The organism is Bifidobacterium cuniculi, assembly GCF_000741575.1.
Taxonomy (GTDB): domain Bacteria; phylum Actinomycetota; class Actinomycetes; order Actinomycetales; family Bifidobacteriaceae; genus Bifidobacterium; species Bifidobacterium cuniculi.
The window spans coordinates 1-56,792 of sequence record NZ_JGYV01000002.1 but is presented as its reverse complement, the minus strand read 5'-3'; the positions used below and the strand labels follow the sequence as shown (position 1 = coordinate 56,792).

Genomic DNA, 56,792 nt, shown 5'->3' with positions numbered 1-56,792 from the left:
AGCATGTCGTTGCGCGTCGGCGTCTCCTCCTCCCAGAGCGCCTCGTAGGCGTCGAGCAGCATGCGCTGGTCATAGAGGAAACGCGTGTCGAGCGCGCGTTCGGTGGTGGTGCGAGGCAGGTCGCCGAGTTCGGCGGTCACTTCGCCGCGCGCCTCCGCCTGCACGTATTCGGCGTCGGCCTGCAGCCGCAGCCCCTCCAGCGTGGTGACCAGCTGCGCGAAGACCGGCTGTCGGCTGCGGCAGTGCGCACAGCGTTCCTCGAAGGAGCAGTCCGCGCAGGTGCGGGCCGCGCATTCGAGCAGGTCGCGGCCCAGGAAGGGCATGGTCAGCAGGCGGTAGGCGGTGCGTGTCGCCGCGCGTGCCGGCGACCCCCAGTTCGCGACGGCGACGGCGGCCACCCGGTAGCACTCCATGGAGTGCTCCACGAGGATGACGTCGCGTTCGCGCCGGCCACCGAAGCGGTGCCGGGGATCCTTGCGCAGCCGCTGTTCGGCGCGGGAGGCGCGCGTCGTGCAGATGGCCGACGGCACCCACTCCACATTGCGCTGGCCGTTGAGCACGGCGTCGGCGTCGTTGACCAGGAAGAGCAGCCACGCGGCCAGTCCGCGCTCGGTGACGGTGCGCCGGCAGCGGTGCAGGAAGCGCAGGCCGTGTTCGCGCAGCAGGCGGTCGCCGCGTTCCTGGGCCATGGCCAGGACGCGGCACCAGCTGCTGGGCCCGAAGAGCCGGTGCGCTGCCGCGGCGGTGGCGCGGTCGTGCTCGAAGGCGTCGATGAGTCCGTCGAGCGCCTCCAGGTAGTCGGCAGTGTCCAGGGTGAGCTGGTCGAGGGGAAGGTCGGTCATGGTGCTCCTTTCGTGACGGCGATACGCTCCCAGCCAAGCAGCATCGCGGCGTCTGCGCCAATGGACAGGCCGGAAAATGTGGATATGTGGATGACACACCGGCTATCCACATCGCGCGCGTCTATTGTGGATGGGCATGGGACACAGCGACTCCGTCGAGCACATCCGCCGGCAGATCATGGACGACCCGCAGAACGCACAGTACACGGCGCGCGGCGTGCCGCCGTTGTTCGCGGCACCGCCGACCGCGCGCATCAACATCGTCGGACAGGCGCCGGGCAGGCGCGCCGAGGCGACGCGCCTGTACTGGAACGACGTCAGCGGCGACCGGCTGCGCGCATGGCTCGGCGTGGACCGCGGGACCTTCTACGAGTCGGGACTGTTCGCGGTGCTGCCGATGGACTTCTACTTCCCCGGCAAGGGCAGGTCGGGGGACCTGCCGCCGCGGCCGGGCTTCGCGGACAAGTGGCACCGGCGGATCCTGGACGAACTGCCCGACATGCAGCTGACGGTACTCGTCGGTGCCTACGCCCAGCGCTTCTACCTGGGCGTGCCGCCGCGGCAGACGCTGACCGAGACGGTGGAGCATTACGAGGATTTCCTGCCCGGGTACTTCCCCACCGTGCACCCCTCCCCCAGGAACAAGCTGTGGCTGAGGCGGAATCCATGGTTCGAACAGCAGGCCGTGCCGGACCTGAGAGAGCGCGTGGAAAGGATCCTGGCGTAGGCCAAGCGTCTTCTCCTCCCCCCGGAAGCAAGCAAGCCCCTTGAGAAATGTCTCGTTTTTGTGACAAATCTAGGGCGGGGGCCGCCTGCGCGGCCCCGCCCTAGATTTGTCACAAAAACGAGACATTTCTCGCCCGAGCCCTCTTCCATGTGATTCCCCTGCCGCGTCACTGCCTACGCATCCCCGCCTTCTCCCGAGCCCTCCCACACGGGGGCGCAGCGCACAATTCTCGTCCGTCGCGAGTTGTGCGCTCACCGGGGGCGCACAACTCGAATTCTGCGCCCCCTGCGAGCGCACAATTCCACACGCCCGGAAAATGTGCGCAACGCCACGTTCTCCGAGAGGCGCATCCGGCTCCTTTCCCCGACTGGCCGGCCTAGAATCGAGGCCAACCGAGCATCAGCAAGGAGTGCATATGGCCACCATCGAGGAAATCACCAAGCGGATCGAGGAGGATCCGGCCAATGCGGCATTCGAGGCGGAGGGGCAGAAGCCGCTCTTCCAGGCGCCGCCGACCGCGCGCATCAACATCGTCGGACAGGCGCCGGGCGCCAAGGCCGAGGAGGCGGGCATCGTGTGGGGCGACGAGTCCGGCGACCGACTGCGCGCATGGCTCGGCGTGGACCGCGCGACCTTCTATGACTCGGGCATGTTCGCCTTGCTGCCGATGGACTTCTACTTCCCCGGCAAGTCCGCCCACGGCGACCTTGCCCCGCGCAAGGCCTTCGCGGACAAGTGGTTCCCGCAGATCCTGGACACGATGCCCGACATCCAGCTGACCGTCCTGGCCGGCAGTTCCGCCATCCACCACTTCCTGGACCTCAAGTCCAAGGACACCATCACCGACGTGGTGGAGCATTACGAGGAGTACCTGCCGCAGTACTTCCCCATCATCCACCCCTCGGGCCGCAACAACATCTGGATCGCCGAGCATCCGTGGTTCGACGCCAAGGTCATCCCCGCCCTGCAGGCGCAGGTCAGGGAGATCCTCGCGTAAGGCAGCCACATGCCTGTCGGCGCCCCCCAGTGAAGGCCTCCTTGACATGCCTTCGTCGGGGGATTGTCTTTCCGCATGAGTGCCTTCCCGCCGTGACGCTACCCACTCCGCGACACGCTGATGTGGATAACTTGGGCAAGAAAAACCTGAGTTATCCACACGATGGGGATAACTATGTGGATAGAGGCGCATATCATCCACATTCTGTGGGCAACCATGTGGATAACTTGGGGATAACTTCACGATCTGTCCATATTTCCGCATCTCTAATTTGCCAAGAGGATCAGTTTGTGATATAAGCACATTCCCTTGCGACCTATAAGAAATCTCTCGTTTTTCGTGACATTTCTGGGGCGGGCCGCCCGTGCGGACCGCGTCCTAGAAATATCACGAAAAACGAGAGATTTCTCAGGATCCATACGCAGATGGCACGGAATCCACCAGCCGGGCTCACTCCCTTGGCGCACCGACCCGCAGCACGACGACCTGGAACCCGCCGCGCGGGGGCATCACGCGCAGCACCCCGCCGTCACCATCCCATGAGGCTTCCCAGACGCCGCGCGATGCCGCCGGATGCACCTGCTCCACGCACACGTCATGCCCGGCCAGCTGCGGCAACGAGAGCGCCACGCCGTCCGCCGCCGCCCCGTCCCCGCGCACCCACACGGACACCAGCGAGTCCTTCCACTCACCCGCCGGCCGCGCATTGGCGGGGCGAGCCACCCGCCACGCGCGCCGGTACGCCGTGAGTTCCTCGATGGCGTCCGCCGGCGACGACGTGACGACGAAGGACGCGGGGCACGGTGGTGAACTCCTCGCCGGGATGCAGCACGACGTGCCAGCCGCGGTTGACCTCGGTCGGCCCGGACAGCGCCACGAGCCGTTGTGTTCGGCCTGCGCGAGCAGCGTCTGCCCCGTGACGCGGTGGGTGAGCAGGAACAGCGGCGCATACCGGCCCGTCGGCCAGGTGCCGGTGGCCGCCGATTCGCAGCCGACCAAGCAGACCGGCTCGTCGTCGCCGTAGGAGAAATGCAGGATGACGCTGCCGCCATCCCAGAAGAAGGTACCGTTCCTTGGCATGTTCAAGACCCCTTCAGGCTGGGGATGGCCACCGTACCATCGCGTCCACCCGCCGGATAGTGAGCGCTAACAAAACTATACAGTGCCATCTGAGATATCTCTGGGAACCCCATGGCAACGGCAACGGTGCCCCATGGCGTTGGGAGATATCAAATTCGGGCCCATGCCCCGGTATCCGCATTCGCAAAAGGGCGGCATTCCGCCCTTTTGCGAATGCGGATACCGGGGCATGGGCCCGAATTTGATATCTCCCAACGAAAAGAGGGCTTAAGACGCCGTTGTATCCGCATGGTTCCGGGGCTGGCGACAGATCGACAACCGTCGATGGCGGTCACGGACGATGCGTCGCAGGCGCCACGCCCGGCACCCCCGGAACCATGCCACGACGAATCGCTGGATGCACTTTTGGACAGTCCTTGGTTCGGCTGCGGCAAAAACGACTCGCCGAAGCCAATCCCGGCCAAAACACCCCATTCCCGGCGGCCGCCCCGACGCCAAAGGCCCCGTACAAACCACAGGACAACGAGAGACTCAGGGAATCACAGATGATACATCGCCGCCGCGGTCATCTGCGTCACCAACTGGGCACGCCATTTGCTCCAGCCGGCCTGGCCGGAGAGGGTCTCGCCGGGGGTGGCGCCCAGGGAGCACATGTCGGCACGGGTCAGGTCGAAGAGCATGTCGAGCACGATGCCGTCGCGGTCCACGCACTGCGCCAGTTCGCGGCCGGCCTGCGGGTCGCGCGGGTTGCGCGAACTGGCGAACTCGGACAGGGTCAGATGCTCGCGCACCAGCAAGGTCACCCAGCGCTCCACCTGCCGGGAGAAGCCCATGCGCCGCACGATCGCCTGCGCATGCCGCGCGCCTTCCGCCGCATGGTCGCCCACGCCGGGGCGCTTGCCGATGTCGTGCAGGATGCCCGCCAGCAAGAGCGCCGCGAAGTGGTCGTCGTCATAGCGCTCCCCCGAACGGGCCCTGGCGCCTGACACGGCGCAGCCGGGCCGCTCACGGCCCAGCTGCGAAGTCACCTCCACCATGTGGCGGTCGATGGTGTAGCGGTGCGCGGCGGAGGCGCTCGGCCGGTTGCGGATCGCGGACCATTCGGGCATCCAGCGCGCCGGCAGTCCCACGAAGTCGAGCTCTTCCCAGGTGCGCGCGAGGTGTTCTCCGCCGGCCAGCAGACGCAGGAACAGGGCGCGCGAGGCGTCGTCCCACGCATAGTCATGCACCGGGGCGTGCGTGAGGTTCACCAGCGTCGACGTGTTGATCGGCAGCCCGTGCTCGGCGGCGGCGACGGCCACACGCAACGGCAGGCTCGCGTCGGCCGCCACGTCGACGCCCGGTGCGAGCACCACCTCGCCCTCGTGCACGGCGACGCCCTCGTCGAGCAACTCGAAGGTCGGCGCCTCGCGACGGCCGCCCGCACGCGGCGAACGGATCTGGAAGAAGGAGAAGCGCGGCTTGTCGTGCACCAGCGTGCGCTGGGCGCGCGACGCCGTCGCGTCCAGCGAGAAGGCAATGGTGCGGCCCAGGCGGGCGAGCAGCGTGGCCAGGTCGTCGATCGACTTCGCCTCCCGCTCCCCTGCGGGGAGCGTCGGGTCGGCCAGGCCCAGCATCGCGGCCACCGGCGCCTGCCAGCGGGTGGCCAGCAGGTTCGTGTCGCGCCCCGACGCCAGGTGGATGCAGTCGCGCACGTCGAGCAGCCGCTCCACCGCGTCGTCGTAGCGGCCGTGCGGCCGGTCCGCCAGCCAGCTGGCCGCGAGCGCCGCGGTGAGCACGGTGTCGCGCAGGCCGCCGCGCGCCTCCTTGACGTCGGGCTGGTTCACATAGGGCAGGCGCGCGAAGCGTTCCAGGCGTACCTGCGCGGAGTCGAGCAGCTCCGGCAGCCGCTTGCGCGCCGCCTTGCGCCAGCGTTCCAGGATGGAGGTGGCGGTCGCGGCGACGAGTTCGCTGTCGCCGGCGACCGGCACCACGTCCAGCCAGCCCATCGCGGCGGGTAGGTCGTGGTCGGTCACCGCCTCGCACTGTGCACGGGTACGCACGGAGTGGTCGAGGTCGAGCCCGGCGTCCCACAGCGGGTACCACAGCTTGTTGGCGAAGGCGTTGAGGTCCGCCTCGCCGAGTGCGTGGCCGTCGTGGATGAGCACCAGGTCGAGGTCGCTGGCGGGGCCGAGCTGGCCGCGCGCCAGCGAGCCGACCGCGGCCAGTCCAATGCCGCGCGGGGGCACGTCGAAGGGGACGGCAGCGCAGGCCTCGTCCCACAGTTCCGCCAGCGCCTCCATCGCCAGGCGTGTGCGCGCGGCGCGCTTGGCGGCGCCGCCGCGCATCACGCCGTCCTTGTCGGGCGCGCCCAGCGTGAACATGCGCGCCTTGAGTCCATCCACCGCCGTGGCCATGGGCAGTCCTCCTTGTCGTCGGTCGCGGCCGGCCGTCGCCGCCGTCCGTGCCACGACATCGCCGCAGCGACGTCGCCGGTGCACGACGGCCGCCGTGCGGATACGAAAGGCCCCGCGCAGGGAAGGGGAAACCTGTGCGGGGCGTATGTTCACATGGTTGGTCTTGCCGGGGTCGCCCGGTCGGCGTCGCAGCCGGCCGGGCGACCGTCAGGTTGGCGTCAGATGGCGGCGGAGCCGGTCTCGCCGGTGCGCACACGCGCCACCATGTCGAGCGGCGCCACCCATACCTTGCCGTCGCCGATGGTGCCGGTGCCGGCGGACTTGACGATCACGTCCACCAGGGTCTCGGCGTCCGCGTCGTCGCACAGGACCTCCACGCGGATCTTCGGGATCAGGTCGACGGTGTATTCGGCGCCGCGGTAGACCTCGGTGTGGCCGCGCTGGCGGCCGTAGCCGTTCGCCTCGGAGACGGTCAGGCCGTGCACGCCGGCGGCCGCGAGGGCCTCCTTGACGTCGTCGAGCTTATGGGGCTGGATGATTGCGGTGATGAGCTTCATGGTCTCACTTCACTTCCCTGATGACGGAGCTTGCGGTGGCGGAGAAGTCGTAGGCGCGCTCGCCCTGGTCGGCGAGGTCGATGCCGCTGACTTCCTGGGCCTGGGTGACGCGCCAGCCGACGGTCTTCTCGAGGATGAAGGCGATGATCGTGGTGATCACCGCGGAGAAGGCCATGGCAACGACCGCGATGATGATCTGCACGACCAGCTGGCGCCAGTCGCCGCCCGCGAACAGGCCGGTGTCCTGCATGAAGAAGCCGAGGGCGACGGTGCCGACGAGGCCGCCGACGCCGTGCACGCCGACGACGTCGAGGGAGTCGTCATAGCCGAACTTGAACTTGAGCGAGCAGGCCAGGCAGGTGAGCACGCCGGCGATGGCGCCAAGGACGATGGACCACAGCGGGGAGATGACGTCGGCGGCCGGGGTGATGGCGACCAGGCCGGCGACGATACCGGAGGCGGCACCGATGGCGGTGTAGTGGCCGGTGCGGATCTTCTCGGTGAAGCCCCAGGCGAGCATGGCGGCGCCGGCGGCCAGCGACGTGGACACCCAGGCGTAGCCAGCGGTGCCGTTGGCAGCGAAGGCGGAGCCGGCGTTGAAGCCGAACCAGCCGAACCACAGCAGGAAGGCGCCGAGCATGACGAAGGGCACGTTGTGCGGGCGCATCGGCTCGGTGCCGAAGCCCTTGCGCTTGCCGATGATGAGGACGATGATGAGTGCGGCGACCGCGGCGTTGATGTGGACGACCGTGCCGCCGGCGAAGTCGTGGGCGGCGGCGCCGATGGCCTTGGAGATCGGGCCGTCGGCGGACAGCAGGCCGCCGTTCCACACCATGTGGGCCATGGGGGCGTAGTCGAAGGTGATCCACAGGGCCACGAAGATCATCCAGGTGCTGTACTTGACGCGCTCGGCGATGGCGCCGCAGATGAGCGCGACGGTGATCATGGCGAAGGCCGCCTGGAAGGCGACGTCGACGCTGGCCGGATAGGCGTTGCCGTTGAGCTCGCTCGACGTGAAGACGCCGTCCTGGGCGACCATGGTGTCCTTGAGCAGGAAGCCGGTGGCGGGATCGCCGAAGATGCCGCCGACGGATTTGCCTGCGTATGCGATCGACCAGCCCCACAGGCCCCAGATCAGGACGGTGACGGAGAGCGCGGCGGCCTCCATCATGAGCATATTGAGTACGGCCTTTGCGCGGACCATGCCGCCGTAGAAGAATGCAACACCTGGCGTCATCAGGAAGACCAGCGACGCGGACGTCAGGATCCACGCGGCATTTCCGGAATCAAGCACCTGCTTGGTAACCTCTCCCATGGCCACCTCCTTCAATCTATTTCTTGTTCTTGTTGTCTCGTGACAGTTATGGTTCTCTCTGCCGCCCCGGCGGGGCGCACATGGGTCATGGAACGCCCCCGACGTTTTGATCAGGTTACGGCAGGTTACGGTGAGGTTTCACGTCGCACACGATGTCGGGGTCGGCGTTGCGTGCGACATGCATCATTCGCCCAGGATGCCCTCCACGAAGGATTCCGGGTCGAAGGGCGCGAGGTCGTCGGGGCCTTCGCCCACGCCGACCAGCTTGACGGGCACGCCGAGCTCCTTCTGCACGGAGATGACGATGCCTCCCTTGGCGGAGCCATCCAGCTTGGTGAGCACCACGCCGGTGATGCCGATGGCCTGGGCGAACACCTTCGCCTGGGCCATGCCGTTCTGGCCGGTGGTGGCGTCCAGCACCAGGAGGACCTCCTCGACGGGCAGGTTCTTCTCGGTGACGCGACGGATCTTGCCCAGCTCGTCCATGAGGTTCGCCTTGTTCTGCAGGCGTCCGGCGGTGTCGATGATGAGCACGTCGCTCTGCTCTTCCTTGGCCTTGGCGCTGGCTTCGAAGGCGACCGACGCAGGGTCGGCGCCCTCCCTGTCGGAGCGCACGACAGGTACGCCGACCTTGGCGCCCCACGTCTCGAGCTGGTCCGCCGCAGCCGCGCGGAAGGTGTCCGCCGCGCCCAGGATGACCGACTTGTCCTCGGAGACGAACAGGCGCGCGAGCTTGCCGGCGGTGGTGGTCTTGCCGGTGCCGTTGACGCCGACCATGATGATGACGCTCGGCGTGAGTGCGTCCGGTTTCTCCGCCTCGAGGCGACGGTCCGCATCGGGGCCGACGAGGCCCAGCAGTTCCGACTTGAGCGCGGCGCGCAGCTGCGTCGGGTCGCTCTGGCCGGTGACGCGCGCGTCGGTGCGCAGCTTGTTGACGAGCTCCTCGCTGGCCTCGGCGCCGACGTCGGCCATGAGCAGCGTGTCCTCGACCTCCTCCCAGTCGTCCTCCGAGAGGTGGTCCTTGGCGAGGATGTTGAACAGCGCCTTGCCGAAGGGATTGCTTGACGTGGAGAGCCGTTCGCGCAGGCGGTGCAGGCGGCCGACCTTGCCGACGGGCTTCTCCGTTGCGGGTGCGGCCGGCTCTTCGGTCTCGACGACTTCGACCGGAGCCTGCGCCAGCACGGCTTCCTCCTGGGCTTCGGCGCCGGGAGCGGCCTTGGGAGCGGTCTCGGCCTTGCGCCGTTCCGTCTCCTCCTGCTCCTTGGCGGCCTGCGGGGCCACGGCCGGCTTGGCCGCCGCGCGTTCCGCGGCGAGGCGGGCATCCGCCTTCGCCTTCGCCTCTTCCTGTGAATTCCTGATGGCCTTCTTGCGAGACCGGTCCATCCAGATGCCGCCGGCGATGAGCAGCACCGCGATGACCACGACGGCAATGATGCCGTACACCATGTTGGTATCCATGCCTCCCAGCCTAGGCCACCTTCCAGAAAACCACCGATTTCTCAACCTCGTGGGACACTGGGGGCATGGCCACTGCTTCGAGAATGTCTTCCTACCAACGTCGTGAACAACTCATCCGCATCGGGCGTTCCCTGTTCGCCTCCAAGGGGTTCGAGGCGGTCAGCGTCGAGGAGATCGCCGCGACCGCCAAGGTGAGCAAGCCGATCGTCTACGAGCATTTCGGAGGCAAGGAGGGGCTCTATGCCGTGGTCGTGGACCGTGAGATGCGCGCCCTCAACGACACGCTGCTCGCCGCGCTTGCCAAGCCCGACGCCCACCCGCGCCAGATCGTGGAACGCACCACCCTCGCCCTCCTGACCTACATCGAGGAGAACGCGGAGGGTTTCCAGGTCCTCGTGCGCGACTCGCCCACCACCGATCCGAACAGCTCCTTCTCCTCCCTGCTCGGCGACGTCTCCACCCGCGTCGGCGAAATCCTCGAGGAATGGTTCAGGCGCCAGAAACTGCCCGCAAAGAACGCTCCGTACTATGCGCAGATGCTCGTGGGCATGACCGTGTACACCGGCCAGTACTGGGCCGACCAGCGCAAGCTCAGCAAGGAACAGCTGGCCGCCCTCATCGTGAACCTCGCCTGGAACGGCCTGCGCGGCATGGAAGCCAAGCCCACCCTGCGCTTCGAAGACGGCAGGAAGCCGCAGGAAGCCGCAGGAAGCCCCACCCAGTCCGACGACTGACAGCATGCGCCCCCGAGAAATTGTTCATTTTTTGAACAAAATCTAGGGGAGCTACTTCGTCCAGTGATCCGACATCCTGAACGCGTTGTTCATGCCGTTGCTGGCGGTCAGCAGCACCTCGTTGAGCAAGTCCTGGGTGCGGCGCTGCAGCCACGTCGCCATCTCCTGGTTCGCCTCGCCCAGCGCCACGCGCACGGCGTCGAGCGCCACGGGCTGCGCGTCGTCGGCGAGCGCGTCGGCGTCCTCGGCCAGCGAACGGTCGGTGTGCTCCACCAGCTCGTGGCCGCGCACCTGCACGTCCTCGATGTACTGCTCGACCAGCGGGTCCGTGTCGAACCAGTGGGCGTCGGCCATGACGGCGACCATGCGGTTCGTCCAGTACAGGGAATCGGTCGACGCGTCCTTGCCGGGGGTGTCGCGCAGGTAGGCGGGCGTATCCGTCACGTTCGCGTAGAAGGGCGCCGGGGCGGTGAAGGTGCCGCAGCCGAAGGAGATCCACATCACGGAGCGGTACGCCTCGGGCAGCCAGGGGCGAATCTGCATGCAGGTCATCTGGCCGGTGCGGTTCACGCCGATCGGACGGTAGCGGTGGCGGCTTTCCGCGGTTCCGGTGGTGCCGTACGGGTCGAAGTCGGTGCCCTGGAAGTGCGAGCCCATGAGGAAGGCGACGTCCTCGATGGTCACCTTGTATTCCGGCTGGCGCGCCCACGGCAGGTCCTGCGAGTTCGGCCCGTACGGCGCATCCGGCGAATCCCAGTCCTCGCTGGGATTGAGGTGGCGCTGCATGAACCAGGCGCGCGGCGTGTTGTAGATCTCGTCCTTCGGCGTGGCCGTGCCGAAGGAGGCGCGCGGGTCGAAGTGCGAAGGGCTGTGGTCGTTGTAGCTCAGCGTGCGGTCGAGGTGGTGTTCGTCGATGAAATCGCGCAGGTCGGGGCTGCACATCGAGTTGCGGCGCTCGCTGTAGGCGTCGTCGAGGTCGAGGCCGTCGATGCCCAGCTGGTTGGGGATCGCCGCGTAGCAGTCGTCGGGCAGGCGGCGCGCCATCCAGTGGTGGCCGCCGATGGTCTCCATGTACCAGACTTCGTCGGCGTCGGAGAAGATGATGCCGTTCGACTCGTAGGTGCCGACCTCGGCGAGCAGCGCGCCGAGCCGTTCGACGCCCTCGCGCGCCGTACGCACGTAGGGCAGCACGATGGTGATGATGTCCTCCTCGCCGATGCCGCCGGGCGTGCCCGTGGCCTCGTCGTAGGCGACGAAGGGGTCGGCGGCGAGCACGCGCGGGTTGACGGCGATCGTCTCGGTGGCGCTCATGGCCACGTTGTGCTCGTTGACGCCGGATTCGGCGAGCACGCCGCGATTGGGCAGCACGTCCGGCACGATGGAGTACCGGCAGGGGTCGTCGGGCAGGTCGAGCGTCATGTGGCTGATGACGCTGTGGTATTCACGCGGTTGGTCGGCGGGCGCGATGACCACGAAATGCTTGGGATCGTACTTGCCGCTGCCCGAGTCGTCGTTGCGGGCGATGATGGTGGAGCCGTCGTAGCTGGCGGCCTTTCCTACGATGAGCGTGGTGCATGACATGCGCTCCAGCGTAGTGCGTGGCGTTTACTTGGCGTCGGCCTCCATCGCCTCCATCAGCCGGCGGTCGCGCATCGCGATGCGCTCCTGCGCGTCGTCGCCGGTCCAGTCGTAGAAGCCGCGGCCGGTCTTCTGGCCGAGGTCGCCGCGCGCGACCATCGCGGCGAGTGTGGGGTCGCCGTCGGTGTCCGAGCAGATGTCCGCATACAGGTACGCGGCCACGTGGTCGAAGGTGTCGAGGCCGCCGAGGTCCGCGCTCGCGAGCGGGCCGAGGATGCTCCAGCGCAGGCCCAGGCTGTTCTCCATGACCGTGTCCACGGTGGCCGCGTCGGCGATGCCCTCGCGCACGATGGACGTGGCCTCGCGCAACACCGCGCACTGCAGCCGGTTGCCGACGAAGCCGAGCGCCTCGCGGCTCAGCCGTGCCGGCTTCTTGCCGATCGCGGCCATGAGCGCGGTGGTGGTGGCCGCAACCTCGGGGTCGGTCGCCTCGCCGGGCACGACCTCCACGAGCGGCATGAGCTGCGCGGGATTCCAGAAATGCGCGACGACGAGACGTTCGGGATGCCTGAGCGCGCCTTGGATGGCGGTGGGCGACAGGCCCGACGTGTTCGTCGCGAAGATGGCGTCCGCCGGTGACGCCTCCTCGACCTGCGCCCAGACACGCTGCTTCGTGGGCAGGTCCTCGACGATGGACTCAATGACGAAGTCCGCATCGGCGACGCCTTCGGCGATGTCATGCGTCGGCGTGATGCGCGCCAGGACGGCGTCGACGTCGCCGCCCGGCAGCAGGCCGTGCGCGGCGAGTTCCTCCGCGTCGGCGCGGATGCGCGCCATCGCCGTGTCCAGGTCGAGCGGGCCGGGCTCGACGAGTGCCACCGGGTAGCCGTGCATGGCGAACTGCAAGGCCGTCGCATGCCCCATGGTGCCCGCGCCGATGTTGGCCACGCGCGTGATGTCTTCCAGTTGCTTCGTCATGATGCGCCCCTTTGCGTCCAATGTGACGGATGGTCCGGTCACATTCTACGGCGCTGCCGCCTCGACGGACCAATCGCCGGGCAGCGCGACATCGGCGCGTCCGGTTGCACGGGTGGGTAGGGTTGTTGTATAATGACGCCTCGTATGCCCCTCTAGCTCAACGGTTAGAGCAGCGTCCTTTTAAGTCGTGGGTTGTGGGTTCGAATCCCACGGGGGGTACCGCAAGCCCTTGGAACCAATGGCTCCAAGGGCTTTTTGCATCCGGTACAATGGGAACCCACCAACGACGACCATTGGCACACGAGGAGGCGAGCCATGGCCAAACGACACCGCACACGCACCGATGCCAGCACCGACCCCGCCACCCCCGCACGCCCGGTACCCCGGCACTCCCCCTTCCACGGACAGACCCTGCGCAACGGCCTGGACGCATCCCAGCTCGTCATCTGGCTCAACCGTTCCCAGCGTCCGCTGCCGACCGTCCTGCTCACACGACGGCCCAACTCACCCAACCCGCTGCCTGCCGTCCTGAACGAGATCGGCGACGAAGCCGACGTCACGCTCATCGCAGGCGATGCCATCCAATCGCTCCGTCAGACCGGCTCCCTCGGCACCGTCGCCCCCTACGGCGGCGCCGCGCGAATCTTCCCCACCGACGATCGCTGGATCGACCACCCCAGCGCCACCCGGATCGTCAGATGGCAGGACGATCCGCAGCAACTGGTGCAGGACATCGCCCACGCCCTACGCCGGTTCGCCTCCCGCACCACGCCGGCCATGCCACCCGGGCAATCCCGCTCCCCCGCCGATCCGCAGCGCACCCCGCTGGCCATGTCCCCAACCAGATCCGCACCCCCTGCCCTGCAGCTCGGCCCCGACCATCCGCACGTCACCGTCGACGCCGCCCATGCCCAGGCCGCCATCGACCACATCAGGTCCCATCGCCGCCCCCTGGTCCTCGTCACCGCCCCCAATGCCACCGGCGTGCCGATCGTCGACGTCGACGCCATCCTGGAAGCCACCGACGGCCGCGCGGATATCATCGAGATCGACGACCCTACCGTCACCCGCACCGTCACCACCGCCCTGCCGCCGGAACTGCGCGCGTGGAACGGCGCCGTGCGCGTGGTCGCCGGCGACCGTCACCCGCGCATCTTCCCGCGGTCGCAAGCCGACGGCCGTCACGCCACGGAGCAGGTCATCGAGACACTGCTCGGCTTCATCTACGCCGGCGGCTATACAGCGGCCGGCACTGCGGCTGCCGCGCCCGCCGCCCGGCCGGCCAAGGCGACCGTCCGCCAGATCGTCGGCTCGCGCGTCGTGCTGCAGGACGATGCGCGGCACACCTTGGCTTTCGACAGCCGCGCCATCGTCGAGGAGGCGCAGCTGCCGACCGTGCGGCTGTTCGCCGTCGGCCAGCGGCTGCATGGCACCGTGCGGACCGGCAGCACCGACTTCACGCCCGAACTGCGCTGGCGCGACGGCCGCAGCGCCGTCGCCGCCTACGCGCCGGGCAGCACCGTGCTCGGCCGCGCGGTGCGTGTCTTCGACGACCGCATGCGCGTCGAACTGTTCCCCGCCGCCGCAGGCCAGGATGCCGTCAGCGTCGCCGTGACCGCCGCCGAACTGCTCGACGGCACGCCGCACTCCGCGGACACCGACCTGCGGCCGGTCGTGCCCGAGGGGGCCACGGTCGCCTTGCATATCCGTAACCACGGCGCCGACGGCTGGCAGTTTGCCGTGCCCGACCCGGCAATGCCCGTCGTGCCGGCGCCGTCCATACTCGACGGCGGCCCCTCCTGGCTCGGGCCGGCCGGGGCCTTCGACTGGGTGGAGCGTCTGCAGGGTCCGCATACCCTCGCCGAGCTGCCCGTCGAACGACTGCTCGAGTCCGTCGGCAGCGTGGAGGATGCGCGGAGCGCCATCGGGCGGTTGCATGCGCAGTTGCGGGATGCGCGCAGCCGTGCGGACCGGCTGGCCCGCACGAACCGCGAACTCGAGGAGACCAACCAGCGGCTGCGGCAGCACAACCGCGACTATGCACGTACGGTCGAGGCCAGCGATGTGCTGGCGCCGTTCCGGGAGCGCTTCGCCACGCCTGCCGACCGCATGGACTGGGAACTGCGCGCGACGGCAATCCTGCAGATGAGTCCCGAGGACCGCCGGCGCCATCCGCTGCCCGATTCCTGGGGCTACGGCGGCGGGTTCTTCGACTCGGTGGATGCCTGCCCGGACATGGCCCGCAACTCGCTGCTGCGCACCATGCTGGCGGTGGCGTGCCGGCTGGACGACGACTTGCGGGGCCTGGAACTGCACGCCCTGCGCACGGGTCCGGGCGGCGACAACCCGCAGCGGCGCGATGAGCAAGGGCGACCCATCTTCCGTGCCACGATCCATGGGCAGTACCGGCTGCATTTCGTGCGCGACGAGGATGGTGCACCGGTGTTCCTGTCCGCCACAAGGCACGAGGGCGAGCTGCGGTGAGGTCAGGCGGCGCCTGAATCCCCCTTTTTCGGCGAGATTGGCTTCGGAGAGTCGTCTTCGTACCTTGCGCACAACTCCTTCACCTGGTTGCCAGCCTGTTCTCAGCGAGCCGGCAGCTACCTTTTGGTTGCCTTGCAGCCGGATTGCATGCTCGCTTGGTGTACTGGTATCCATCACGAACGGGGAACTGAGAGTTCCGAGAGTCTTGAAGGAGTGGCAATGGCCAACCAGAACAACAGCAACCTGAACAACTTCACCAACGACGAGCAGCCGACCGAGACCATGGCGCCGGCGACCAAGCGCATCGAGACGACTGCGCAGCCGACAGGCGCGCAGGGCTACGAGCGTCCCTACGTCTTCGCCCAGGAGGCAGGCCGGAACGCCGGCCAGCAGTACGCGCAGCAGGCCGAGCAACCGCAGTACGCCGCCCCGGAACCCCCTGCGGGCGACGGCGCGACGGCCGCGACCCGCGTGCACGACAAGCTGAGCAACAAGATGATCGCCTTCGTGGTCGGCATCTCCCTGGCCTGCGGCCTGGCCGCCGGCGTGGCGGGCACCGCGATCGCGAACGCCGTCAACGGCTCGAACGACCGCACCCACTCTTGGCACATGGCCGAAGGCGACTCCGATTCCAGGCCTTCCCTGCCGGAGGACATGCAAGGCCAGCTGGGCCAGGACGGCTCGGACGCGGATGGCGAGATGGGCTTCGGCGACATGGATTTCGATGACATGGGCGGCCGCGGCGGCATGCGCGGCAAGCGCGGCATGATCGCCCCGGACCAGCAGGCCCCGCAGGATGGCGAGCAATCCGACGGCGACGACACCACCGACAAGGATTCCTCCGGCTCGGACAAGGACTCCTCCGACACCGCCACCTCCAGCTTCCTGGCGCTGTAGGGCGTCATGGCCTGACGGACGACCATCTTGGACCGGCTTCCCGATGATTCGGGAAGCCGGTTTTTCCGTAAGCGCCATCCGGCCGACGGCACGATGCGCCACCTGCCGGAAAGATGACCATGCTGCGGTACGCCACCGCGTGGATGCCTTCCCGTGAATCATCGGCGGCGTTCAGGCCCCTGCCGGGCGTGCGCATGCATCCCACCGCCGCCCAAGCTACAATATGAAGGCCTCACACATGCCGCGACGTTCTTGCGATGCGCATGATGCACATCATGCGAAATCGTACAGGAAGGAAAAACATGGATACCCTTGATGCCATGAAACGGCGCCACTCCACGCGCGCATACACGGGCGAGGCCCTGACGGCCGCGGAACGTGCGACCGTGGAGGCACTCGTCGCAGAAGCCGTCGCGGGCGAGACGCAGGTCTCCATGCAGTTCGCGGCTGCCGACGGCACCGCCTTCGACGCCCGGTTCGACAAGGTGAGCTACTACGGCCGTTTCAAGGATGTGCCCGCCTGCGTGATCCTGGCCTCGCCGGCCACCCCCGAAGGCCTGCGCGCGACCGGCCATGCGGGCGAGACGCTGGTGCTTGCCTTGACCGGGCACGGCCTGGATACGTGCTGGGCGGGCGGCGTCATCGAAACCGCCGACAGGACAATCGGCGCGGAAAGCGAGGAGTTCGACGCCTTCGTCGAACACTCCGCGGAGCCCGTCGACGTGGATGCCCTTACCGACGCCGCCGCACGCTTCCACATCGCCATCACCCTCGGCCACGCCCTTCGTCCCGGCCATCCGCACCGGTCCAAGCCCATCGCCGACCTGCTGGCCGACGGCACCGACCCGGATGCCCTCCCCGACTGGTTCGCGGCCGGCATGGAGGGTGTGCAGCTGGCGCCGTCCGCCCTCAACCGCCAGAACGTGCGCTTCGCCCCGACGGCAGGCCCTGCCGAAACGCACACCGTCCGCGTGACGGACGTCGGCGGCCTGTTGGCGAAGGTCAACACGGGCGTGGCGATGCTGCACTTCGAGCAAGCCGCTGGCGTCCCCGTCGAGTTCGTCCTCGACTGACCACCCCGCAGCTGAATTTGGGCACCCGGCATGTGCGTCGGGCCGCCAATCCGACTACCCTAACCAACCATGAAGAGCGAGGACCTGACCGTTGCCGTGATCGGCAACCCCTCTGCCGCGAAAGGCGCCGGTGCGAAGTACGGCACCCGCGTATTCGAACTGCTCGGGCAGGCCGGCCACGACCATGGCTTCACCGCAATCGAACCAGCTACGACGACTCACTGCGCATCGCACGCGACCGCTGGAACGACTGCGACTGCCTCGTGGTGGTGGGCGGCACGGACAAGCCGCTCGGCGTGGTGGCGATGGGCTGGGGCAACGATTTCGCCCACGGACTCGACCTGCCCGTGAACCGCTTGGAGACCGCCGTCGAGGGCATCGTCGGCGCGCTGGTGCACCGCTGCCAGGTGAGCGTCGACCTGGGGGCACCTCCGCTTGGTGCCCGACCCCGGCTCGGTGGCCCTGGACCCCAGCACCGGCGAGACGTCAGCAGACCCGCAACCCATCGCCCGCGACGGACGCGACCCGGCAACGGGCGCCTTCCTGGACGAACTTGCCGAGTGAAGATTTTGTTCAAAAAATGAACAATTTCTTCAGAGGGCGACCACCCCGTCACACCACTGCGCCACCAGCTCGTCGTCATGCGTGACGACCAGCACAGCCACGCTGCGGTCGGCGAGGCGGCGCAGCAGGCGGCCGACCTGCATCATGTGGGCGTGGTCGAGGCCGCTGGTGGGTTCGTCGAGCACCACGAAACGCTTGCCTGCCATGAGGGCGGTCGCAATCGCCAGCCGCTGCTGCTGGCCGCCGGACAGGCTCATGGGGTGACGGTCCGCCAGGTCGAGCAGGTCGAGGTCGCGCAGCAACCCGTCGCACTTCGCACGCGCCTCGTCACCGTCGTCACCGTCACGCACCTCCGCCATGAGCTCGCCGCGCACGCTGTCGGCGAAGAGCTGGTAGTGCACGTCCTGCATGACGAGCGCGGCGCCCCGCGTCAGCGCACGCCGCGACGCCGGCCGGCCGTCGAGCTCGATCCGCCCTTCGCACGCCGGCTGCAGTCCGCACAGGGTGCGCACGAGCGTCGACTTGCCGGCGCCGTTGCGGCCCATGAGACCCACCATCTGGCCCGCGAACAGCTGCAGGTCGGGCACCGCCTTCGCGAAGCCGCCGACGCGCCGGCGCAGCAGCCCGCGCCGGCCGTAGCCGACGACGAGGTCGTGCGTGGCCAGCACCGGCGTCCCCTCCCCGCCCGGCAGTCCGCGCTCCACGAGGCGTGCCGTCGCCTCGCGCGCCGACGTGACGTCGAGGGCGCGCAATCCCCATTCGCGACGCCGCTCGGCCGGCAGCGCGGCGAACTCGCACGCGTCCCACGAACCGGCGATGCGGCCGTCCTCCACGAGCACATACCGGTCGACGAGGTCGGCGCACCAGGCGAGCCGGTGTTCGGCGATGACGATGGTGACGCCGTCGCGCTTGAGTTCGGCGAGCATGTCGTGCAGGCGCACCATGGCGTCGGCGTCGAGGTTGCCGGTCGGCTCGTCGAGGACGAGCACGCCCGGGTCGAGCACGGTGGCGGCGGCCACGGCCAGCTGTTGCTGCTGGCCGCCGGAGAGTTCCATGACGTTGCGGTCAAGCAGGTGCGGGATGCCGAAGCGCATGATGGCACGGCGCACGCGACCGTGGATCTCGCCGGAGGGCAGTCCCGCGTTCTCGCAGGGGAAGGACAGCTCGTCCGTGGAGTTCGCGTGGAAGTATTGCGTCTTGGGGTTCTGGAAGACGGAGCCGACGGTGCCGTTGTAGTCCTGGACCGACGACTGCCCCGCGACGAGCCCGCCGACGCGCGCCTCGCCGTCCAGCCGCCCGGCGAAATGCTCGGGCGCCAGCCCGTTGAGCAGGCGCGTGACGGTCGTCTTGCCGCAGCCGGAGCGTCCCGTGACCATGACGCATTCGCCGGGTGCGAAGGTCGCGGTGACGTCCGTGAGCGCGGGCGGCCGGCCGTCGTAGGCGAAGGTGACGTCGGTGAGCGAGGCGGTGGGCAAGTCAGCTCCTTAAGTAAGTGAGTGCGGTGGCGCTGCCCTTCTGGCCTTAGAAATTGTTCATTTTTCTGAACAAAATCTAGGATGCGGGCCGCGCATGCGTCCTGCCCCTAGATTTTGTTCAGAAAAATGAACAATTTCTAGAGGAAAAGCGCCAGCACGACGGGCACGGCGCACAGCGCCATCGCGACGGCGTCGCGCAGGCGCAGGCGCAGCTGGGCGAGGCTGGTGACGGGGCCGTCGGCGCCCAGTCCCTTGGTCAGGGCGGCGACGGTGAGGTCCTGCGCCACGGTGACGGCGTTCATGAGCAGCGGCACCAGGGTGCGGTCGAGTGCATCCAGCGGGTTGCGGGTGCCGCCACGCAGGCGCTGCGCGTGGCGGATCTGCCGCCAGTCGTGGCGGATGGTCGGGAAGAAGCGCATGAGCACGACGATGGGCACCACGACGACCGTGGGCACGTGCATGCGGCGCATGGCGCACACGAAGTCGCCGGGCCGGGTGGTCAACACCGCGGACAGGCCGGCGATCATGCAGGGCAGCATCATGCACAGGGCCGCCGCAGTGGCGCCAAGCAGGTGCAGCCACGGCAGCGCACCGACGAGGGGCGCGACCGCGAACTGCACGGCGACGAGCCCGAAGTACAGGCCGAGCATGCGCACGCCGGTCCCGCGCCTGGGGCCGGCAAGCAGCGGCACGGCGAAGAGCACGGCGGCGACTGCCTCGATGGAGGCCGGCGCGTGCAGGAACATGAGGAGGTTGGAGCTGACGACCATGGCCAGCTTGGTGCGCGGGTCGAGGTAGAGCGGCCCGCGCGACGCCAGCACCCGGACAGGCGGCGCGTTGCGCGGCGGTCAGCTTGGCGGCGACCGCGCCATGCCGCGACGCGGACGGCTCCCCGGCGAGGTCGGCCGACGGCCCGCCGGCCGCCGCGTCCCCCGGCCATGCCGGCCGCACGGCGGCCCGCAGCATGGCGTCGGCCATCAGGCCACCCCCGCCTTGGCAAAGTGGCGCCTGTTCATGCGCAGGCCGAGCCAGCCGCCGACCAGTGCACAGGCGATGGTCGCCACGATGACGACGACGAGCGACGTACCGTTGACGTTGGCCATGATGGCGTCGATGGTGGCGGTGTCCTTGCCCTTGCGCTGCAGGCTGGCGACGTAGGCGCCGCGCATCATCCACATGGGTACGATGGGGCCCGCGCAGCCGAAGGAGAAGACGGCGTAGCTGGCCATGAGCGCGATCCTGTTGCGGTGCCGCCCGACCTGCGCGATGCAGTCCGCGAGCAGCGGGAAGACGATGGCGGTGACCAACGAGGTGGCGAAGTGGCCGGCAAGGAAGAGCACGAAGCCCAGGACGACTCCCATCACGGTGATGGCGCCGAAGCGGCGCACGCGCGCGGCGAGCAGCATGAACACGGGACCCGCCAGCAGCGCGGTGACCGCCGGCAGCAGGATGGTGCCCGGCAGCCCGAAGCAGAGGTTGACGATGAGCATGGCCACGCCACAGATGCAGAAATACAGCGCCGAAAACACGCCGACGGTAATCATGTCTGATACGGACAACTTGGCGCGGGTCCTGCCCGCGGCCATCTCCTGGGTCATGGCAACTCCTTGTGGTCTGTGGCGGGTCTGTAGCGCCGCGCTCCTGCGTGCGTGCCTCTCCTAGATTTCTCACGAAAAACGAGAGATTTCCAGGAGAGGCACGCACACAGGAGCGCACAGGCACGTAGGAGGTGCCCTGCGCTTCGTACCTCCACAATCTACGGGAGCGAGGCGGCGCCGCACAAGGGTTGCGAACCAAGAATCCTCCAAAATTCCACATTTCGGACGCCGTATGGACACCTGGCTGGCCGCCTCACAGGAACTCATCCCAGCCATACCGACAGCCGCACCTCACGTCTGCCTCCCTGCGTGGCCCATACGGCACGCCTCCTCGCACGCCCCGCACGGCACCACGCCGCCTGACACCACTTATCCATTCCCCTTCCAGCGCACAACCGCACCCGCCAGGCACCTCACCGCTACGATATTCGTAGCGCTACGTACACCGTAGCGCTTAGTATGGCACACCGGCCGTCACGAAGGACACACGAAGGACAGAGGGACAGGGAGAGCGATGGGCAACATCTGGTTCATTCTCAAGCGCGACATCAAGCGCCTGCTGCGCGTGCCCACCGCGCTCATCGTGGTGGTGGGCCTCATCTTCATCCCCTGCCTGTACGCGTGGTTCAACATAGCGGGCTTCTGGGACCCCTACCAGAACACGCGCAACATCAAGGTCGCCGTGGCCAACGAGGACGAGGGCGCCGACAGCGCCGTCATGGGCAAGCTCGACCTGGGCAGCCAGCTGGTGGACGAGCTCAGGAAGAACGACCAGCTCGGCTGGACCTTCCTGAACCGCGCGGCGGCAATGGAATGCGTGGAATCCGGCGACTGCTACAGCGCCGTCGTCATTCCCAGGGACTTCAGCAAGGACATGGCGAACGTCGTCACCGGCACCGGCGACCGCCCCACCCTCGAGTACTTCGTCAACGAAGAGCTCACCCCGGTGGGCGCGAAGATCTCGGACACCGGCGCCGACACCCTCGACCGGCAGGTCAACAGCACCTTCGTCTCCACGGTCAGCTCGGTCGTCGCCGACACCGTCAACAAGGCGAACGACCAGATCAGCGCGCAGTCGAACACCACGGTCGACCAGGTCGGCGCGCAGCTCGACAAGACGGAGGCGAACCTGGCCAAGACGCGTTCGATGATCGACGAACTCAAGGACACGCTGGCGCAGACCTCGACGAAGACCGACGCCGCCAAGGCGGCGCTCGACCAAGCGCAGTCCGCGGCCGAGAGCGCCGGCAGCGGACTGACGCAGGCGGGTACGCTGCTGGGCGACACCCAGTCGAAGCTCAACGGCTTCATCGACGAGACGGGCAAGCAGTTCGACGACGGCGCCGCGCTGTTCAGCCGCGCGTCGGGGCGCGCGACGAGCGACGCGACGCGCGTGGCGAACGGCCTGCTGACGGCGAGCGGCAGCGCCTCCGAGGCGCTGAGCGAACTCAAGATGGTCAACGAGTCGAACGCACAGCTGCTCGAGCGGCTCAAGGCGCTCAACGCGAGCGGCGTCGACTCCGACCGCCTGTCCGCGCTCCTGGCGAGCCTGGAGCAGGACAACCAGAAGACGGCGGCCGCGCTGGCATCGGCGACACAGCTCAACGACGCCACGTCGAAGGCGGCGAACGGCGCGCTGGACACGATCGGCCAGTTCGGCACGACCTCGACGACGACGCTGGACGCGATCAACGCGGCCCGTTCGAAGATCTCCACCGGTTCGCTGCCGCAGCTCAACAGCGGGCTGAACTCGCTGGCGGCCACCAGCGGCACGCTGGGCGCGGCCGTCAGCGGCCAGTCGCAGCTGGTGGCGCAGACGAAGCTCGTGCTCGACCAGGTGGCGCAGATCAGCGAGGACACCTCGTCCACGCTCGCGTCCACCGAGGACCTGCTGGACACCTTCGCGAACAAGATCGAGGACGTGAACACGGACGTCAAGACGCTGGCCAGCACGAACGTGCTCAAGGAGCTGACCGGTTCGGACGGCTCGCTGGACGCGGAGCGGATCGCGAAGTTCATGCTTTCGCCGACGGTGCTCACCACGCACACCCTCTACCCAATCGCCACCTACGGCTCGGGCATGGCGCCGCTGTTCACCAGCATGGCGCTGTGGGTGGGCGTCTTCATGCTCATGTGCCTCATACGCCTCGAGGTGGACGACGAGGGCCTGGAGGGCCGCATGGTCACGCCGGGCCAGAAGTACGTGGCGCGTTTCCTGCTGCTGGCGATGGTGGCGACGTGCCAGGCGATCGCGGCGACGGTGGGCGACCTGGTGATCGGCGTGCAGACGGTGAACCGGTTCATGTTCATCCTCACCGCGATCCTCGCCTCGTGGAGCTACCTGTCAATCGGCTATGCGCTGTCCACGATGTTCATGCACGTGGGCAAGGGCCTGGTGGTGGCGCTGGTGATCGTGCAGATCCCGGGCGCCTCGGGCCTCTACCCGATCGAGATGATGCCGAAGTTCTTCCGCGTCCTCTACCCCTTCTTCCCCTTCACCTACACGATCACCGCCTTCCGCGAGACCATCGGCGGCTTCTGCGACGGCACCTGGATCAAGATGATCCTCATGCTCGCCTTGTTCGCCGCGATCTCCTTCTTCTGCGGCCTGGTGATTCGCCCGCTCATGGCGAACCTCAACTCGCTGTTCGCGCGCGAGGTGGCCGAGACGGACATGCTCGCCGGCGAACCGGTCTCCTCGACGTCGCGGCGCGCCAGCCTCGGGCAGATCCTGCACGTGCTCGCCGACAAGGGCGGCTACCGCCGCCAGATCGAGGAGCGCGCCCAGCGTTTCGCGCGCCTCTACCCCAGGCTCCTGCGCGGCGCCGTCATCGCCGGCATCGTCGTGCCCGCCGCCCTGGCCATCACCTTCTCGCTGACCGACGGCACGAAGCTCGTGGCGCTGGCCACGTGGATTGTCTGGATCCTCGCGATCATCCTCTTCCTCATGGTGGTCGAGTACATCCGCGACAGCCTGCGCCGTCAGGCACAGCTGGGCACGCTCACCGACGACTCGCTGCGCGAGATGCTGCTGAGCAACGGCCGCGTGCAACGCGCCGCGGCACGCCACGGCCTGACGGGGCGGCTGGCGACCGCCGCCCGCCAGGCCGGCGCGGCATCCGACACGGACGACGACGAGGACGGCGACGACGAGACGTCGGCACCGGAGGCGGCCAGCGTGACCCACCTGCGCCACCTGCAGGACACGCTCGCCCTGGACTTGCGCGGCATCCGCTCGCACCTGCCGCAGGCGCACCACGGCCGGCACGAGGACGGCAGCCGCCCCGAAGGGCATCGCTGGTCCTGGGGCAAGCGGCAGCACGGGCGGCACGAGGACGATGCGCCGACGGCCGCCATCGACCCGGCCGCCGGCACCACCGACGAAGGAGGGCAGCAGGCATGAGGATGATCGGCAGGATCTTCGCCGACGACGTACGACGGCTGACGTCCAACGTCGCGGCCATCATCATCGTCCTGGGGCTGACGGTGATCCCCGCGCTCTTCGCATGGTTCAACGTGGCCGCCTGCTGGAACCCCTTCGGCAACACCAAGGACCTGCAGTTCGCCATCGCGAACGACGACGAGGGCTACCAGGGCTCCCTGCTGCCGATGAAGGTCAACATCGGCGACCAGGTGGTCAGCAGCCTACGCGCCAACTCGCAGCTCGACTGGACCTTCACCAGCTCCGAGGAGGCCATCGACGGCACCCGCTCCGGCAAGTTCTATGCCGCCGTGGTCATCCCCAAGGACTTCAGCAAGACCATGATGACCTTCTTCTCCTCGGACGCCGACCACGCGACCCTCGACTACTACGACAACGAGAAGCTCAACGCGCTCGCCCCGAAGGTCACCGACCAGGGCGCCGACACGATGAGCGCGCAGATCAACGAGACCTTCGCCAAGACCCTCACCGACGCCGCGCTGGGCATCGCGCAGACGGTCGTCGACCAGCTCGACCGACCCGAGGCGCAGGACCGCATCAGGAACTTCAACGACAACATCGCCGAGCTCGCGGGCACACTCACGCAGAGCGCCACCATGCTCAGGTCCTACGGCTCGCTCACGGACAGCGCGCAGACCCTGCTGGACTCCTCGCAGCAGCTGGTCGGCCAGGCCGACGGCAACGCCAAGGACGCCATCGGCAAGCTCGACGGCGCCACCGACGCCGTCAGCGACCTGACCGGCGCCGTCGACTCCTCCATCGGCGCCGTCGGCGACGCCCTGGAGTCGAGCTCGTCCGGCATTGCCGCCCTGGGCACGCGCATCGACACCCTCATGGGCGACGTCGACGACCAGATGACCACCGCGGCCGGCGGCCTCGACCAGCTCGCCGCCGACGTGCGCACGCAGGCGTCGAGCTACGGCACGTTGCACGACCAGCTGCAGTCCATCCTCGACTCTTCGCAGCTGCCGGCGGACAGCACCCTGCGCGCGCAGCTGCAGGACGCCATCGACCGGCTGGGCAGCACGCGCGACACGCTCGACGCGCTCGCCGCGCAGCTGACCCAGACGGCAGGCAACGTGCGCGCCAAGGTCGACGCCAACAGCCAGGACCGCCAGGAGACGAAGGACCTCGCCGCACAGGCGAAATCCTCCATCACCGGCCTGTCCGACGACTTCGACACGACCGTCAAGCCGGGCCTGTCCAAGGTCGCCGAATCCTTCACCTCGGCTGCCACCCAGCTGGGCAGCGCGGCAGCGACGCTCAAGGACGCCTTGGGCGACCTCGACGACACCGCCGCCGACGCCGGCAAGCAGCTCGATACGGTGCGCGACATGCTCGACGGTTCCGCCGACGACCTGTCCGCGGCCGCCGACAAGCTGTCCGACTTCAGCACCCGACTGGACAAGGCGCTGACCAGCGGCAGCATGGAAACCGTCAAGGAAGTGCTCGGCTCGGGCTCCGGCACGCTGGCCGCCACGCTCGCAGCACCCGTGCAGCTGGACCACAAGGCGATCTTCCCCGTGGAGAGCTTCGGCGCGGCGCTCGCCCCCTTCTACACCTTCATCCCGCTGTTCGTGGGCGCCACGCTCATGGTGGTCGGCCTCAAGGTGACCATGGACAAGCAGCGCCGGCAGGACCTGGGCAATCCCAAGGCGTGGCAGTCGTACCTGGGCCACTACTGCGTCTTCGGGCTGATCTCGCTCATGCAGAGCACCTTCTCCCTGGGCGGCACGCTGCTGTTCATCCGCGTGCACGCCGTGCACCCCCTCCTGTTCATGGCCACCGGCTGGCTGGCGGGAATCGTGTTCTCCCTGTTCACCTACACGATGGTCGCCGCCTTCGGCAACGTGGGCAAGGCGCTCTGCGTGCTCGTCCTGGTGATGCAGATCACCGGCTCGGACGGCGCCTACCCGCTGGTCGTGCTGCCGCACTACGTGAACGCGGTCAGCCCCTTCCTGCCCGCCACCTACGCCATCCGCGCCATGCGTGCCGCGATGTGCGGGATCTACGGCAACCAGTACTGGGCGGCGATGGGCCAACTGGCATTGTTCATCGTGCCGCTGCTGTTCGTGGGCCTGGTGCTGCGCGCGCCGCTGCTCAAGTTCAACGACTGGGTCGCCGAGAAGGCGGAGACCACGAAGCTGATCGGCTAGGAGGGACGTGACCATGACCATGAGTACGGGCATGCCAACGGCGGGCACCGAGGCGGCGGCATCCGGTGTGCGCGAGCGCATCCGCGAGCGCACGGACGGCAAGATCATGCGCGCGGTGCTCGACATCATCGCCACCCAGGGCATCGGCGCGCTGACCATGGAGGCGGTGGCGCGCGCCTCCGGCGTGGCCAAGACGACGCTCTACCGGCGCTATGCCAACGCCGACGACCTCCTGGGGCACATCAGCACCATGGTCGGCCCGCCGATCGACTTCACGCAGATCGCGCTCAGCCGCGCCACCCTGCGCGAACTCCTGCGGCGCATCCAGGCGAATTTCGACCGGCGGTTCGGCCTGCGCGCCATCGGCATCGTGCTCTCCTCCAGCAACCCGCGCGTGCAGGAGCTGGCGCGCCAGGTGATCGACCCGGCCCAACAGCGGTTCTGCGACTACCTGCAGGCGTCCGGCGGCCCCGACCCAGTGCGGCCGGACGTGGACGGCCCCTTCGTCTTCCAGACGGTGCTCGGCTCCATGCTTGCCTGCAAGGCCATGGGCGGCGACGACGAGCAGTGGGCCACGAGCATGGCCACCCTGCTGGAGCCCGCCATCTTCGCGTAGGTGGTGGTTGGGTGTCTAGTGGCCCCTTCCATGCCCGGCCCAGGACAGACCTTGTCCTTATTCCCACTGCCCCGGGCCGCAAGGAAGACCCTTCCCTTCATGAATTCCTAGGATATTGAGGTGCAATTCCCAGCTGATTTTCAAGTTCGTGCGGTTATATAAAACCATCAGCCACCACGGCTGAGATAACTGAAAACCTTCTTTCTTCTCTTTCCTCTCTGCGAGGCCCGGCTTCTTCCCTTCGGCCGGGCCTCTTTCTTTGTCTGGGCACTGACACATTTTTCGGCCGGGAAAAATCGTGTAGGCCCGGGGACTGCACAATTAGCAATTGTGCAGTCCCCAGGCCTACACGATTTTTCCCGGCCGAAAAATGTGTCACCGGACCACCCTGGGCAGGGGCTTGGGCATAATGGCGAACAGATGTTCGACCACCAGGAAGGCAGCCATGCGCAGGTTCTACCGCCGCCACCGCACCTTGGTCACCGCGCTCGCGGTGGGCCTCATCGCGCTCGTCGCGGTGGGCCGCGTGCCGCTCATGCCGGACGCCGACTCCATGTTCACGCCCTTCAGCGGCGCCAGCACCCTGCTGGCCAGCCCCTTGGCGGGCGGTGCGCTCATGCTCCGACAGCGTTCGCGCCGCGCGATGCGCTGGTACGTATTCGCCATGCTGCTGGGCACCACGGGACCCATGCTGATCGGCTACTTCAACAACATCGTCGGCACCGACATGGCGGTGCGCCCATCCTTCCTCGGCGACGTGACCGCCACGCTGTCATCCTTCGCCCCCACCCTGCTGTTCGTGGGAGGTGCGCTCCTGGGCTACTGGTTCGCCAGGCGACGCCGCCACCGCCGCTGGTGAAGCTGGCCCGGCAACGTGGCCAGGGGCAAAAGAGAAGGGGCCCGGCCAGAAGGGGAAAAGCCGGGCCCCACAGAGAGGAAAGAGAAGAAAGAAGGTTTTCAGTTATCTCAGCTGTTGTGCTGATGACTTATATATAACCGCACGAACTTGGGAACAGGCTGGGAATCGTGTGGCAATCCCCTTTGAATCACGGCGCGCATCGACGGGAAGGCGCGCCGCGTTCGGAACGCTCACGTAGAGGGCTGCATGGCCGATGTACATGGTCGTTCCTTTCCGGCGGCTTTGACTGGCCGCCTCTGAACTATAATGATATTGCGCGTATGAACGGAATCATGCAAGAACGTTGCGCAATCCTGTCACTATCCTGCACGAGGCGAGCCATGTTTATCATCAACAGCGACCGATCCGAGCACGTAGAGTACGACGGCGCCGACTACCCGGTCAAGACCGCCCACGCGCTGCTGAGCACCTACCCGGGCTTCGCCGCGCCGCCGCACTGGCACGACGACCTCGAGTTCATCGCGGTGACCGGGGGCACGATGCTGTACACCATCAACGACGAGACCGTCGAGCTGGGCCGCGGCGACGGCGTGATCGTCAACAGCCGGCAGCTGCACTTCGGCCACAGCATCGACCTGCGCGAATGTGAATTCACCTGCGTGCTGGTGCACCCGCGCATGCTGCGCATCGACACGACCTTCGAGCACGACTTCGTACTGCCAATCCTGCGCGCACCGAACCTGCCGTACGTCGTGCTGCACGACGACGTCGGCTGGCAGCGACGCGCGCTCAAGGCCATGGTGGCCATGGCCGACGCGGACGACGCGCTCGACGTCATGGCGCTCGTCTTCCCGCTGTGGCGCGACCTGGTGCGCCACCTGCAGCCCGAGGAGCCCGCGGACGCCTCCGACCAGGATCTGGCGGTGATGAAGCAGATGATGCGCTACGTGCACGAACACTACGACCAGCCATTGCGCCTGGCGGACATCGCGCGCGCCGGTGCCGTGGGCACCAGCAAATGCTGTGCCCTCTTCGCCCGCTTCCTGCAGTGCCCGCCCAACGAGTTCCTGATCCGCACGCGCCTGGAACGCAGCCTCGACGACCTCACCGGCAGCGACCGCACCGTCGCCGCCATCGCCCGCGACGCGGGCTTCCACGGCGCCAGCTACTTCACCCAGGTCTTCCGCGCCCACTACGGCTGCACCCCCACGCAGTACCGGCGGCGTGCCTCCTGAGGTTTTGTTCAAAAAATGAACAATTTCTCAGGAGGCACGCCGACGTTCGCCCACAGCCCCACATCCGCACATGCACGGCTAGACTCGGTCCCATGGTTGTCAAGCGTTATCTCCAGCCCATCCTCGGCGTGCTGTGCCTGGCAGGGGCGCTCACGTTCACGGCGCTCATCACCCGCTACGGCGTGCTGCCCATGGATACCGCCGTCTACGGGTGGATCGCCGCCCATCTCATCTCCCCCGGCCTGACGCCCGTCATCCAGGTGGTCACGCAGCTGGCGAGCGCAGTCGTCCTCATCGTGCTCACCATCATCATCCTCGTATTCGTCAGGAACCGCAGGATCGGCGTGGCGGTGGCGCTCAACCTCGCGCTCGCCGCGCTGCTCAACCAGGTCATCAAGCGTTGCATCCAGCGGCCGCGGCCCTACGTCACGCACCTGGTGGTCGAGCACGGATTCAGCTTCCCGTCGGGCCACTCCATGGCCGCCACCGCCTTCTACGGCTTCCTCGTCTTCCTGGTCTGGCACTACGTGGGCAACCGCGCCGCCAGGACGGCGCTCATCGTGCCGTGCGCGGCGATCATCCCCGTCATCCTGTTCACGCGCGTCTACCTGGGCGTACATTGGGCGAGCGACGTGCTCGCCGGCTGCCTCTTTTCGCTGGCGTGGCTGCTGCTCGTGGCGGTGCCGGCGGCACGCGAGTTCCTGCTGGAGCCGGGACCCCGGCCGCAGCACGCGCGCCGCTAGCGCAGCCGGCTCTCCGCCATTCCCGAGACATGCTTCACGGCCTTCGGCCCCATGGAGGCCTTGGACGGCACCGCGGACGGCCACGTGCTCGTGCGTAGCGGCTCGAGCTCCATGGGCGTCGCGTTCAACGATGCCGCTCTGGATGCACAGGGCGCCCAGGCATGACCATCTGGCGACCACGTTTGCATGCCGTAAGCGGAAAATGCTGTATATTGTGCTGAAATCTGCCTAGTTATCGCCGCGAATGGCCCCACATGAGGTTTCCTGGCGGCAGCACGGCACTACAACCGTTAGCACGACAGAAGGAACCTGATGACCCAGCACTCACTGCGCAAGGCGGCCATGGCCGCGCTTGCCGCATTCGGCATGGTCGCCGCCGGCCTGTTCGGCGTGCCCGCCGCACTCGCCGACGAGACGCCGACCATCGGCCACGATACCACCGTCACCGCCAACGACGACGGCACTTACACCCTTGACTACTCCATCAGCGGCAAGCCCATGGACGAGACGATCGACGGCGCCGCCTCCGACGTGATCGTGCTGATGGACACGTCCATCAGCATGTACGGGGAGCCTTGGGCGGTTGCCAAGGATGCCACCAAGAACCTCGCCTCCACCCTGCTGGCCCCAGGCAACGATGTGCGCATGGCCATGGTGTCTTTCGGCTATGTTCCGGAGACACGTGACTTCGGCGGCTCGCCGTGGACCACCGACGCCGACGCCGTGGCCAACAAGGTGGACGAGCTCAACCTGAGCGGCTCCACCAACTGGGAAGGCGCCTTCATCGACGCCAGGTTCCTCATCGGCGACAATCCGGCACGCAAGACCTACGTACTGCTGGTCTCCGACGGCGTACCGAACGTCACGAGCAACTGCAAACCCATCCAGAACAACTGCCAGCTCCACAACTCCGGAGTCGGGACTTCCAAGGCCTACACTGCCGCCGTCGCTGCGGCCAAGGAACTGCCGAACACCCAGATCTACTCGATCGCCACGGACACGTCCAGCGTCGGTAGGATGCAGGACCTGGTCAACGAGCTCAACGCCGCCAACCCGGTATACCCCGCCGAGTACTTCAACGGCACCGACCAGGCCTCCCTCAACTCCGCCTTCGACGCGGTCGCCCAGGAAGTGCTCAAGCGGTTCAAGAAGGTCTCCATGGCCGCGTCGCTTTCCGAGTACGTCGAGCCGGCGCTGTCTGCGGACGCCACAGACCCCGTCGAAGCCGCCACCCTGAGCCAGAACGCCATCGACGCCGGCGCCACCATCGCCTACAACGCCGAGCAGGGCACCTACGACGTCGTCTTTCCCGAGGACGCCGAACTGCTCGACACCTACACGCTGAGCCTGCGCATCCGCCCCACCCAGGCGGCCCTCGACTTCTCGGCCACCGCCGAGAACCATGAGGTGCCCACGGGCAGCGCCACCGTCACCTACCACCTGGCCACCACGGCCGGCGGCACCGAGGCACTCTCCGAACCCTACACGCTCACCATGGATGGCCCGATGATCGCCGTCGAGCAGGCCGTCACGCCGGTCGAGCCGGAGCCCGAAGACCCGGCCGAACCTGCCGATCCGGCAGATCCGGCAGATCCGGAGACACCCGCCGATGACGCCACTCCGCAGGAGCCGGCAGCAGCGGCCGAGGCCATCTCCACCCCGATCGCCTCCACCGGCAGCAGCATCGCCGTTGTCGCCATCGTCGCCCTGCTGGCGCTGGGCGCCGGCGCCGGCGCGCTGGTCGCTGTCAATCGCCGCGCCTGAGCGGGTCGAGAAAACCAAGAGCCATATAGGGGGGCATCTCCAGGACTGGAGATGCCCCCCTATATATTTGTCAGCGACATACAGCGACGACAGCTGCCGTCAGTCGCCCTGCCGATCATCGGTTCGCAGGGACGACGCCACCCGGACCCGGATCGGCTTGCGGGAGACGAACTCCACCAGCCCATGCCGGTCCAGCTCATCGAGGTATTTGCGCACGCTTTGCTTGGAGCGTCCCAGCTCATTGGCGATGGACGCCAAACCCACGGATTTCCGCGTATCGAACAGTTCCTCCTGAAGCAGCATGAACAGCATACTGGCCGCTTGATCGGACAGTGCATACTCCCGTACTGCCCGCGCGCACCGCGCCTGCGCACGGTCCAACTGGCTGCTGCGCGCAGCGAGGTCCTCGATGAGTTGCTGTTGACCCTGGACAATCAGCTCCAGCATGGTCATGACGAAATTTGTAAGCTCGCCGCGGTTGAGCGGATCCTCGGCCTCGGTGAACGCCTTGTAGTACTTGTTCTTGTGCGCGGCGATGACCTGGGACAGCGAGAGGACGGTAGGCAGCGACAGGTCGCTGGTGAAGCTCAGCGCAAGCAGATAGCGACCCGTTCGGCCGTTGCCGTCGTAGAACGGGTGCACGTATTCGAAGATGAAATGCGAGACAAGCGCCGCGAAGATACCTGGCATGCCGTCGTCCCTGCCCAATTCCAGCATACGGGTGAGCAGTCGGACGATGTATGCCTCGCCGCTGACACCGGCATGCACCACCGTCCCATGGCCTCCGATGATCTCCACGTCACGTGCCCGGAACAGCTCACCGTCGGGCCTGTCTTCCGGCGCGATTTCGTTCAATGCCACTTTGTCGTAGATATCGCGCAAGTCTTCGAGGGATGTCGGCACATGCGCCTCATGGTCGGTGAGGTTCAGGTACAGCCGCGCGAACTCACCGAAACGGGTGGCCTGGACACCCTCGTTCCGCTCAGCGGCTTCCACTGCGTCCAGCATTTCCCTGCGCGTACTGCGTACGCCTTCCATCTCGTTCGTGGCCAGCATTTCCCTGCCGATGGACTGCGTGATGTAGTTCCACCGCATGACGCCGCTCATGGATCCCCACAGCTGCTCCACCCGGCGTTCGGCTGACAGGACCTCCACCAGCAGGCCGCTGACCTGATGCGGCACGGCGACGAACAGCTCGCCCTGCGCTATCGTGACATGGGTGCGATACGTGGAGTCAGCCGTGAGCCGCCTGCGCACCAAGTCGTCAAGGTTGTCCATGGCCTTCGTGGATGTATCTGCATGAAACACCTTGGCTGGCATCCGGTATGACTGACCCATCGATATACCTCCGCGCATCTTTTTCGTGCCGCCATTTTATATATCCTATAAAATATGATCCGTCCCCCGTTTTCTGGACACAGGAAATAGGAGGACGGTTCTTTTGGTTGTGTATCGTCGTGAGGTACGTGAGCAGGCGTTGGTCCTGTTCGAGTACGGGTTCAAGTATGGTGCGGTTTCCTCGAAACTGGGCATAGGCCAGGGCGTGGCACGTGCTTGGCAGGACCTGTACGAGGCTTGTGGCAAGGAGGCTTTGCTGGATATGGGAAGCACGCATCGTTCGTACGCGTACGAGACCAAGCTCGAGGCGGTACGCCGTCTGGAGGCGGGTGAGTCGCCGCGCCAGGTGATGGCCGGGTTGCATATCGCGTCCAGGAGCGTGCTGGCCCGGTGGCGGGCCGCGTGGAAGCAAGGCGGGGACGATGCGTTGCGCGCCAAGCCCCGGGGACGGCCTAGGGGGTCGGTGAACAAGCCGGTCGAGCCCACGCGCGAGCAGCAGCTCGAACGGCGTGTCCTGGAGTTGGAGTGCAAGCTGGCCGTCCTGGAAAAAGCGAGGGCCCTGAGGGACTCGCGCGGATGAGCAACCGTGACAAGGTCGCCGTCTGCGAGGCTCTCTCGGGGCGTTTCCCGCTTGGCTTGCTGCTTGAATGCCTGTCCCTGTCGCGTTCGAGCCGGCATTACGTGTTGACCCATGAGGCGCATGTGTCCCGCCCTGACCTGCACGGGCAGGTGCGTGAGATCTTCCATGGACCCGGGCCCAATGGGTGCGGGCACCGGCAGGTATGGATGCAGTTGCGTGAGCGGGGTGAACGCGTGACGCGCAAGACCGTGCTCAAGATCATGGGCGTGCTGGGGTTGCGGTGCACGATCCGGCGTGCCCGGCACGGCCGCTATGACTCGTACCGGGGCGACCTGGGTGGTGTGTGCCCGGATCTGGTGCGCCGTGACTTCCATGCGGCCGCGCCGTTCGTCAAGCTGGGCACGGACGTCACGGAGTTCAAGCAGCCATGGGGCAAGGCGTACCTGGCGCCCGTGGTGGACTGGTGCACCAAGCGTATCGTGGCGTACAGCATCTCGCGTCACCCGGACTGGGCGCAACAGGCTGACTTGTTGGCCGGCCTGGCCGATGCGCTGCCGGCGGGCGCGGTGCCGTTGCTGCACAGTGACCAGGGCTGGCAGTACCAGCAGCCCGCCTGGGCGCGGGCGTGCGCGCGCATGGGCATCGTGCGCAGCATGTCACGCAAGGGCAACTGCTTGGACAACGCCGCGACCGAGCAGGTGTTCGGTCATCTCAAGGACGAGTTCTTCCGGGGTCGTCAATGGGCTGACTATGAGTCGTTCAAGCGTGACCTGGAGGGCTACATCCGTTACTGGAACTCGACACGCTGCCAGGCAGCGGTCGGGGGCATGAGCCCCGACCGCTATGAGCAGGCGTTACTGGCCCTGGCCGGGTAGGGCCGGGGCATGGTAGACTGAGCACCCACACCATGAGGGTGGGTGACACTCATTAACCCCGTCCAGAAAACGGGGGACAGTTCAAAAAACGTAAGATTTCTCAAGCCAGGAACCGGCTCAGGCTCCGCACCGCCGGCGACTGGTCGTCCTGTTTCCTGGCGTAGGACAGGTGCAGCGTGTCTTCCGCACGCGTGATGCCGACGTACAGCAGCCGACGCTCCTCCTCGAGGTGGTCCGGGCTGACCATGCCCTGGTACGGCAGGATGCCGTCGGACAGTCCCACCAGGTACACATGCGGGAACTCCAGGCCCTTGGAGGCGTGGATGGTGGAGACCGTCACCCTTCCTGCCTGCAGTGCCTCCAAGCTGTCCACGGCCGAGGCGTTGGGGGGCGGGACGAGGGGGGACGACTGCCATCCGGCGTCCCGCCGGACCTGGTACGGGATGCCGTGCGCCTTGAGCGCCTGCACGATGCACGGCTGCTGGCGCGTCAGGCGCGTCAGCACCGCACAGTCCCCCGCCTTGCCGCCGCGGGCGATCACGCGTTCGATCCGCCGCGCGACGGCCTCGGCCTCCTCCTCGTCGGTACCGTAGATGGCGCTGGTCACCCGGGTCGTTCCCTCCCGCGCCGGCTCCAGCCGCACATAGTCGCCGCGCTGCGGGGAACGGGACAGTACATGGTTCGCGCGGGCCACGATTGGCGGCAGGGAGCGGTAGTCGGTACGCAGGGCGATGTCCGCGCCCAAGGGTGCGAACTCCCTGCCGAAGGACGCCAGGTAGTAGCTGGTGGCGCCGGCGAAGGAATAGATGGTCTGGGCCGGGTCGCCCACCACGCACACGTTGCGGTTCTCCCCCAGCCACGCGCGCATCAGCCGATGCTGCAGCGGCGAGACGTCCTGGTATTCGTCGACCGTGAGCCAGCCGACCTGCGAGCGCAGGGCGTGGCCGACCTCGTCGTCCGCGTCGCAGATATGCGAGGCCAGCAGCAGGATGTCGTTGTAGTCGATCCCCATCCTGGCGGTCTTCTCGGCCTCGTATTCGCCGTAGATGCGCGCGAAGCGCCCGGGGTCGCACCCGGCGGGGGGTTCGCGGTGCGTGGCGGCGCACACCTTGTCGTAGTCCTGCGGGGCGATGAGCGACACCTTGCACCAGTCGATCTCCCGTTCGATGTCGGCGACCTCCTGGGGTTCGGGCTGGCGTGCGGTGGCGCGGAACACGCCGGCGGCCACCACCTCGCGCTTGCGCTTGGCGTCGGCGATGAGGTCCGGGAAGGGGCCCGAGCAGATCGCCCTCCAGGCTTCGCGGCACTGGCGCAGGGCGGCGGAATGGAAGGTCGCGATGCGCATGCCGCGGGGCACTTGGAGTGCGTCGAGCCGATCCCGCATCTCCCCGGCGGCCTTGACGGAGAAAGTGACGGCGAGCACCCGGGTGGGGTCCCACGTGCCGCTGGCGACGCCATAGGCGATGCGCCTGGTGATGGTGCGCGTCTTGCCTGCGCCCGCGCATGCGATGATGCGCACGGGCCCCTCGATGCTGGAGGCGGCCTGGCGCTGGGCGTCGTCGAGCCCGTCGAGCATTGTTCCCGCTTGTGCATCCATGCGGCCATTGTGCCACGGGGCGTCCGGATGGTCGAATTCGCCACGCGCCGCAAGACCTTGTCCCGGTCTGCTCCGCATGGAAAAATAGGACGATGTGACGGAACGAAGCAATCTGATGTTGGCGGCCTTGGCATCCGCGACGATGCCCAATACGCCGGTGGTAGGAGTACGGGCAAGCGAGCAGGACAACAACACCGACCAACGTGCGGGAATCGACCAGGCGGTCATCCAGGATGCGAGGGGCACCCTGTACAACGTCTACGCCTCGAACACCGCGCAGGGCAAGCAGCGGCTGGCCGGCCGCGCCCGGGCCGCGCAGGTGCTGTCCCAGTCCCGCGAACTGGCAGGAATGGGTTTCGCGTTGGACAACGCGGCGGCCTTCAAGCCGGGCAAGGACGACGACCCCGACGACGCGGCCGTGCTCATCACCCTGCATCCCTCGGGCCGTACCCGCGCCCTGGAGCTCTTCACCCTCGACGATTGCGCCAGCGTCGGCACCGCCATCGGCGCCATCCACCGCCTGAGGCCCAACTTCCTCGTGGAGGCGCAATACCCGGCCTTCACCACGGGGCAGATCCGCGCCCAGCTGACGGCATGGATCACACGCCTGCAGCAGGCTGGCCACATCCCCCAGGAGATTACGGACAGCTGGTCGCGCATCCTGGAGACGGAGGGCCTGTGGTCCTTCGCCACCTGCCCAGTGCACGGCGGCTTCTCCGACGGCGACATCATCTTCCAGAACTCCACGATTACGACGATCACCAATTGGCAGGGCATGCAAGTCAACGACCCGGCCCGCGACCTGGCATGGATCTTCTCCAAGCTGGACGAGACGCATCGCAATGCCGTGATCGCCGCCTACGGGCGCATCCTCGGCAGCCGGCTGGACGACCTGATCATGCTGCGTGCCAACCTGTGGGTGCAGATGGAGCAGGTCGGCGATTTCATCCAGGCCCTCAACCGCGGCGACAATGTCCACATCGTCCAGTTCAAGGCGCAGGTCGACCGGCTGGCGCACCAGCTGGGCGTCTCCCTGCACCGCAGCCAGGCCCATGCCCAGGCCAATGCGCCGCAACCCTCCCCCGACACCGTGACGGTCAACACGCTGCTGGAGGCGGAACGGGAGCGCCGCGAACGCATGGCCCCCGCACAGCCCTCCCCGTCCGCCGGGACGTATCCCGTCGCGCCGGACCCCGACAGCACCGACGAGCGCACCATCATCGGCACACGTCCCCAGACTGGCACCCAGGCAGCCGCGGCGCTCACCCAGGACGACTCCACCGCATCGCACCCAATCGAATCGGTCGCGTTCGCTGACGTCCAAGCAGTGGAGGAGGACGTGACCGCGGGCACCGTGATCATCGGCATCAACGACGCGGAAAGCCTGGGTGTGGAACGTACCGAGCAGCCTGCTTCCTCCGCGCAGCAGCCCACCGTCACCCACACCGCCCCCTCGACGGAAGCGCAGACCGTGCTCATCCCGCTGCTCGAGCGCGAGGAGCAGGCCATGCGCGATGCGCGCGCCGGACTGGTCCAGGCCACGACGGACACCGCGCTGACCGGCGCCACGCCCGACACGCAATCATGAGACGGCACATCCGTGAATAAACCGGCCATCGGCACTGTTGAACAGTCGTATGGCATGTGACATCACCAAGTGAGGAGTACACCCATGGAAATCGAACTCGGCATCCGCAACGTCGGCCGCGCAGTCACCTTCGACACCGACGAACCGGCCTCCCAGGTGCGCGACACCATCGACCAAGCCCTCCAGGAGGGCCGCCCCATCGTCCTGACGGACAACAAGGACCGCCAGTTCGTGGTCCCGGCGGATGCACTCGGCTATGCGATCATCGGCTCGGAGACCCGTCACGCGGTGGGCTTCGGCGGCATCCAGTAACCGTATCGGCCACCGGCGCCTTCGTCGCCAGTGGCCGGTCACTGCACCAACGGCAGCGTGCCGCGGCGGACGATCTCACGCACCGTGGCATCGTCGGTCACGAACTCGCCCATCACATTCGGCTTGCCCGCGCCGTGCCAGTCGGAGCCGCCGGTGACCAGCAGGCCGCACCGTTCGGCGACGTCGAGCAGCATCCGCCGTCCCTCCACCGGATTGCCGCGGTGCCAGACCTCCAGGCCGTCCAGGCCCTCCCCCGCCAGGTGCTCGATTCGTTCGCGCGACAGCAGTCGGCGGTTGCGGCTCGGGTCGGCGGCATGGGCGACCACGCTCACGCCGCCCGCATGGCGCACGGCGGCGATGACCTCCTCCGCGGACGGCGACGGCGTGGGGATATAGTACGGCGAGTGCGAGCTCACCGCCCCGGCGAAGGCGTCGGAACGCGTCGGATAGACGCCGACGGCCACCAGCGCGTCGGCGATGTGCGGGCGGCCGACCGTGGTGCGGCTCCCCTCCTTGATCTGCGCCAGGACGCTCTCCCAGGTGATGGGATAGTCACGGCCCAGACGCTCCACCATCTGCCGGGCACGCTCCCGCCGTGCCGCACGCGTCCTCGCGAACAGGCCGGCAAGCATCGCATCGTCCGGGTCGTACTGATACGCCAGCATGTGCACGGACACACCGTCGTCATGCGAGGTGATCTCCGAGCCGCGCACCAGGGGCATTCCCGCCTCCTCGGCGGCCAGTCGGGCCTCCTGCCAGCCGGCGGTGGTGTCATGGTCCGCGATGGCCACGCCATGCAACCCCAGGCGCCCCGCTTCCTGGATCATGCCCGCAGGAGTGACGGTCCCATCGGAGAACACGGTGTGGCAGTGCAGGTCCCAGCCGACCGTCGGTGGTGTATTCGCGAGAGTCATGTGCACCAGTGTAGCCGCAATCCGCAGGCACGGACAGACCGTCGCACCTGGCGGGACAGCCACGGACTGCGGCCGGTGGTTGCGCTACGCTACAGAAGGACAACCCACCGTGGAAACGAGGAGGCGGCCATGGACGCAGACAACGACATGCTCGAACAGGAGGAGCCCCGCGGCTGGAGGCACGGCCCCACCTGGCTGTACCTGGTGATGCTGGCGGCATCCCTGGCGGCCCTGCTCGTCTCCTTCGTGCTGTCGGCGGAAACCCTGCAGATGGCACGTCAACCCGGCCAAGCCCTCTCCTGCGACGTCAACTCCGTGCTCTCCTGCACCGCCGTCGCACAGTCCTGGCAATCCGAGATCGTCAAGTTCGCCGGCCTGAGCTACCCCAACGCCTTCTTCGGCATCGCCGCCGAGGCGGTGTTCGTGACCATCGCCGTCATCGGTCTGGCCCGCATGCGCATGCCGCGCTGGTTCGCCGCCTGCACTTGGCTCGGTTCCCTGGCGGCGCTCGCCTACTCCTATTGGCTGACCTCCCAGTCGCTGTTCGTGATTCGCGCCCTGTGCCCGTGGTGCCTGGCGCTGTTCTTCGCGACGACCATCCAGTTCATGGCCGTGAGCCACGCGACGGTCACCGTGCAGCGCCTGCCTGCCAGGGCGCGCGGGCTGCGCCGCTACTACCGCCTCAACATCGACCTGATGATCGACGTGGTGTGGCTGCTGGCGATGGCCACCCTCATCCTGGTCAAGGACGGCGCCTATCTCTTCACGTAAGGCCCATGGATGCGGCGAGGGGCGGTCGGGGTTCCCGACCGCCCCTCGCCGCATCCATGGGCCTTGCGCTACTGCAGCAGCGTGACGGCAGCGACGAGATGTGCTGCGCCGGTCAGCATGACGGAGTCGTCGGTCACGTCGATGCGCAGGACGCCGCCGCGTACGGTGATCACCCAGTGGTCGATGCCGGTCTTCGCGCGCAGCACGACGGCCGTGGCGCACAGGCCGGAGCCGCAGGACAGCGTCTCGCCGCAGCCGCGCTCGTGGACGCGCATGCTGGCCTCGCCCAGGTCGCTCGATGCGTCGATGTCGTCGACGCGCACGAACTCCACGTTCTGTCCCTCGCCGATGCGCGGCGTCATGTCCGGCTGCACCGTCAGGTCGAGCTGGTCAAGGACGGGCAGCGTGGAGAAGGCATCCTCCACCACGGTCACCACGTGCGGGTTGCCCATGTCCACGAAGGTGCCGCGGCCCTGGCCGTCATGGTCCGGGATCGAGACGGCGTAGGCGTCGGCCTCCCCCATGGTCCACTTGCCCATGTCCACGCGGAACAGCTGGTCGCCGAGCTGCGGGTCGTCTGCGAGCGGGGTGAGGAGCTTGACGCCGGCGCGCGTGCCGAGGGCAAGGGGTTGGCCCTCGGGCATGTCCGCCAGGCCCTGGGTCTTGATGAACAGTGCGGTGGCGCGCGCGCCGTTGCCGCACATCTGCGCGATCGAGCCGTCGGCGTTGCGGTAGTCCATGAACCACTCTGCGCCGGCCTTGCGGCAGGCGTCGCGCCGGGCGTCGTCGAGGTCGCGCACGTACTGCGGACGGGTCACGCGGATGATGCCGTCGGCGCCGATGCCGAAATGCCGGTCGCAGATCCGTGCGATCTCGCCCGGCTGCGGATCATGGGACCCGTCGGGATCCGCGAACATCAGGAAGTCGTTGCCCGTCGCCTGGGCCTTGGTCAGCGTTGATGCAATGGTCATGGCTCCCATCGTAACGGGGTGCACGGAAGTCGCGCCCTTCACTCCGGGCGGCGGTGCTCCTATAATATTGGGGACATCCGGACGAAGGAAGTAGACATGGCATCCACGGCACCCATCGGCGTATTCGATTCCGGCATGGGCGGCATCTCGGTGGTACGGGAGATCCACCGGCAACTGCCGCACGAGGACATCCTGTTCCTCGGCGACTCCGCGCACGCCCCCTACGGCATGAAGACCCCGCAGGAAGTGCGCGCCCTGAGCGAATCCATCGTGGAACATTTCGTGGAACAAGGTGCCAAGGCCGTGGTCATCGCGTGCAACACCGCCACCAGCGCCGCCGTCAACGCGCTGCGCGAACGCTACGACATCCCCATCATCGGCATGGAGCCCGCGCTCAAGGTCGCCTGCGACCGCGGCCACGGCACACGCCAGCACGTCATCGTCGCCGCCACCGAACTGACCCTGCGCGAACGCAAGTTCGAGACGCTCATGGAACGCTTCTCCTCCCGGCACACCATCGAGCGGCAGCCCTGCCCACAGCTGGTGGAGGTCGTGGAGCACGGGCAGCTCCACGACCATGATCTGGTCATGGAGACCCTGCACGGCTACTTCGACGGCTACGACCTGGACAGCGTGGACGCGGTGGTGCTCGGCTGCACCCACTTCGTGTTCTACCGCGACTATTTCCGCGAACTGCTGCCCGACCACGTGGTCATCGTGGACGGCAACGCCGGCACCGCCCACCATCTCGAGGTGGTGCTGGAGTCGCTGGGCCAGCTGGCGCCGGAGGACCATGACGGCTCGGTCACGCTGGCCAACTCCGACGACGACGAACGGTTCGCCGACCTGTCCGCCAGCCTGCTGGCCGGCGACTGGGCGCACGGCACGCCCACGGTGACCGTGCGCGCCGACTGACGGCCGCCGCCCACGCGCACTTCCACGCCCTGCCCCCACCCATGCCCGACGTACCGACCCATCCATGCATGTTGTCCTGAGAGGTGACGATGAACGAACACAAGACCGCACTCATTGACGTCGGCGGCGGATTCCGCGCCATCTTCGGCGCCGGCGTCCTCGACCGCTGCGAGGAGGACGGCGTCGGATTCGACCACGTCTACGGCGTCTCCGCCGGCAGCGCCAACCTGACGTCATTCCTGGCCGGGCAGCACGGCCGCAACCACACCTTCTACACGCAGTACGCGTTCCGCAAGGAGTATGCAGGGCTCGACTCCTTCATCCACAACCACAACTACGCGAACCTCGACTACGTCTACAGCACCCTGAGCAACCACGACGGCGAGTATCCCGTGGACTACGAGGCCTTCGCGGCGAACCCGACCGCCTTCACCGTCGTGGCATGCGACGCCCGCGACGGTTCGGCACACTATTTCGGCAAGGCCGACGTGCACTATGACGACTTCGCCATCATGAAAGCGAGCTCGGCGGTGCCCGTGGCATGCCAGCCCCAGGAGATTGATGGCGTACCGTACTACGATGGCGGCATCGTCGACCCGGTGCCGGTGCAGAAGGCGCTGGACGACGGCGCCGACCGCGTGGTCGTCGTCCTGACCCGGCCCCGCGACTACCAGCGCGAACAAGGCCACGACCGTGCCCCCGCCAGGATCCTGCGCCACTCCTACCCCGCAGCCGCCGAGCGACTCCTCAACCGGTATGCCACCTACAACGGGCAGGTGGCGCTCGCCAAGCGGTACGAGGCGGAAGGCAAGGTGCTGATCCTCGCCCCCGAGGAACTGTACGGCCTGTCGACCCTGTCGAAGAACTTCGAGGGACTGGAACGCATGTACCGGGCAGGCTATGCCGCCGCCGGCAGCATCCCGGAGTTCCTCGGGGCCTGATGCAGGAATCGGGCCTACTCGGCTTCCTGACTGGTCATCATCGCCTGCGTCATCTGGCTGTAGACCTCCCCGTAACCGCCTGGGGTGGAGGCGGGCAGGACGACGGTCTTCGCGTTCGACGACTCGGACAGGCTGCGCAGCACGTCGAGGTACTGGTTGAACAGGACCACGTTGTTCACCGAGGAGATGTCCATGCCGACTTCCTGCAGGCTGCGGATTTGGTCGACGATGCCGTTGGCGATCTCGCGACGGTAGTTCGCCTGGCCCTCGCCCTGCAGGCGGGTCTTCTCGGCCTCGGCCTGTGCCTGGGTCTCGATCTGGATGCGGCTGGCTTCGGCCCGCTGGCGGGTGGCTTCCTTCTCGCGCTGGGCGGCGTTGATGGAATCCATGGCGCTCTTGACCTGCGGGCTCGGATCGATCGAGGTGATCAGGGTCTTGACCACGCTGAAGCCGAAGCGGGCCATCTCCGCGCCGACGGTTGCCTGCACGTCGAGCGCCACGTTGTCCTTGCGGGCGAAGGCGTCGTCGAGGGTGAGGGTCGGGATCGCGGAGCGCAGGGCGTCCTCCATGTAGGAGCGCAGCTGGCCCTGCGGGTCGCGCAGCTCGTAGTATGCCTTCGCCACGTTGTCGGGGTTCACCCGGTACTGGGTGGAGGCCACGATCTCCACGAAGACGTTGTCCAGCGTCTTGGTCTCCAGCTTCACGTTGAGCTGCGAGACACGCATGTTCGTCTTCATGGCGATGCGGTCCACGAAGGGGATCTTGAAATGGATGCCCGCAAAGGTCACGGTGTGGAACTTGCCGAACCGTTCGACGATGTAGGCCTGCTGCTGTGGCACGATGTAGGCGGTCGAGGCAATGACGACGATCGCAAGAACGATGAGGACGATAATGGTAATGGCAATGCCGCTCATGGCATCCAACTCCTTCTGTCAAACGCATCCATGATGCATACGGTCGCGCGAGGTTGCGACCATCGTAGCAATCCATGGTCCGCGAAGGGGCCGGATGCCCATGAGCCGGACGTCACTGGGAGTCCACCACGCCGCCTTCCACCACGATATCGTCCGGGTCGACCTCGTCGCCGTACACGGGTGCCAGGGTCTCCTCGAAGTCCTTGTGGAAGAAGTCCTCCTTGCCAAGCGTCACGATCTGTCCGTCGATGTAGTCGAGCAGCTCGGTGTTGCCCTTCTGCACCGCCGCGGCGATGACGTCGACGTCGCCGAGCTCGGTCACGTTCACGACGTAGCCAGGGTTCGCCTTCGCCCAGGCCAGTACCTCGGTGTTGTCGGTGCTCATCGCGGCGCCGCGGCCGTCGAGCAGCGCATTGTAGGCGTCCGCGTACTGGTCGAACTTGAGCAGTTCGATCTGCGGGTAGTTCTCCTCGAAATAGGTTTCCGCGGTCGTGCCCTTGGCCACGATGAGCTTCTTGCCTTCGAGTTCCTTCACGTCGTTGATCGGCGCATCCTCCGGGGATACGATGCCCAGGGACACCTTCATGTATGGCTTGCTGAAGTCGACCTTCGCGGCACGTTCCTCGGTCACAGTGAAGTTGGCGAGCGTCACGTCCACCTTGTTGGAGGTGAGCACGTCCACGCGCGCGGCGGGATCGACGGAAGTATACAATGCCTTGACGCCGAGGTCCTTGGCGAGACGGTCCGCGAAGACCACGTCGTAGCCGGCGTAGTTGCCGTCCTTGTCCACGTAGCCGAACGGCGCCTTGTCGGAGAACACCGCCACGCGCAGTTCGCCGGACTGCTTGATCTCGTCCAGCGACCGCGCCTTGGCGGCGGAGGTGGCGGTGGTGTCGCCGCTGGCGGCCGCCTCGCTGGGGGTGGCGGCGTTCGGGCCGCATGCGGCCATGCCTGCCACCATGGCGACGCTGGCGGCGATCGCGGTCAGTGCGGTGCGCAGTTTGCTGGCTGTGGTTGTGCTCATGATGAGCCCCTCTCTGTGGTTGGTTGTGTTCTTCTTGGGATTCGTCTGGTCGGTCACGCGCCATGGTCATGGCGGTGCCGCGTGAATTCGAAGGTGCGGAGGAATTCCCGGGCACGCTCGGTGTGCGGATGCGTGAAGAAGGCGTCCGGGTCGTCCGACTCCTCCACGATGGTGCCGCCCTCGATCATGATGATGCGGTCGGCGATGGCGCGCGCGAACTGCATCTCGTGGGTGACGATGAGCATCGTCTGCCCTTGGTCCGCCAGTTCGAGCACCACGTCGAGCACCTCATGCACCATTTCCGGGTCGAGGGCCGCGGTGATCTCGTCGAGCAGCAGCAGCTGCGGATGTTCGATGAGCGCACGGCAGATGGCGACGCGCTGGCGCTGGCCGCCGGACAGTTCATGCGGCTTCGCGTCGGCCCGGTCGGCCAGTCCGACGCGTTCCAGGAGGCGCAGGGCCTCCGCCTCCACTTCGGCCTTGTCGCGTTTCTGCACCAGGATCGGCGCCAGCGTGACGTTGCCCAGCACGGTGTGGTTGGGGAACAGGTCGTAGCTTTGGAACACCATGCCGATCTTCGTGCGCAGGGCGCTGGACCGCTTGGCCCTCCCCTGCCGTTCGGTGCCCGGCCGGCCGGTCTCGATGACCTCGCCGTCCAGTGCGATGGTGCCGCCCTGGATCGGCTCCAGGCCGGCCACGGCGCGCAGCAGCGTGGACTTGCCCGACCCGGAGGGCCCGACGATCACCAGCACCTTGCCGCGGGGCACCTCGAAGGAGATCCCGTCGAACACGTTGCGGTCGGCGCCGGCGTAGCGCTTGACGAGGCCGTCCACGCGCAGCACGATCCGTTCGTTCCGTTCAGTCATTGGCCCACCTTTTCTCGAGTGCGCGGGCCGCCAGGGACAGCGGCCAGCAGACGATGAAGTACATGAGGAAGATCACGCCGTATACCCACAGGGTGCCGGTCGGGTACTGGAAACGGTTCGCGTCGATGATCTGCTGGCCCACCTTGATTACCTCGACCACGCCGAGCAGTACGGCCAGCGACGTGGTCTTCACGATGCGCGTCGCCAGGTTGACGGATGCGGGCAGCAGCCTGCGCAGCGTCTGCGGCAGGATCACCCGGCTGAAGGATTGCCAGCTGGTCATGCCCAGCATGTAGGCGGTCTCCGCCTGCACCTGCGGGATCGACAGCAGCGCGCCGCGCACGAGGTCGCCGAGTTCGGCGCCGCCCCACAGCACGAAGACGAGCACGCAGGCGCCGGTCGCGTCGACGTTCCAGTTCCAGGCGCGCGCCAGACCGTAGTAGGCGATGAACAGGAGCGCCAGCTGCGGCATGATGCGGATGAAGTCGAGGTAGACGCGCATGACGGCACGCACCACGGGGTTGCGCACGGTCATCAGCCATCCCGCGACCAGGCCGACGGGAATGCTCAGCCCCACGCTGACCGCCGCGATCCAGACGGTCACCCACAGTCCCTGCAGCAGTCGCGGGAACACTCCCAGTTCGAGCAGGATCTCAGCGCCTTGCATGGTCGAACCTCCTTTCCAGCCATGTTCCCAGGATCGATATCGGCAGCAGGATGACCAGGTAGGTCACGATCAGCAGGAACAGAGCCTCGTAGGTGCTGTAGGTCATGCCGATGAGGTCCTTCGTCATGTACATGACGTCGGCGAGCGCGATGGCGGACACCACGCTGGACTCCTTGACCAGGAAGATGACGTTGGCGATGACGCCGGGCACGGCGGAGCTGATGGCTTGGGGCACCACCACGCGCGTCATGGTCTGCGCCTTGGTGAAGCCGAGCATGTAGGCATTCTCGCGCTGCGCCTCGGGCACTGCCTGCAGGCCGGCGCGCATGGCCTCCGCCATGTAGGAACCTCCGAGGAAGCCCAGGCCGATGACGGCGCAGGCCTCGGCGGACCATACGAAGCCGAGCTTGGGAAGCCCGAAGTACAGGAAGTAGAGCTGCACCAGCAACGGCGTGTTCCTGCTGACCTCGACATAGACGCGCACGAGCTGCCGCAGGACGGGGACATGCGCGGTCTCGATGGCTGCGCAGAGCAGTCCGGTGAGCAGGGCGAGCGCGATGCCGAAGACGGAGATGAACAGCGTCATCCACGCGCCGGTCACGAAGAACGGCGCGTATCTGGCGATGATGGACCAGTCAAGCATGCTGCGTTTCCTCTGGTATGGCTAGGGAACAAAGACGTCGAATCGACATGAGGGGACAGTGGGTCCCGGGAAGGATGCGGGAACAAGTATGCGAATATGCCTGGGAAGCATGCGCGACGGCGGCGGTGTTCCCACCGGCGTCACGGCGTCGCTCAGCCATTCAGCGACAACAACACGAAGCACAGCATGCAGCCGTGCGAGCAGGCAGCATCACGCCGACGGCGTTGACGATGCCGTCGAGAAGGGTGATCCTTGCAGTGCTCATGGCTACCAAGTAGTACTTGATGCCGCTGACAAGGCTGCCGCTGCTGGCGTGTTGCACGACGTCGCGATGCGCGAGACGGCTTCGGCGAGCCGACTGTTGGGCTGGAGCAGGCTCATGCGCACGTATCCGCGGCCGGCCCGGCCGAAGCAGGCACCGTCGAGGACCGCCACGCCGGCTTCCTCGAGCCACTGTGCGGACAGTCCGGCACCGTCCGTGCCGTGCGGTGCGCCGATCCACGCATACAGGCCGCCGGGGGCGTCGAAGACGTCGTAGCCGAGTGCGCCGAGCCCCGTGGTGACCGTGGCGCGGCGGCGGGCATACCGGCGGGCGAGGCGCTGCACCTCTTCGGTTCCCGACTCGAGCACGTAGCTGGCGGCGTCCTGCACGAAGGAGGTGACCATCGAACCCATCTGGTAGTGGTACTGCTTCACGGCGTGCACGAGTTCCTCGTTGCCGGCGACGAAACCGGCGCGCCAGCCTGCCATCGACCCCATCTTCGACAGGGACACGATCTCCAGGGCCACGTCCTGCGCGCCGTCGATGGACAGCAGGCTGGGCTGCGGTTCGGACACGCTCAGGCCGGCGTAGGCGAAGTCGTGCAGGATGGCGAAGCGATGGCGGTGTGCCAGCTCGACGGCTTTCGCCAGGAACCCGTGCGGCGCCTGCGCCCCGGTGGGGTTGTTCGGGTAGTTGAGCACGAGGAGCTTGGTACGGTCCCAGGTGTCCCCGGACACTGCGTCGAGGTCGGGCAGCCAGCCCAGGTCGGCGCGCGCCGGCAGGAGCTCCTCCCGTGCGGACAGCATGCGCGCCATGCAGTGATAGGAAGGATAGTAGGGATCGACCATGGCCACGCTGTCGCCCGGATCGAGCAGCACCTGGAAAGCGCAGGCCAGTCCGTCGACCGCGCCTTCCACGGCGAACAGCTGGCGTGCCGGGTCGAGGACGACGCCGTGTTCGCGGCGGTACCAGGCGGCCGCGGCGGCCAGGTATCCCGGCTTGCCGTCGAAGGGCGTGTAGCGCGCGTTGCCCGGGGCGTCCACCGCCTCGCGGGCGATGCGGCGCACGGCGGCGTCGGGGAACCCGTCGGGGTTGCCCTTCGACAGGTCGATGACATCGATGCTGCGCGCACGGGCAGCGGCGACGGTGCGGTCCATGCGCTCGAACACGTTGGGCGGGATCGCGCGGGCCTGCCGTGAGAACTGTACGATGGCCATGGTCGTTCCTCCCCTCGCTCAGTGCGTGACGCGGGCGGCCAGCCGGTCGCCGATCCATTGGATGGCCTGCACGAGGACGACCAGCAGCACGACGATGGCCACCAGCACGCCGGTCTCGTAGCGGTTGTAGCCGTACTGGATCGCCAGGTCACCGATGCCGCCGGCGCCGATGGTGCCCACCATGGCCGAATAGCCGATCAGGGAGATCACCGTGAGCACCACGCCGCGGATGAACGACGGCAGTGCCTGCGGGAAGATCGCGCGGGCGATGACCTGCCGCAGCGGGGCGCCGGTGGCAATGGCCGCCTCCAGCAGGCCCGGATCCACTTCGGCGAAGGCGCTCTGCGCGATGCGGGCGAAGAACGGGACTGCGGCGATGGACAGTGCGATGGCGCCGCCGGTCGGCGTGTACGGGTCGCCGATGAGCAGGGCGATGAGCGGGATGAGCACCACCAGCAGGATGAGGAACGGCAAGGACCTGATGGCGTTGACCACGAAGCCCACCACGGCGTTGACCACGCGGTTGGGCGTGAACAGCCTCGTCTCGGTCAGGTACAGCACCAGTGCCAGGGCGGTGCCCAGCACGACGCCCACCACGGTGGCGATGCCGACCATCACGAAGGTGTCCCACAAGGCCTGCCCCAAGTGTTCGCGCAGTATCTCGACGGTCCCGTTCATGCGGTCACCTCCTGTTCCAGTACTTCATCCACTTCCAGGCCGATGCCGTCCGCCGTCCGCGAGGTCAGTTCGCGGAAGCCGAGCACACGGCCGGCCAGGTCGTCGAGTGCCTCGTCCACGGCGCGCGCGCCGTCCTGTCCGGGTTGCGTCGCCGTGACGAGCACCACGAGGGTGCCGACGGGTCGCGTGCCGAAGTATTCGATGGTGCCGTGCAGCACGTTGACCGCCACCGCATGGTGCTGCGCGACGGTGCTGATAATCGGTTCGAAGGCGGCGTCGCCGCGATAGCGCAGTTCGATGAGCCTGCCCGCCGGCAGCTCGGGCAGGAGTTGCCGCGGCACGGCGACCCCGAGGAACCGTTCGGCGAGTGCCTTGGTCGTCTCGTGCGTCGGTTCGGCGAACACGTCGAAGGTCGTGCCCTGTTCGATGACCTCGCCGTGTTCCATGACCGCCACGCGGTCGAAGAGACGCTGTGCCACCTCCAGCTGGTGGGTGATGAACACGATGGTGATGCCCAGCTCGCGGTTGATGCGCCGCAGCAATGCCAGGATCTCCTCGGTCGTCTCCACGTCCAGCGCGCTGGTCGCCTCGTCGCACAGCAGGATGCGCGGCTCGTTGGCCAGCGCACGCGCGATGGAGACGCGCTGCTGCTGGCCTCCCGACAGGCTGGATGGGTAGCTGTCCGCCTTCTGGCCGAGGCCGACCAGGTCGAGCAGTTCGCGGGTGCGCGCACGGCGGCGTTCCTTCGGTACTCCGCCGGCGCGCAACGCGAAGTCGATGTTGGCGCCGACGGTCACGTTACCGATGAGGTTGAAGCCCTGGAAGACGAAGCCGATGGACTTGCGCAGTTCACGCAGCTGCCGGCCGCGCAGCTGGGTCACGTCCTGCCCGTCGATCACCACGCGGCCGCCGGTGGGGCGTTCCAGCAGGTTGACGGTGCGCACCAGCGTGCTTTTGCCGGCGCCGGAGAAGCCGACGATGCCGAAGATCTCCCCCGGCTGCACGTTCAGGCTGACGTGCCGTACGGCGTCGACGGTCCGGCCGCCCTCCCGGAAGGTGACCGAGACGTCATCGAGTTCGATGATGGGTGCTGCCATGGCAGGTCACTCCTTCCATGCCGTGGGCTTGCCGAAGTCCTTGAATTCGCTGGCGGCGATGGCGTCCTTGAACTCGTCGCTCACCAGCAGGTCGGAGACGGTCCTGGCGAAGTGCGAGTCCTTGTTCACGCCGGCGACAGCGACAACGTTGATGACGCCGTCGGTCTGCTCCTCGAAGGCGAGCGCGTCCTCGGTCTTGAGGCCGGCCGCCCACGAGTAGTTGCCGGGCACGAGCACCACGTCCACGGTGTCGAGGGAGCGGGCGAGCTGGGCGGCGTCGATGGTCTTGATGTTCAGGTGACGGGGGTTCTCGGTGATGTCGTCGACGCTGGCTTTGGTGGCGTCGACATCGCCGTCGAGGGTGACGAGGCCCTGCTGTTCGAGCACGCCGAGGCTGCGTGCGAGGTTCGATGCGTCGTTCGCGATGCCCACGGTGGCGCCGTCGGCGATGTCGTCGATCGAGTCGAAGGTGTTCGAGTAGATGCCCAGGCCCAACGTCGGCACCTGTCCGAGGGAGACCAGGTCGAGGTTGTTGTCTGCGCTGAACTTCTTCAGGTAGTTGCCGTGCTGCATCAGGTTCGCGTCGATGCTGCCGGCTGCCAGCGCCTTGTCCGGCTGCACGTAGTCGCTGAACTCCTTGACGCTCAGGTCGTAGCCGTCGTCGGAGAGCAGCGGCGCGATGACTTCCTTGACCATGTCGCCGTAGGGGCCGGCGCATACGCCCACGACGATGGACGTGGGGTTGCCTTCGGTGGGGACGGCGATCTGTTCGGCGGATGCGGTGTTGGCCGTGCCGCATGCGGACAGGCTGCCCGCGGCGAGGAGGATGGTGGCGATGGCGCCCAGGGCGCGTCGGATCTGCTTCATGGGTGTGGTTCCTTTCGTGGTGTCAGGCAGCGGTCGTCTCGCCGGTCCGGGCGAGTTCGGGATGGTGGATGGCGTAGGCGTGCTCGGCTAGGTGCAGTTCGTGGACCAGCAGCTCGTGCAGCGGACAGGAGACACCGTGTTCCCTGCCGAGCCGGGCGATGTACCCGTTGATGAAGTCCACTTCCGTGGGACGGCATCGGGTCAGGTCCTGGTACATCGAGGGATAGTGCAGCGGATGCGCCACCGAGGCGGTGTGCATGATCGTCTCCACCTCCGTTTCCCTCGTGCCCAACAGCGTGATGCCGGCGGCCTCGGCTGCGCCGTAGGCCTCGTCCACCAGGCGTTCGGTCAGCGGCCGGGCGCTGGGGTGGGCGGCGAACTCGCCGAAACGGATCCGGTACATGGTGCACAGGGTGTTGAGCACCGAGTTGAACACGATCTTCACCAGGCACATGCCGAGGAAGTCCGGCACGACGCTCGGGTTGAGGCCCGCGGCGCGGAAGTCCTCCATCAGGAGGCCTTCCACCGGATCGACGTCGGACCTGTGCCCGTCGTAGGCGCAGACGTTGAGCGCCTTGGCGTCGGCGTCGCCGGTGAAGTTGAAGTCGCCCGGTCCGTACACGTAGGCGCCGATGAGCGCCGTACCGCCGTAGATGCGCGCAGGGTCGAAATACGCGGCCAGCCGTTCGAAATGGCCGAAGCCGTTCATGGCGCAGAACACGGACTGCCTCGGCGTGAACAGGTGCGCGCAGCGTTCGAGCATGCCGGGCAGCTGCTGCTGCTTGAGGAACACAATCCACACGTCGGGATCGCCTTGGTATTCCTCCGGGTACCATACGTCGACAGGCACGAGGCGGCGGTCCTGGCCGTCCTGCGAGACATAGGCGCCGCCCTGCTCGCGCATGCGGGCCACGTTGGACGCCCACCCGTCGATGAAATCGACCTCGCATCCTGCCAGTTCCTGGAGCAGGACACCGAACTGGATGCCCATGCCTCCTGCGCCGATGACCGTGTACTTCATGTGGTGTCCTCGTTTCCTCTGTCCGACTGTCCCGGTGCGCGGCGGGCGGGCCACGCACCAGGACACAATGTATGCGGCAGGACGGGGAAACGCGGCGGCGTGGCTATATGAAGAATCTATATGCGGCGCAAGAACGCAAGAAGGCCGCGTCCTGCGGCAATGCGCAGGACGCGGCCATCGTCATAGCCGTTGGCTATGACCGGTTCACGACGCCGACTGTTCGAGGTCGACGGTGTGATGCAGCCCCTTGGACCACACCAGGTAATAGACGATGCCCAGCACCGTCCAGATGACGCCCACGATCCACACCTTCACGCCCAGCGAGACGAAGATGTAGAAGGTGACCGCCGCGCCGATGAGCGGGCACAGCACGCTGCGCCAGAAGGTCCTGCCCGTGTACTGGCGGCCCTTGATGCCCAGGCCCCAGATCACCACCAGGTTGAGCATGAAGTACGTGGACAGCGCACCGAAGTTGGACAGCTTCGCCGCCTCGTTCTGTCCGACGAGGAAGTCGAACACGAAGATCAGCACCAGGCTGACGCCAGCGGTGAACAGGGTCGCCCCGACCGGCACGCCGTTCTTCTTGCCGGTCCTGGCCAGGAACTTCGGCAGGGCGTCACCCTGTGCCATGGTGTTCATCAGGCTGGAGATGGCCGTCATGCCGGACAGCGAGGTGAACAGGCCCAGCGCCAGCGCGTTGGCGACGGCGCAGACCACGCCGAGCCACTTGCCGGCCAGGCCGGCGACTTCGTAGAAGCCGGTGTTCTGGTTGGCCACGAGGATGTTGCCAGACGGGTCCATGCACATCGTCAGGAAACTCATGGACATGTACAGGAAGCCAAGGATGAGCACGATGATGATCATGGCCTTGCGCGGCCCCTTCTTGGGCTGCACCGACTGGTTGTCCAGGGTCACGATCGAGCCGAAGCCCACATAGCTCAGGGCGCACAGCGAGACGGCGCTCATCATGTCACTCATGTTGAACTTCGACGGGTTGAAGAAGGCGGTGCCCGAGAAGTGCGCGGTCTCGGGATGCTTGCACACGTAGATGATGCCGAAGACGAAAAACAGGGCCAGCACGACCAGTTCGGCCGCCAGCGCCAGCTTGTCCACCAGGACGGTGGCGCCGGTCCCGCGCAGGGCGATGGCCGTGATGACCGCCAGGAAGATGACGCACCACACCCAGGTAGGCACGCCGGGAATGTATTCGTGCAGGGCGTTCGCGGCCATGATGAGCATGATCGCCGGGGTGATCAGGTATTGCAGGATCATCAGCCAACCGACCACGAATCCGATGCCGTGGCTCATCTCATGGGACGCATACACGTAGATGCTGCCCGAGGAGGGGAAGAGCGGCACCATCATGCCGAAGGACAGGGCCGTGAACAGCATCGCGACCATTGCGATCAGGTAGGCGATGGCCGGCATGCCGTTGGAGACGGCGGCCACCGACGCGAGGATGGAGAACGGGGCGATTGGCACCATGAAGATCATGCCGAAGACAATGAGGTCCTTCGTGGTGAGGGTGCGTTTCAGCGCAGTATCTGCCGATGCGGCGGTGACTGCCGATGCGGCGGACGCGCCTTGGGCCGCAGCAGCCGGCTTCGGGTTCGTGACCATATTGCCATGCTCCTTTTGAATATCAGGGTCCTGTATGGCACCCAGCACAGCCCTCTTTACTTGGCATACATCCAACGGGAGCCCTTGCGGGCAAGTCTCAGGAATCCTTCCACAGCTTTTCGAGACACAATATAGCGCGAATCCGACTGGTCCCGACGCACGAACCGTGCGCTTTCCCCTCTCAGCGTCGAAGCGTTTTCCGCCGTATCGCGCTATGGCAGGGTTACTCCAAGAGCGGATTTTCCCCGAATCGGGCCTGTCCCCGCCTTTTTGGGCACGCCTCGAGAGAAGATGGTGCGCATGTTTGTGCGTCATGCGACCTTGGATGACCTCGATGCCCTCACCAGCGTGGAAGCGGCCTGTTTCCCGCCGAAGGAAGCAGCGGATAGCGAACGTTTGGCCACGAGGATCGAGAAGTTCCCGGAGCATTTCTGGCTGTTAATCAACCCGGATGTGGATCCCTCCCAGGGTTCGTTCCCGGCACAGCTGGAGGACGGCATGCTGGTGAGTTTCATCAACGGAATGACCACCGACACCGCCAACCTCGAGGATGCCATGTTCTCGGATACGACCATCCACAACGAGAACGGCTGCTGGCAGATGATCCTCGGGGTGGACACCGCTCCCCTCTATCAGCACCACGGCTTCGCAGGCTACCTGATGCGCAGGGTCATCCTCGACTGCGCCATCAACCACCGCGCCGGCATCGTGCTCACCTGCAAGGAGAAGCTGGTGCCTTTCTATGAATCCTTCGGTTTCGTGGACGAGGGCGTGTGCCCTTCAAGCCATGGCGGCGCCTCCTGGCACCAGATGCGCCTCGTGTTCGATTCCAGCCTGATCAATGCCGAGGATGCCCTGCGTTTCGTGGACGCCCACCGGACCACCGCCGAGACCATCCGTCTGGCCATGGAGGAGACCACGCATTACATGGACAATGAATCCACCACCGGCCAGTTCCCGGCAATCTCCTGACCGGGCGACGCAGTGGCACGGGCACGCGGCATGGCCACCGCAGCGCCCGTCATGTCCACATGGTGCACCCCGCATCGTCCATAGTGCGTGCGACTTGGGGACGCTTTGTAAACATACCGGTCCCGATGCAGCGGAGTCTCTGCCCGGTTCGCTAGACTGCAACATGGAGACAGATGACATCGGCGTCTTGCGTGCATCATGGTCGACATCGTACGCAGTGGCGCCCCATGTGGCCGCCGGAAGAGGAGGAAGGATAGGACATGGCAACAATCAAGCGACCAGCGGAACACCTGCCCAAGGATTACGTGGCGCTCGACCTGGAAACCACCGGACTGAGCGCCCAGCGTGACCGCATCACCGAGATCGGCGCGGTGAAGGTGCGTGACGGCAAGGTGGTGGGGCACTTTGCCGAGCTCATCAATCCGGACACCGTCATCACGCCGCGCATCACACAGCTCACCGGCATCACCAACGAAATGGTGGCGGACAAGCCCACGATCGGCGAGATCCTGGAGGATTTCATCTATTTCCTCGAGAACGACATGATCGTGGGGCATAACATCCGTTTCGACATGGGCTTCCTGTCCGAAGCGGAGCATCGTCTCATGGGATTCGCGGACAATTTCCGTCGCCCCACGTTGGACACGATGCTCATCGACAAGCGTCTGTTTCCCTCCGAGCGCCATCGCCTGGTGGACCTGATCCAGCGTTACGGCATCGCGGATACCGAAGAGCACCGCGCGCTCTCGGATGCCACCCAGACCTATCAGTGCCTGGAATGGCAGCGGAGGTACATCTCCTGCGACAGCGTGCTGCTCCCAGCCAACTGAGGTTCCCGACGCAAAAGGCGCGGGGGTGCATGCCGCGAAGATGCGGCATGCACCCCCGCGCCTTTTGCGTGCAGTGCTTTTGTGGAGGATTCGTAAGGCCTCCAGCCGGGTTCTTTCCCCGCACCCCATGCATTCCTACCATGGATTCCATATGGCTTTCCCGTGTAACGAAGACATTTGGAGGAACGACTCAGCACCATGGTTCGACCTGTATACAAGAAGACCGACAAGGGCATTGGACGCCGACCGCTGCTGCGCCGCGGCCTGACGCTGGCCACGGTCGCCTCGTTGCTCGCCAGCCTCGGGGTGCCTGCCGCATTCGCCGCGCCGCCGACGGCGCCAAGTGCATCGCCTGTCTCCCCCATGGAATCCGATTTCCCGGAAACCGTTGCGGAAGACCCCGACAGCGTATCCGTGCCGGAAGACAGTGTGGACGCATCCCCCGGCACGGCCGTCGGGGACAGCGCCGAGGATGCCGTCCCCAGCCTCTCCGTGGACAACGATGGCACATGGGGATTGGGAGACAGCATGGAGATCGACGTGGACGAGCTGGTGAGCGAACCGGAGGAGGAGTATCCCGAGACGCCGCCTGCCGTCAAACCTGCCATCATCACCGATGAGCAGCTTGCCGCTTTGCTGGCCACGAAGACCGACGATGCCACGACGGAAGGGGGCACGACCGAGCAGGAGTCACTCCCGCTTGATGCCCTGCCCACGGTCGACGACATCTCGGAAGAGCGCGTGGTGAGCCAGCCCGTATCCACCGGCGATTCCGGCAATTCCTACCCCTACGGCCAGTGCACTTGGTATGCCTACGAACGCCGCAAGGAACTCGGCCTTCCGGTCGGGTCCTTCTTCGGTAACGGCGGCATGTGGGGTGCCAGCGCCCTTGCTCTCGGCTATCTGGTGGACAACCGTCCCCAAGTGGGTGACATCGTCTCCTTCCAGCCGGGGCAGGAATGGGCCGATCCCACGTATGGCCACGTCGCCATCGTGGAGAAAGTGAACGATGACGGCAGCATCGAGATCAGCGAAATGAACGTCAAGGGCGTGGGCGTCATATCCACCCGCACCATCGGTGCCACCGTCGTCCCCTCCCTGCAATTCATCCACTGAGCCCACTTCCCCTGACGGCGTGCCCCTGCAATCCGGGATTGCAGGGGCACGCTGCATATAAGGAAACACCCGCCCATGCTTCCACATCACTTTTCAGGCTCTTCGACTGATTCCGGTTCTGCGGCCAGGCCATCCTTCCCGACCTTGGGGTGGGGTGTCCGTTGTTGGCCCGACTACCGCAAGACAAGACACCACGACAAACCCGAGTTTGGGGTGGATCCGCGAGATGTGGTCGATCCCGCCCCGGGAAATAAAAGGAGGAGGGGCACCCCCCGCAAGGGGTGTCCCTCCTCGAAAGAAGAAAGCGGCAGCGTGCTACTCTCCCGCACCCTACCAGGTGCAGTACCATCGCCGTGCCAGGGCTTAGCTACCGGGTTCGGAATGGGACCGGGCGTCTCCCCTGGGCCAAGGCCACCGCAAAACCAACAAAGACCCGACACACACCCCACACACAGGGGACGCATCCCGGCAGTCTTGCACAGGAAACCAACTATACGTAGCGGTCAGGGAACCGGACAGCGGACGCGACAACAAGCCCATGACTATGCTTGCTCATCTCAGTGACCCGACGACCCATGTGCCATCCCCGCCCGCCCCGGAAATGCCCGCAGCGCCAGACAAAGCAACC

General features: G+C 66.7%; 51 protein-coding genes, 1 tRNA gene and 1 rRNA gene (1 of these 53 running past the window's edge). 26 read left to right on the top strand and 27 right to left on the bottom strand.

Going from position 1 to position 56,792, the window contains the following annotated elements; all coding sequences use genetic code 11:
• A protein-coding gene (locus tag BCUN_RS03780; RefSeq protein ID WP_033518441.1) for a hypothetical protein crosses the window boundary here: on the bottom strand, positions 1-842 show its 5' portion. Its footprint begins 514 nt before the window's first position; the window shows 842 of its 1,356 coding nt (coding positions 1-842); it begins with the start codon at positions 840-842; its stop codon lies beyond the left edge, outside the window.
• Positions 843-978: 136 nt separating this feature from the next.
• Here BCUN_RS03780 and BCUN_RS03775 point away from each other — a divergent pair, with 136 nt between their 5' ends.
• On the top strand, positions 979-1,569 hold the full coding sequence (locus BCUN_RS03775) for a uracil-DNA glycosylase family protein (protein ID WP_033518440.1): 591 nt from the start codon (positions 979-981) through the stop codon (positions 1,567-1,569).
• A 415-nt stretch (positions 1,570-1,984) separates the two neighbouring features.
• Positions 1,985-2,566: a uracil-DNA glycosylase family protein gene (locus tag BCUN_RS03770; protein ID WP_033518438.1), complete on the top strand. Its 582-nt coding sequence runs from the start codon at positions 1,985-1,987 to the stop codon at positions 2,564-2,566.
• Positions 2,567-3,016: 450 nt separating this feature from the next.
• Here the strand turns inward: BCUN_RS03770 and BCUN_RS03765 are convergent, their stop codons facing one another.
• The 5 genes from BCUN_RS03765 to ftsY form a co-directional block, all read right to left on the bottom strand.
• On the bottom strand, positions 3,017-3,646 hold the full coding sequence (locus BCUN_RS03765; protein ID WP_034258360.1) for a hypothetical protein: 630 nt from the start codon (positions 3,644-3,646) through the stop codon (positions 3,017-3,019).
• 539 nt (positions 3,647-4,185) lie between these two features.
• Positions 4,186-6,042, bottom strand: a complete 1,857-nt coding sequence (locus tag BCUN_RS03760; RefSeq protein ID WP_033517998.1) for a [protein-PII] uridylyltransferase family protein — start codon at positions 6,040-6,042, stop codon at positions 4,186-4,188.
• A 218-nt stretch (positions 6,043-6,260) separates the two neighbouring features.
• Positions 6,261-6,599: a P-II family nitrogen regulator gene (locus BCUN_RS03755; RefSeq protein ID WP_033518000.1), complete on the bottom strand. Its 339-nt coding sequence runs from the start codon at positions 6,597-6,599 to the stop codon at positions 6,261-6,263.
• Positions 6,600-6,603: 4 nt separating this feature from the next.
• Positions 6,604-7,914, bottom strand: coding sequence for an ammonium transporter (locus BCUN_RS03750; protein WP_033518002.1), 1,311 nt, complete (start codon positions 7,912-7,914; stop codon positions 6,604-6,606).
• A gap of 183 nt (positions 7,915-8,097) precedes the next feature.
• Positions 8,098-9,372 (bottom strand): signal recognition particle-docking protein FtsY, encoded by a 1,275-nt coding sequence (gene ftsY / locus BCUN_RS03745; RefSeq protein ID WP_033518004.1) that lies wholly within the window; start codon positions 9,370-9,372, stop codon positions 8,098-8,100.
• Positions 9,373-9,437: 65 nt separating this feature from the next.
• Between ftsY and BCUN_RS03740 the strand changes: the two genes are divergently transcribed.
• A complete protein-coding gene (locus BCUN_RS03740; RefSeq protein ID WP_033518006.1) occupies positions 9,438-10,106 on the top strand; it encodes a TetR/AcrR family transcriptional regulator in 669 nt (222 codons plus the stop codon).
• A 51-nt stretch (positions 10,107-10,157) separates the two neighbouring features.
• On the opposite strand, the gene BCUN_RS03735 is transcribed toward BCUN_RS03740, so the two are convergent.
• Positions 10,158-11,687, bottom strand: coding sequence for a C69 family dipeptidase (locus BCUN_RS03735; protein ID WP_033517682.1), 1,530 nt, complete (start codon positions 11,685-11,687; stop codon positions 10,158-10,160).
• A 24-nt stretch (positions 11,688-11,711) separates the two neighbouring features.
• Positions 11,712-12,662 carry a 3-hydroxyacyl-CoA dehydrogenase family protein gene (locus BCUN_RS03730; protein ID WP_033517680.1) on the bottom strand — a complete coding sequence of 317 codons (951 nt, stop codon included), beginning with the start codon at positions 12,660-12,662 and terminating at the stop codon, positions 11,712-11,714.
• Between the two features lie 146 nt (positions 12,663-12,808).
• Here BCUN_RS03730 and BCUN_RS03725 point away from each other — a divergent pair.
• The 6 genes from BCUN_RS03725 to BCUN_RS12870 all read left to right on the top strand — a co-directional run bounded on the left by BCUN_RS03725 (position 12,809) and on the right by BCUN_RS12870 (position 17,680).
• Positions 12,809-12,881, top strand: a tRNA-Lys gene (locus tag BCUN_RS03725).
• Between the two features lie 96 nt (positions 12,882-12,977).
• Positions 12,978-15,146, top strand: coding sequence for a hypothetical protein (locus BCUN_RS03720; protein WP_033517678.1), 2,169 nt, complete (start codon positions 12,978-12,980; stop codon positions 15,144-15,146).
• A gap of 219 nt (positions 15,147-15,365) precedes the next feature.
• Complete coding sequence (locus BCUN_RS03715; RefSeq protein WP_033517676.1) at positions 15,366-16,043, top strand: hypothetical protein; 678 nt, start codon at positions 15,366-15,368, stop codon at positions 16,041-16,043.
• A gap of 302 nt (positions 16,044-16,345) precedes the next feature.
• The gene (locus tag BCUN_RS03710; RefSeq protein ID WP_033517674.1) at positions 16,346-17,116 is read left to right on the top strand and encodes a nitroreductase family protein; all 771 of its coding nucleotides are present in this window, start codon (positions 16,346-16,348) and stop codon (positions 17,114-17,116) included.
• Positions 17,117-17,185: 69 nt separating this feature from the next.
• Positions 17,186-17,467: a hypothetical protein gene (locus tag BCUN_RS12165; RefSeq protein ID WP_152598185.1), complete on the top strand. Its 282-nt coding sequence runs from the start codon at positions 17,186-17,188 to the stop codon at positions 17,465-17,467.
• Positions 17,468-17,551: 84 nt separating this feature from the next.
• Entirely contained in the window at positions 17,552-17,680 is a 129-nt protein-coding gene (locus BCUN_RS12870) for a hypothetical protein (RefSeq protein WP_274518373.1), read from the top strand.
• A gap of 29 nt (positions 17,681-17,709) precedes the next feature.
• On the opposite strand, the gene BCUN_RS03700 is transcribed toward BCUN_RS12870, so the two are convergent.
• The 3 genes from BCUN_RS03700 to BCUN_RS03690 form a co-directional block, all read right to left on the bottom strand.
• Complete coding sequence (locus tag BCUN_RS03700) at positions 17,710-19,155, bottom strand: ABC transporter ATP-binding protein (protein ID WP_033517670.1); 1,446 nt, start codon at positions 19,153-19,155, stop codon at positions 17,710-17,712.
• A 137-nt stretch (positions 19,156-19,292) separates the two neighbouring features.
• Positions 19,293-19,976 (bottom strand): energy-coupling factor transporter transmembrane component T, encoded by a 684-nt coding sequence (locus tag BCUN_RS03695; RefSeq protein WP_051920684.1) that lies wholly within the window; start codon positions 19,974-19,976, stop codon positions 19,293-19,295.
• Between the two features lie 156 nt (positions 19,977-20,132).
• A complete protein-coding gene (locus tag BCUN_RS03690) occupies positions 20,133-20,753 on the bottom strand; it encodes an MptD family putative ECF transporter S component (protein ID WP_033517836.1) in 621 nt (206 codons plus the stop codon).
• Positions 20,754-21,267: 514 nt separating this feature from the next.
• Here BCUN_RS03690 and BCUN_RS03685 point away from each other — a divergent pair.
• The 7 genes from BCUN_RS03685 (at position 21,268) to BCUN_RS03655 (ending at position 31,568) form a co-directional block, all read left to right on the top strand.
• On the top strand, positions 21,268-24,156 hold the full coding sequence (locus tag BCUN_RS03685; protein WP_051920682.1) for a YhgE/Pip domain-containing protein: 2,889 nt from the start codon (positions 21,268-21,270) through the stop codon (positions 24,154-24,156).
• Positions 24,153-26,351, top strand: coding sequence for a YhgE/Pip domain-containing protein (locus BCUN_RS03680; RefSeq protein ID WP_033517838.1), 2,199 nt, complete (start codon positions 24,153-24,155; stop codon positions 26,349-26,351). Before BCUN_RS03685 ends, BCUN_RS03680 begins: the two co-directional genes overlap by 4 nt.
• A 13-nt stretch (positions 26,352-26,364) precedes the next feature.
• Positions 26,365-26,967: a TetR/AcrR family transcriptional regulator gene (locus tag BCUN_RS03675; protein ID WP_051920680.1), complete on the top strand. Its 603-nt coding sequence runs from the start codon at positions 26,365-26,367 to the stop codon at positions 26,965-26,967.
• A 445-nt stretch (positions 26,968-27,412) separates the two neighbouring features.
• Positions 27,413-27,826 (top strand): hypothetical protein, encoded by a 414-nt coding sequence (locus BCUN_RS03670; RefSeq protein WP_238552308.1) that lies wholly within the window; start codon positions 27,413-27,415, stop codon positions 27,824-27,826.
• 380 nt (positions 27,827-28,206) lie between these two features.
• Complete coding sequence (locus BCUN_RS03665) at positions 28,207-29,061, top strand: helix-turn-helix transcriptional regulator (RefSeq protein ID WP_033518839.1); 855 nt, start codon at positions 28,207-28,209, stop codon at positions 29,059-29,061.
• A 92-nt stretch (positions 29,062-29,153) separates the two neighbouring features.
• Complete coding sequence (locus tag BCUN_RS03660; protein WP_033518573.1) at positions 29,154-29,804, top strand: phosphatase PAP2 family protein; 651 nt, start codon at positions 29,154-29,156, stop codon at positions 29,802-29,804.
• A gap of 312 nt (positions 29,805-30,116) precedes the next feature.
• A complete protein-coding gene (locus tag BCUN_RS03655; protein WP_033518574.1) occupies positions 30,117-31,568 on the top strand; it encodes a vWA domain-containing protein in 1,452 nt (483 codons plus the stop codon).
• A 99-nt stretch (positions 31,569-31,667) separates the two neighbouring features.
• Here BCUN_RS03655 and BCUN_RS03650 read toward each other — a convergent pair whose 3' ends face one another.
• Positions 31,668-32,846, bottom strand: a complete 1,179-nt coding sequence (locus tag BCUN_RS03650) for a Fic family protein (protein ID WP_238552307.1) — start codon at positions 32,844-32,846, stop codon at positions 31,668-31,670.
• 169 nt (positions 32,847-33,015) lie between these two features.
• Between BCUN_RS03650 and BCUN_RS03645 the strand changes: the two genes are divergently transcribed.
• The gene (locus BCUN_RS03645; protein WP_156100118.1) at positions 33,016-33,486 is read left to right on the top strand and encodes a helix-turn-helix domain-containing protein; all 471 of its coding nucleotides are present in this window, start codon (positions 33,016-33,018) and stop codon (positions 33,484-33,486) included.
• Entirely contained in the window at positions 33,483-34,361 is an 879-nt protein-coding gene (locus BCUN_RS03640; RefSeq protein ID WP_152598238.1) for an IS3 family transposase, read from the top strand. Before BCUN_RS03645 ends, BCUN_RS03640 begins: the two co-directional genes overlap by 4 nt.
• 100 nt (positions 34,362-34,461) lie before the next feature.
• Here BCUN_RS03640 and BCUN_RS03635 read toward each other — a convergent pair whose 3' ends face one another.
• Positions 34,462-35,958: an ATP-dependent helicase gene (locus BCUN_RS03635; protein WP_033516824.1), complete on the bottom strand. Its 1,497-nt coding sequence runs from the start codon at positions 35,956-35,958 to the stop codon at positions 34,462-34,464.
• A gap of 142 nt (positions 35,959-36,100) precedes the next feature.
• Here BCUN_RS03635 and BCUN_RS03630 point away from each other — a divergent pair, with 142 nt between their 5' ends.
• Both BCUN_RS03630 and BCUN_RS03625 read left to right on the top strand, forming a co-directional pair.
• Positions 36,101-37,546, top strand: a complete 1,446-nt coding sequence (locus BCUN_RS03630) for a phosphotransferase (protein ID WP_152598146.1) — start codon at positions 36,101-36,103, stop codon at positions 37,544-37,546.
• Positions 37,547-37,630: 84 nt separating this feature from the next.
• Positions 37,631-37,858, top strand: a complete 228-nt coding sequence (locus BCUN_RS03625) for a DUF3107 domain-containing protein (protein ID WP_033516826.1) — start codon at positions 37,631-37,633, stop codon at positions 37,856-37,858.
• Positions 37,859-37,896: 38 nt separating this feature from the next.
• Here the strand turns inward: BCUN_RS03625 and BCUN_RS03620 are convergent, their stop codons facing one another.
• Positions 37,897-38,772: a PHP domain-containing protein gene (locus BCUN_RS03620; protein WP_051920676.1), complete on the bottom strand. Its 876-nt coding sequence runs from the start codon at positions 38,770-38,772 to the stop codon at positions 37,897-37,899.
• Between the two features lie 129 nt (positions 38,773-38,901).
• Between BCUN_RS03620 and BCUN_RS03615 the strand changes: the two genes are divergently transcribed.
• The gene (locus tag BCUN_RS03615) at positions 38,902-39,543 is read left to right on the top strand and encodes a vitamin K epoxide reductase family protein (protein WP_033516828.1); all 642 of its coding nucleotides are present in this window, start codon (positions 38,902-38,904) and stop codon (positions 39,541-39,543) included.
• A gap of 68 nt (positions 39,544-39,611) precedes the next feature.
• Here the strand turns inward: BCUN_RS03615 and dapF are convergent, their stop codons facing one another.
• A complete protein-coding gene (gene dapF / locus BCUN_RS03610; protein ID WP_033516836.1) occupies positions 39,612-40,514 on the bottom strand; it encodes a diaminopimelate epimerase in 903 nt (300 codons plus the stop codon).
• Positions 40,515-40,610: 96 nt separating this feature from the next.
• Here dapF and murI point away from each other — a divergent pair, with 96 nt between their 5' ends.
• Entirely contained in the window at positions 40,611-41,429 is an 819-nt protein-coding gene (gene murI / locus BCUN_RS03605; RefSeq protein WP_051920674.1) for a glutamate racemase, read from the top strand.
• 89 nt (positions 41,430-41,518) lie between these two features.
• On the top strand, positions 41,519-42,370 hold the full coding sequence (locus tag BCUN_RS03600) for a patatin-like phospholipase family protein (protein ID WP_033516838.1): 852 nt from the start codon (positions 41,519-41,521) through the stop codon (positions 42,368-42,370).
• Between the two features lie 14 nt (positions 42,371-42,384).
• On the opposite strand, the gene BCUN_RS03595 is transcribed toward BCUN_RS03600, so the two are convergent.
• The 11 genes from BCUN_RS03595 to BCUN_RS03545 form a co-directional block, all read right to left on the bottom strand.
• The gene (locus BCUN_RS03595; RefSeq protein ID WP_033516840.1) at positions 42,385-43,284 is read right to left on the bottom strand and encodes an SPFH domain-containing protein; all 900 of its coding nucleotides are present in this window, start codon (positions 43,282-43,284) and stop codon (positions 42,385-42,387) included.
• A 112-nt stretch (positions 43,285-43,396) separates the two neighbouring features.
• Positions 43,397-44,245 carry a cysteine ABC transporter substrate-binding protein gene (locus BCUN_RS03590; RefSeq protein ID WP_420796466.1) on the bottom strand — a complete coding sequence of 283 codons (849 nt, stop codon included), beginning with the start codon at positions 44,243-44,245 and terminating at the stop codon, positions 43,397-43,399.
• Positions 44,246-44,361: 116 nt separating this feature from the next.
• Positions 44,362-45,174 (bottom strand): amino acid ABC transporter ATP-binding protein, encoded by an 813-nt coding sequence (locus BCUN_RS03585; protein WP_033516842.1) that lies wholly within the window; start codon positions 45,172-45,174, stop codon positions 44,362-44,364.
• On the bottom strand, positions 45,167-45,841 hold the full coding sequence (locus BCUN_RS03580; RefSeq protein WP_033516844.1) for an amino acid ABC transporter permease: 675 nt from the start codon (positions 45,839-45,841) through the stop codon (positions 45,167-45,169). Before BCUN_RS03580 ends, BCUN_RS03585 begins: the two co-directional genes overlap by 8 nt.
• On the bottom strand, positions 45,828-46,484 hold the full coding sequence (locus BCUN_RS03575; protein ID WP_033516846.1) for an amino acid ABC transporter permease: 657 nt from the start codon (positions 46,482-46,484) through the stop codon (positions 45,828-45,830). The genes BCUN_RS03580 and BCUN_RS03575 overlap by 14 nt, the downstream gene beginning before the upstream one ends.
• 267 nt (positions 46,485-46,751) lie before the next feature.
• A complete protein-coding gene (locus tag BCUN_RS03570; protein ID WP_051920672.1) occupies positions 46,752-47,963 on the bottom strand; it encodes a pyridoxal phosphate-dependent aminotransferase in 1,212 nt (403 codons plus the stop codon).
• Positions 47,964-47,981: 18 nt separating this feature from the next.
• Entirely contained in the window at positions 47,982-48,641 is a 660-nt protein-coding gene (locus BCUN_RS03565) for a methionine ABC transporter permease (RefSeq protein WP_033516848.1), read from the bottom strand.
• Entirely contained in the window at positions 48,638-49,738 is a 1,101-nt protein-coding gene (locus tag BCUN_RS03560) for a methionine ABC transporter ATP-binding protein (RefSeq protein ID WP_033516851.1), read from the bottom strand. Before BCUN_RS03560 ends, BCUN_RS03565 begins: the two co-directional genes overlap by 4 nt.
• Positions 49,739-49,744: 6 nt before the next feature.
• Positions 49,745-50,605, bottom strand: coding sequence for a MetQ/NlpA family ABC transporter substrate-binding protein (locus tag BCUN_RS03555; RefSeq protein ID WP_033516853.1), 861 nt, complete (start codon positions 50,603-50,605; stop codon positions 49,745-49,747).
• A gap of 22 nt (positions 50,606-50,627) precedes the next feature.
• Positions 50,628-51,626: a ketopantoate reductase family protein gene (locus BCUN_RS03550; protein ID WP_033516855.1), complete on the bottom strand. Its 999-nt coding sequence runs from the start codon at positions 51,624-51,626 to the stop codon at positions 50,628-50,630.
• A gap of 204 nt (positions 51,627-51,830) precedes the next feature.
• Positions 51,831-53,246 carry an APC family permease gene (locus BCUN_RS03545; protein WP_033516857.1) on the bottom strand — a complete coding sequence of 472 codons (1,416 nt, stop codon included), beginning with the start codon at positions 53,244-53,246 and terminating at the stop codon, positions 51,831-51,833.
• A 300-nt stretch (positions 53,247-53,546) separates the two neighbouring features.
• Between BCUN_RS03545 and BCUN_RS03540 the strand changes: the two genes are divergently transcribed.
• The 3 genes from BCUN_RS03540 (at position 53,547) to BCUN_RS11340 (ending at position 56,164) form a co-directional block, all read left to right on the top strand.
• A complete protein-coding gene (locus BCUN_RS03540; protein ID WP_033516859.1) occupies positions 53,547-54,218 on the top strand; it encodes a GNAT family N-acetyltransferase in 672 nt (223 codons plus the stop codon).
• Positions 54,219-54,478: 260 nt separating this feature from the next.
• The gene (locus tag BCUN_RS03535; RefSeq protein WP_051920670.1) at positions 54,479-55,048 is read left to right on the top strand and encodes a 3'-5' exonuclease; all 570 of its coding nucleotides are present in this window, start codon (positions 54,479-54,481) and stop codon (positions 55,046-55,048) included.
• 198 nt (positions 55,049-55,246) lie between these two features.
• The gene (locus BCUN_RS11340; RefSeq protein ID WP_081895515.1) at positions 55,247-56,164 is read left to right on the top strand and encodes a CHAP domain-containing protein; all 918 of its coding nucleotides are present in this window, start codon (positions 55,247-55,249) and stop codon (positions 56,162-56,164) included.
• A gap of 302 nt (positions 56,165-56,466) precedes the next feature.
• Here the strand turns inward: BCUN_RS11340 and rrf are convergent.
• Positions 56,467-56,583: ribosomal RNA gene (gene rrf, locus BCUN_RS03525) — 5S ribosomal RNA — on the bottom strand.
• Between the last annotated feature and the right edge of the window lie 209 nt (positions 56,584-56,792).

What these genes read in the sequence shown, in the direction of transcription:
- BCUN_RS03775 (WP_033518440.1), top strand. Translation starts at nt 979, where the DNA reads ATGGGACACAGCGACTCCGTCGAGCACATCCGCCGGCAGATCATGGAC.
- BCUN_RS03770 (WP_033518438.1), top strand. Translation starts at nt 1,985, where the DNA reads ATGGCCACCATCGAGGAAATCACCAAGCGGATCGAGGAGGATCCGGCC.
- BCUN_RS03765 (WP_034258360.1), bottom strand. Translation starts at nt 3,646, where the DNA reads ATGCCAAGGAACGGTACCTTCTTCTGGGATGGCGGCAGCGTCATCCTG.
- BCUN_RS03760 (WP_033517998.1), bottom strand. Translation starts at nt 6,042, where the DNA reads ATGGCCACGGCGGTGGATGGACTCAAGGCGCGCATGTTCACGCTGGGC.
- BCUN_RS03755 (WP_033518000.1), bottom strand. Translation starts at nt 6,599, where the DNA reads ATGAAGCTCATCACCGCAATCATCCAGCCCCATAAGCTCGACGACGTC.
- BCUN_RS03750 (WP_033518002.1), bottom strand. Translation starts at nt 7,914, where the DNA reads ATGGGAGAGGTTACCAAGCAGGTGCTTGATTCCGGAAATGCCGCGTGG.
- ftsY (WP_033518004.1), bottom strand. Translation starts at nt 9,372, where the DNA reads ATGGATACCAACATGGTGTACGGCATCATTGCCGTCGTGGTCATCGCG.
- BCUN_RS03740 (WP_033518006.1), top strand. Translation starts at nt 9,438, where the DNA reads ATGGCCACTGCTTCGAGAATGTCTTCCTACCAACGTCGTGAACAACTC.
- BCUN_RS03735 (WP_033517682.1), bottom strand. Translation starts at nt 11,687, where the DNA reads ATGTCATGCACCACGCTCATCGTAGGAAAGGCCGCCAGCTACGACGGC.
- BCUN_RS03730 (WP_033517680.1), bottom strand. Translation starts at nt 12,662, where the DNA reads ATGACGAAGCAACTGGAAGACATCACGCGCGTGGCCAACATCGGCGCG.
- BCUN_RS03720 (WP_033517678.1), top strand. Translation starts at nt 12,978, where the DNA reads ATGGCCAAACGACACCGCACACGCACCGATGCCAGCACCGACCCCGCC.
- BCUN_RS03715 (WP_033517676.1), top strand. Translation starts at nt 15,366, where the DNA reads ATGGCCAACCAGAACAACAGCAACCTGAACAACTTCACCAACGACGAG.
- BCUN_RS03710 (WP_033517674.1), top strand. Translation starts at nt 16,346, where the DNA reads ATGGATACCCTTGATGCCATGAAACGGCGCCACTCCACGCGCGCATAC.
- BCUN_RS12165 (WP_152598185.1), top strand. Translation starts at nt 17,186, where the DNA reads ATGAAGAGCGAGGACCTGACCGTTGCCGTGATCGGCAACCCCTCTGCC.
- BCUN_RS03690 (WP_033517836.1), bottom strand. Translation starts at nt 20,753, where the DNA reads ATGACCCAGGAGATGGCCGCGGGCAGGACCCGCGCCAAGTTGTCCGTA.
- BCUN_RS03685 (WP_051920682.1), top strand. Translation starts at nt 21,268, where the DNA reads ATGGGCAACATCTGGTTCATTCTCAAGCGCGACATCAAGCGCCTGCTG.
- BCUN_RS03680 (WP_033517838.1), top strand. Translation starts at nt 24,153, where the DNA reads ATGAGGATGATCGGCAGGATCTTCGCCGACGACGTACGACGGCTGACG.
- BCUN_RS03675 (WP_051920680.1), top strand. Translation starts at nt 26,365, where the DNA reads ATGACCATGAGTACGGGCATGCCAACGGCGGGCACCGAGGCGGCGGCA.
- BCUN_RS03670 (WP_238552308.1), top strand. Translation starts at nt 27,413, where the DNA reads ATGCGCAGGTTCTACCGCCGCCACCGCACCTTGGTCACCGCGCTCGCG.
- BCUN_RS03665 (WP_033518839.1), top strand. Translation starts at nt 28,207, where the DNA reads ATGTTTATCATCAACAGCGACCGATCCGAGCACGTAGAGTACGACGGC.
- BCUN_RS03660 (WP_033518573.1), top strand. Translation starts at nt 29,154, where the DNA reads ATGGTTGTCAAGCGTTATCTCCAGCCCATCCTCGGCGTGCTGTGCCTG.
- BCUN_RS03655 (WP_033518574.1), top strand. Translation starts at nt 30,117, where the DNA reads ATGACCCAGCACTCACTGCGCAAGGCGGCCATGGCCGCGCTTGCCGCA.
- BCUN_RS03650 (WP_238552307.1), bottom strand. Translation starts at nt 32,846, where the DNA reads ATGGACAACCTTGACGACTTGGTGCGCAGGCGGCTCACGGCTGACTCC.
- BCUN_RS03640 (WP_152598238.1), top strand. Translation starts at nt 33,483, where the DNA reads ATGAGCAACCGTGACAAGGTCGCCGTCTGCGAGGCTCTCTCGGGGCGT.
- BCUN_RS03635 (WP_033516824.1), bottom strand. Translation starts at nt 35,958, where the DNA reads ATGGATGCACAAGCGGGAACAATGCTCGACGGGCTCGACGACGCCCAG.
- BCUN_RS03630 (WP_152598146.1), top strand. Translation starts at nt 36,101, where the DNA reads ATGCCCAATACGCCGGTGGTAGGAGTACGGGCAAGCGAGCAGGACAAC.
- BCUN_RS03625 (WP_033516826.1), top strand. Translation starts at nt 37,631, where the DNA reads ATGGAAATCGAACTCGGCATCCGCAACGTCGGCCGCGCAGTCACCTTC.
- BCUN_RS03620 (WP_051920676.1), bottom strand. Translation starts at nt 38,772, where the DNA reads ATGACTCTCGCGAATACACCACCGACGGTCGGCTGGGACCTGCACTGC.
- BCUN_RS03615 (WP_033516828.1), top strand. Translation starts at nt 38,902, where the DNA reads ATGGACGCAGACAACGACATGCTCGAACAGGAGGAGCCCCGCGGCTGG.
- dapF (WP_033516836.1), bottom strand. Translation starts at nt 40,514, where the DNA reads ATGACCATTGCATCAACGCTGACCAAGGCCCAGGCGACGGGCAACGAC.
- murI (WP_051920674.1), top strand. Translation starts at nt 40,611, where the DNA reads ATGGCATCCACGGCACCCATCGGCGTATTCGATTCCGGCATGGGCGGC.
- BCUN_RS03600 (WP_033516838.1), top strand. Translation starts at nt 41,519, where the DNA reads ATGAACGAACACAAGACCGCACTCATTGACGTCGGCGGCGGATTCCGC.
- BCUN_RS03595 (WP_033516840.1), bottom strand. Translation starts at nt 43,284, where the DNA reads ATGAGCGGCATTGCCATTACCATTATCGTCCTCATCGTTCTTGCGATC.
- BCUN_RS03590 (WP_420796466.1), bottom strand. Translation starts at nt 44,245, where the DNA reads ATGGTGGCAGGCATGGCCGCATGCGGCCCGAACGCCGCCACCCCCAGC.
- BCUN_RS03585 (WP_033516842.1), bottom strand. Translation starts at nt 45,174, where the DNA reads ATGACTGAACGGAACGAACGGATCGTGCTGCGCGTGGACGGCCTCGTC.
- BCUN_RS03580 (WP_033516844.1), bottom strand. Translation starts at nt 45,841, where the DNA reads ATGCAAGGCGCTGAGATCCTGCTCGAACTGGGAGTGTTCCCGCGACTG.
- BCUN_RS03575 (WP_033516846.1), bottom strand. Translation starts at nt 46,484, where the DNA reads ATGCTTGACTGGTCCATCATCGCCAGATACGCGCCGTTCTTCGTGACC.
- BCUN_RS03570 (WP_051920672.1), bottom strand. Translation starts at nt 47,963, where the DNA reads ATGGCCATCGTACAGTTCTCACGGCAGGCCCGCGCGATCCCGCCCAAC.
- BCUN_RS03565 (WP_033516848.1), bottom strand. Translation starts at nt 48,641, where the DNA reads ATGAACGGGACCGTCGAGATACTGCGCGAACACTTGGGGCAGGCCTTG.
- BCUN_RS03560 (WP_033516851.1), bottom strand. Translation starts at nt 49,738, where the DNA reads ATGGCAGCACCCATCATCGAACTCGATGACGTCTCGGTCACCTTCCGG.
- BCUN_RS03555 (WP_033516853.1), bottom strand. Translation starts at nt 50,605, where the DNA reads ATGAAGCAGATCCGACGCGCCCTGGGCGCCATCGCCACCATCCTCCTC.
- BCUN_RS03550 (WP_033516855.1), bottom strand. Translation starts at nt 51,626, where the DNA reads ATGAAGTACACGGTCATCGGCGCAGGAGGCATGGGCATCCAGTTCGGT.
- BCUN_RS03545 (WP_033516857.1), bottom strand. Translation starts at nt 53,246, where the DNA reads ATGGTCACGAACCCGAAGCCGGCTGCTGCGGCCCAAGGCGCGTCCGCC.
- BCUN_RS03540 (WP_033516859.1), top strand. Translation starts at nt 53,547, where the DNA reads ATGTTTGTGCGTCATGCGACCTTGGATGACCTCGATGCCCTCACCAGC.
- BCUN_RS03535 (WP_051920670.1), top strand. Translation starts at nt 54,479, where the DNA reads ATGGCAACAATCAAGCGACCAGCGGAACACCTGCCCAAGGATTACGTG.
- BCUN_RS11340 (WP_081895515.1), top strand. Translation starts at nt 55,247, where the DNA reads ATGGTTCGACCTGTATACAAGAAGACCGACAAGGGCATTGGACGCCGA.